This window comes from Candidatus Uabimicrobium amorphum (genome assembly GCF_009002475.1).
Classification (GTDB): domain Bacteria; phylum Planctomycetota; class Uabimicrobiia; order Uabimicrobiales; family Uabimicrobiaceae; genus Uabimicrobium; species Uabimicrobium amorphum.
This window is the reverse complement of the sequence record NZ_AP019860.1, coordinates 6,721,955-6,779,625: the sequence shown is the minus strand read 5'-3', so window position 1 is coordinate 6,779,625 and position 57,671 is coordinate 6,721,955. Positions and strand designations below refer to the sequence as shown.

The 57,671-nt window shown below is 39.1% G+C and carries 47 protein-coding genes (2 of these 47 running past the window's edge); 21 read left to right on the top strand and 26 right to left on the bottom strand.

Annotated features, from left to right (window positions below):
* Positions 1-401: the 3' portion of a GNAT family N-acetyltransferase gene (locus tag UABAM_RS23960; RefSeq protein WP_151970527.1), read on the top strand. The gene continues 160 nt to the left of window position 1, outside the view; only the last 401 of its 561 coding nucleotides appear in the window; its start codon lies off the left edge, out of view; its stop codon occupies positions 399-401.
* 9 nt (positions 402-410) lie between these two features.
* Entirely contained in the window at positions 411-1,154 is a 744-nt protein-coding gene (locus UABAM_RS23955; protein WP_151970526.1) for an SIR2 family NAD-dependent protein deacylase, read from the top strand.
* Here the strand turns inward: UABAM_RS23955 and UABAM_RS23950 are convergent.
* Entirely contained in the window at positions 1,151-1,477 is a 327-nt protein-coding gene (locus UABAM_RS23950) for a hypothetical protein (protein WP_151970525.1), read from the bottom strand. The genes UABAM_RS23955 and UABAM_RS23950 overlap by 4 nt on opposite strands.
* Before the next feature lie 179 nt (positions 1,478-1,656).
* On the opposite strand from UABAM_RS23950, the gene UABAM_RS23945 reads away from it, so the two are divergent.
* From UABAM_RS23945 to UABAM_RS23930, 4 genes are all read left to right on the top strand, one after another.
* Complete coding sequence (locus UABAM_RS23945; RefSeq protein WP_173013539.1) at positions 1,657-3,009, top strand: sigma-54-dependent transcriptional regulator; 1,353 nt, start codon at positions 1,657-1,659, stop codon at positions 3,007-3,009.
* 230 nt (positions 3,010-3,239) lie between these two features.
* Entirely contained in the window at positions 3,240-4,793 is a 1,554-nt protein-coding gene (locus tag UABAM_RS23940; protein WP_151970523.1) for a BCCT family transporter, read from the top strand.
* Complete coding sequence (locus UABAM_RS23935; RefSeq protein WP_151970522.1) at positions 4,793-5,716, top strand: ABC transporter substrate-binding protein; 924 nt, start codon at positions 4,793-4,795, stop codon at positions 5,714-5,716. Before UABAM_RS23940 ends, UABAM_RS23935 begins: the two co-directional genes overlap by 1 nt.
* Before the next feature lie 5 nt (positions 5,717-5,721).
* Positions 5,722-6,624, top strand: coding sequence for a TAXI family TRAP transporter solute-binding subunit (locus tag UABAM_RS23930; RefSeq protein ID WP_151970521.1), 903 nt, complete (start codon positions 5,722-5,724; stop codon positions 6,622-6,624).
* 59 nt (positions 6,625-6,683) lie between these two features.
* Here the strand turns inward: UABAM_RS23930 and UABAM_RS23925 are convergent, their stop codons facing one another.
* From UABAM_RS23925 to UABAM_RS23890, 8 genes are all read right to left on the bottom strand, one after another.
* On the bottom strand, positions 6,684-9,029 hold the full coding sequence (locus UABAM_RS23925) for a hypothetical protein (RefSeq protein ID WP_151970520.1): 2,346 nt from the start codon (positions 9,027-9,029) through the stop codon (positions 6,684-6,686).
* Between the two features lie 148 nt (positions 9,030-9,177).
* Positions 9,178-9,768 carry a hypothetical protein gene (locus UABAM_RS23920; protein ID WP_151970519.1) on the bottom strand — a complete coding sequence of 197 codons (591 nt, stop codon included), beginning with the start codon at positions 9,766-9,768 and terminating at the stop codon, positions 9,178-9,180.
* 91 nt (positions 9,769-9,859) lie between these two features.
* Positions 9,860-11,152, bottom strand: coding sequence for a hypothetical protein (locus UABAM_RS23915; RefSeq protein WP_151970518.1), 1,293 nt, complete (start codon positions 11,150-11,152; stop codon positions 9,860-9,862).
* A gap of 233 nt (positions 11,153-11,385) precedes the next feature.
* Positions 11,386-11,805, bottom strand: coding sequence for a VOC family protein (locus UABAM_RS23910; protein ID WP_151970517.1), 420 nt, complete (start codon positions 11,803-11,805; stop codon positions 11,386-11,388).
* Complete coding sequence (locus tag UABAM_RS23905; RefSeq protein WP_151970516.1) at positions 11,802-12,209, bottom strand: hypothetical protein; 408 nt, start codon at positions 12,207-12,209, stop codon at positions 11,802-11,804. Before UABAM_RS23905 ends, UABAM_RS23910 begins: the two co-directional genes overlap by 4 nt.
* Before the next feature lie 3 nt (positions 12,210-12,212).
* Positions 12,213-13,784 carry a hypothetical protein gene (locus UABAM_RS23900; RefSeq protein WP_151970515.1) on the bottom strand — a complete coding sequence of 524 codons (1,572 nt, stop codon included), beginning with the start codon at positions 13,782-13,784 and terminating at the stop codon, positions 12,213-12,215.
* 222 nt (positions 13,785-14,006) lie between these two features.
* Complete coding sequence (locus tag UABAM_RS23895; protein WP_151970514.1) at positions 14,007-15,041, bottom strand: sodium:calcium antiporter; 1,035 nt, start codon at positions 15,039-15,041, stop codon at positions 14,007-14,009.
* A gap of 20 nt (positions 15,042-15,061) precedes the next feature.
* Positions 15,062-15,790 (bottom strand): FHA domain-containing protein, encoded by a 729-nt coding sequence (locus tag UABAM_RS23890; RefSeq protein WP_151970513.1) that lies wholly within the window; start codon positions 15,788-15,790, stop codon positions 15,062-15,064.
* Between the two features lie 183 nt (positions 15,791-15,973).
* On the opposite strand from UABAM_RS23890, the gene UABAM_RS23885 reads away from it, so the two are divergent.
* Both UABAM_RS23885 and UABAM_RS23880 read left to right on the top strand, forming a co-directional pair.
* Positions 15,974-16,966, top strand: coding sequence for an AAA family ATPase (locus UABAM_RS23885; RefSeq protein WP_151970512.1), 993 nt, complete (start codon positions 15,974-15,976; stop codon positions 16,964-16,966).
* Entirely contained in the window at positions 16,944-17,930 is a 987-nt protein-coding gene (locus tag UABAM_RS23880) for a DnaA/Hda family protein (protein ID WP_173013538.1), read from the top strand. The genes UABAM_RS23885 and UABAM_RS23880 overlap by 23 nt, the downstream gene beginning before the upstream one ends.
* 90 nt (positions 17,931-18,020) lie before the next feature.
* Here the strand turns inward: UABAM_RS23880 and UABAM_RS23875 are convergent, their stop codons facing one another.
* The 8 genes from UABAM_RS23875 to UABAM_RS23840 all read right to left on the bottom strand — a co-directional run bounded on the left by UABAM_RS23875 (position 18,021) and on the right by UABAM_RS23840 (position 24,145).
* Complete coding sequence (locus tag UABAM_RS23875) at positions 18,021-18,578, bottom strand: hypothetical protein (protein WP_151970510.1); 558 nt, start codon at positions 18,576-18,578, stop codon at positions 18,021-18,023.
* An 11-nt stretch (positions 18,579-18,589) separates the two neighbouring features.
* Entirely contained in the window at positions 18,590-19,438 is an 849-nt protein-coding gene (locus UABAM_RS23870) for a polysaccharide biosynthesis/export family protein (protein WP_151970509.1), read from the bottom strand.
* Entirely contained in the window at positions 19,435-19,917 is a 483-nt protein-coding gene (gene ruvC, locus UABAM_RS23865; protein ID WP_151970508.1) for a crossover junction endodeoxyribonuclease RuvC, read from the bottom strand. The genes UABAM_RS23870 and ruvC overlap by 4 nt, the downstream gene beginning before the upstream one ends.
* Positions 19,914-21,611 carry a serine/threonine protein kinase gene (locus tag UABAM_RS23860; protein ID WP_151970507.1) on the bottom strand — a complete coding sequence of 566 codons (1,698 nt, stop codon included), beginning with the start codon at positions 21,609-21,611 and terminating at the stop codon, positions 19,914-19,916. The genes ruvC and UABAM_RS23860 overlap by 4 nt, the downstream gene beginning before the upstream one ends.
* 237 nt (positions 21,612-21,848) lie before the next feature.
* The gene (locus UABAM_RS23855) at positions 21,849-22,466 is read right to left on the bottom strand and encodes a hypothetical protein (RefSeq protein WP_151970506.1); all 618 of its coding nucleotides are present in this window, start codon (positions 22,464-22,466) and stop codon (positions 21,849-21,851) included.
* A 118-nt stretch (positions 22,467-22,584) separates the two neighbouring features.
* Positions 22,585-23,259, bottom strand: a complete 675-nt coding sequence (locus UABAM_RS23850; RefSeq protein WP_151970505.1) for an EF-hand domain-containing protein — start codon at positions 23,257-23,259, stop codon at positions 22,585-22,587.
* A 10-nt stretch (positions 23,260-23,269) separates the two neighbouring features.
* On the bottom strand, positions 23,270-23,500 hold the full coding sequence (locus UABAM_RS23845) for a hypothetical protein (RefSeq protein ID WP_151970504.1): 231 nt from the start codon (positions 23,498-23,500) through the stop codon (positions 23,270-23,272).
* A 414-nt stretch (positions 23,501-23,914) separates the two neighbouring features.
* Positions 23,915-24,145 carry a hypothetical protein gene (locus UABAM_RS23840; RefSeq protein WP_151970503.1) on the bottom strand — a complete coding sequence of 77 codons (231 nt, stop codon included), beginning with the start codon at positions 24,143-24,145 and terminating at the stop codon, positions 23,915-23,917.
* 224 nt (positions 24,146-24,369) lie between these two features.
* On the opposite strand from UABAM_RS23840, the gene UABAM_RS23835 reads away from it, so the two are divergent.
* From UABAM_RS23835 to UABAM_RS23825, 3 genes are all read left to right on the top strand, one after another.
* Entirely contained in the window at positions 24,370-26,703 is a 2,334-nt protein-coding gene (locus tag UABAM_RS23835; protein ID WP_151970502.1) for a serine/threonine protein kinase, read from the top strand.
* On the top strand, positions 26,693-28,255 hold the full coding sequence (locus UABAM_RS23830; protein ID WP_151970501.1) for a glycine--tRNA ligase: 1,563 nt from the start codon (positions 26,693-26,695) through the stop codon (positions 28,253-28,255). The genes UABAM_RS23835 and UABAM_RS23830 overlap by 11 nt, the downstream gene beginning before the upstream one ends.
* A gap of 288 nt (positions 28,256-28,543) precedes the next feature.
* Complete coding sequence (locus UABAM_RS23825; RefSeq protein WP_151970500.1) at positions 28,544-32,503, top strand: NAD(P)-dependent oxidoreductase; 3,960 nt, start codon at positions 28,544-28,546, stop codon at positions 32,501-32,503.
* 108 nt (positions 32,504-32,611) lie between these two features.
* Here the strand turns inward: UABAM_RS23825 and UABAM_RS23820 are convergent, their stop codons facing one another.
* The 4 genes from UABAM_RS23820 to UABAM_RS23805 all read right to left on the bottom strand — a co-directional run bounded on the left by UABAM_RS23820 (position 32,612) and on the right by UABAM_RS23805 (position 39,728).
* A complete protein-coding gene (locus tag UABAM_RS23820) occupies positions 32,612-34,924 on the bottom strand; it encodes a hypothetical protein (protein ID WP_151970499.1) in 2,313 nt (770 codons plus the stop codon).
* Between the two features lie 313 nt (positions 34,925-35,237).
* A complete protein-coding gene (locus UABAM_RS23815) occupies positions 35,238-36,065 on the bottom strand; it encodes a hypothetical protein (protein WP_151970498.1) in 828 nt (275 codons plus the stop codon).
* Entirely contained in the window at positions 36,062-38,077 is a 2,016-nt protein-coding gene (locus UABAM_RS23810; protein WP_151970497.1) for a cyclic nucleotide-binding domain-containing protein, read from the bottom strand. Before UABAM_RS23810 ends, UABAM_RS23815 begins: the two co-directional genes overlap by 4 nt.
* A gap of 34 nt (positions 38,078-38,111) precedes the next feature.
* On the bottom strand, positions 38,112-39,728 hold the full coding sequence (locus UABAM_RS23805) for an FHA domain-containing protein (protein ID WP_151970496.1): 1,617 nt from the start codon (positions 39,726-39,728) through the stop codon (positions 38,112-38,114).
* Between the two features lie 616 nt (positions 39,729-40,344).
* Between UABAM_RS23805 and UABAM_RS23800 the strand changes: the two genes are divergently transcribed.
* From UABAM_RS23800 to UABAM_RS23760, 9 genes are all read left to right on the top strand, one after another.
* Positions 40,345-42,108 carry a serine/threonine protein kinase gene (locus UABAM_RS23800; RefSeq protein ID WP_151970495.1) on the top strand — a complete coding sequence of 588 codons (1,764 nt, stop codon included), beginning with the start codon at positions 40,345-40,347 and terminating at the stop codon, positions 42,106-42,108.
* Between the two features lie 44 nt (positions 42,109-42,152).
* Entirely contained in the window at positions 42,153-42,950 is a 798-nt protein-coding gene (locus tag UABAM_RS23795) for a tetratricopeptide repeat protein (protein WP_173013536.1), read from the top strand.
* On the top strand, positions 42,947-43,651 hold the full coding sequence (locus tag UABAM_RS23790) for a HEAT repeat domain-containing protein (RefSeq protein ID WP_151970493.1): 705 nt from the start codon (positions 42,947-42,949) through the stop codon (positions 43,649-43,651). Before UABAM_RS23795 ends, UABAM_RS23790 begins: the two co-directional genes overlap by 4 nt.
* Positions 43,648-44,883, top strand: coding sequence for a serine hydroxymethyltransferase (locus tag UABAM_RS23785; RefSeq protein WP_151970492.1), 1,236 nt, complete (start codon positions 43,648-43,650; stop codon positions 44,881-44,883). Before UABAM_RS23790 ends, UABAM_RS23785 begins: the two co-directional genes overlap by 4 nt.
* Positions 44,884-44,895: 12 nt before the next feature.
* The gene (locus UABAM_RS23780; RefSeq protein WP_151970491.1) at positions 44,896-45,330 is read left to right on the top strand and encodes a hypothetical protein; all 435 of its coding nucleotides are present in this window, start codon (positions 44,896-44,898) and stop codon (positions 45,328-45,330) included.
* Positions 45,331-45,462: 132 nt separating this feature from the next.
* Positions 45,463-46,875, top strand: a complete 1,413-nt coding sequence (locus tag UABAM_RS23775; protein ID WP_151970490.1) for a hypothetical protein — start codon at positions 45,463-45,465, stop codon at positions 46,873-46,875.
* Positions 46,876-46,956: 81 nt separating this feature from the next.
* Complete coding sequence (gene lysA / locus UABAM_RS23770; protein WP_229759302.1) at positions 46,957-48,174, top strand: diaminopimelate decarboxylase; 1,218 nt, start codon at positions 46,957-46,959, stop codon at positions 48,172-48,174.
* A 7-nt stretch (positions 48,175-48,181) separates the two neighbouring features.
* A complete protein-coding gene (locus UABAM_RS23765) occupies positions 48,182-49,384 on the top strand; it encodes a leucine-rich repeat domain-containing protein (RefSeq protein ID WP_151970489.1) in 1,203 nt (400 codons plus the stop codon).
* A 66-nt stretch (positions 49,385-49,450) separates the two neighbouring features.
* Complete coding sequence (locus UABAM_RS23760; RefSeq protein ID WP_151970488.1) at positions 49,451-49,990, top strand: hypothetical protein; 540 nt, start codon at positions 49,451-49,453, stop codon at positions 49,988-49,990.
* Positions 49,991-50,058: 68 nt separating this feature from the next.
* Here UABAM_RS23760 and UABAM_RS23755 read toward each other — a convergent pair whose 3' ends face one another.
* Positions 50,059-50,298 carry a hypothetical protein gene (locus UABAM_RS23755; protein ID WP_151970487.1) on the bottom strand — a complete coding sequence of 80 codons (240 nt, stop codon included), beginning with the start codon at positions 50,296-50,298 and terminating at the stop codon, positions 50,059-50,061.
* Between the two features lie 481 nt (positions 50,299-50,779).
* Between UABAM_RS23755 and UABAM_RS23750 the strand changes: the two genes are divergently transcribed.
* Positions 50,780-51,739, top strand: a complete 960-nt coding sequence (locus tag UABAM_RS23750) for an endonuclease I family protein (protein ID WP_151970486.1) — start codon at positions 50,780-50,782, stop codon at positions 51,737-51,739.
* Between the two features lie 38 nt (positions 51,740-51,777).
* Here UABAM_RS23750 and UABAM_RS23745 read toward each other — a convergent pair whose 3' ends face one another.
* From UABAM_RS23745 to UABAM_RS23730, 4 genes are all read right to left on the bottom strand, one after another.
* Positions 51,778-52,494: a HEAT repeat domain-containing protein gene (locus UABAM_RS23745; RefSeq protein ID WP_151970485.1), complete on the bottom strand. Its 717-nt coding sequence runs from the start codon at positions 52,492-52,494 to the stop codon at positions 51,778-51,780.
* A 384-nt stretch (positions 52,495-52,878) separates the two neighbouring features.
* On the bottom strand, positions 52,879-53,277 hold the full coding sequence (gene nusB, locus UABAM_RS23740; RefSeq protein WP_151970484.1) for a transcription antitermination factor NusB: 399 nt from the start codon (positions 53,275-53,277) through the stop codon (positions 52,879-52,881).
* 150 nt (positions 53,278-53,427) lie between these two features.
* The gene (gene queF / locus UABAM_RS23735; protein ID WP_151970483.1) at positions 53,428-53,790 is read right to left on the bottom strand and encodes a preQ(1) synthase; all 363 of its coding nucleotides are present in this window, start codon (positions 53,788-53,790) and stop codon (positions 53,428-53,430) included.
* 34 nt (positions 53,791-53,824) lie between these two features.
* Positions 53,825-57,671 carry the 3' portion of a hypothetical protein gene (locus UABAM_RS23730; RefSeq protein WP_151970482.1) on the bottom strand. Its footprint extends 686 nt past the window's final position, so only the last 3,847 of its 4,533 coding nucleotides appear in the window; its start codon lies beyond the right edge, outside the window — the gene reads right to left on this strand; the stop codon is at positions 53,825-53,827.

Sequence of the window (57,671 nt, the reverse complement as noted above, 5' to 3'; positions counted from 1 at the left end):
ACACACTAGAACAACACCGCCGTGAATTTTTGAACGACCAAAGTGCCAAATTTTTTATTTTTACGCGTGAGGAAAAACAAATTGTAGGACACTGCAACTTCTCGTGTTTTGTACGCGGCTGTTCTCACTGTGCAAATTTAGGTTTCTCACTTGCCGAAAAGGCCCAAGGGAATGGTTTTATGTATGAGGCACTGCAAGCAGCAATTGAATATGTTTTTGAAGAACTGCGCCTACACCGTATACAGTCCAATCACCTACCACACAATTATCGTAGTCGTAACGTCTTGCGGCGTCTGGGTTTTGTGACAGAAGGATATGCTCGTGATTATTTATTTATACACAACGGTTGGCAAGACCATGTGCTCAACTCTTTAACAAACCACAACATAACATCCATTTAGGGCCATGTCATGCATGATACTCTTTTTGACTTGATAAAAAACGCGCACAATATATTGATATTTACCGGTGCAGGAGTTTCTACCCAAAGCGGAATACCAGATTTTAGAGGACCGCAAGGTATCTGGAAAAATAGAAATCCGATTTATTACCAAGAATTTATGAGTTTTGAGGAATCGCGCATCGACTACTGGCAATTCAAATTAGATGGATGGCAGGAATTCCAAAGTGCACGTCCTAATAGCATTCATCAAGCAATAGTAAAACTCGAAAAGATGGGAAAACTATGTTGTGTGGTTACACAAAATATCGATGGTTTACACCGTATGGCAGGAACCACAGAGGAAAAACTGATAGAACTACACGGGACAAATAGCTTTGTAGAATGTCAAACATGCCATGAAACAAGCGATCCACAACCACATTTTGACTACTTCACCCGTACCGGAAAACCACCTTGTTGTCCATGTGGTGGTTATCTAAAACACGCAACTATTAGTTTTGGACAAAATCTACGTGAAAAAGATTTAGACTCTGCTGTAGATAAAGCGCATAAAGCAGATATGGTGATTGCCCTCGGCTCGACTCTAAGCGTATATCCAGCTGCAGAAATTCCACGAATCACCGCACGTAATGGAAATCCTTATGTTATCATCAACCGCGGCGAAACAGACCATGATCTCTTTGAGTTTTTAACAAAAAAAATAGATGACGATATTGCCAGTGTTTTTGCCACCGTAATGGATAAGTTCTAGTTGCCAACAGATACAGCCCAACCACCATAGATAATTTTCGGTCCCTTTTTTGTTAAAATCCATTCGCATACAAATGGCTTCTTACTTGTTGTCTTTACCTGAAAAGCAAAAGATAAATAACTATATTCAAACCACACATCGCATCCGCCACCATATATCTTTGTAGAAAAAGCCGAGATACCGTGGTATTGAATTTCTTTTATATTCGGGATTTTCTTGTATATGTCCATCTTCGCTTTGTAGTAACCAAAAGAAAACATCGTAAACAACGTGATCAAAATTGCAGTCACAACAATAGTACAAGTTTTGACTTTTCCCGTCATATACTATCTCCCTGAGACAACGTCAAATATTAACAATAACAAAACACTCGTACCATAATTATCCTCGACAAGCTAGGTAGTTACAATAAAATTTATGAAGTATTTTATTGTATTGTTGGCCAAATAGCCATATTATAAAAACCTTCATGGACAACACTTTCTATCTTCGGAGAAATACGATGTTTTGTTTGTATATCATAGACGACGAAGTCGGTGTACGTAATTCTTTGCGCCAGGCTCTTAAGAAAATTTGTACGGTGAAAACTTTTTCCACTGTAGAAAAGGCGTTGAAAAGCATCGATGAAGAACCTGTGGATTTGGTACTACTCGATATCGAATTGCCGGGTATTGGAGGTGTCAATGCCTTAAAGCAATTAAAACAAAAGTCCCCGGGAACCGCGGTAATTATGGTGACGGCAAATGACGAAATCCCCATGGTGGTTTCTTGTATGAAACAAGGAGCGTATGATTACATCACCAAGCCATTTAACCTCAAAATGGTGGTACGTAAGGTCCACAATTGTTTTGAATCTTTGCATATGAAAAAAGAAGTGGAATTACTACAACAGAAGTATTTTGAAGAAAATCTACCTTGTTTCATCGGAGAAAGCGACAGTATTCAAGAAGTCATGACCATGGTGGACTCGGTGGCCAAAAGCCCTGCGCCTGTTCTTATTTTGGGAGAGTCAGGCACAGGAAAAGACCTTATTGCGCGGACCATCCACTATAAAAGCGAGAGCTTTCAAAAGTCGTTTGTCGCACTCAATTGTGCATCCATTCCCGAAAATTTAATTGAAAGTGAGCTTTTTGGTTATGAGAAAGGTGCGTTTAGTGGAGCGGGAACAAAAGGAAAAAAGGGACAATTAGAACTTGCGCAAAACGGTACGTTGTTTTTAGACGAGATTGGTGACCTGGGTCTCGACGCGCAGGCCAAAATTCTACGTTTCTTAGAGGATGGTGGATTCTACCGCCTCGGAGGAACAAAGAAACTGTTTGTCAAAACGCGTATTGTTTCCGCCACCAATAAAAATCTAGAAAAAATGATCGCGAAAAAATTATTTCGCGAAGATTTATATTACCGTTTAGCTTTAATAAAAATACGTGTGCCCTCTCTTAACAAGCGCCGCAAAGATATCATACCCATCGCCAAACATTTCTTAATCGAACTCTCGAAAAATTACAAAAAGAAATTTAATAAAATTTCTCCAGAGGTCGAGCAGTATATTTTAAAACATCGCTGGAAAGGGAACATTCGCGAGCTGAAAAATTTTATAGAACGGGGTGTTATTTTGGGAAAAGGACCTACCTTAAACGCAAAAGCAGTTGGTATTTACAAAACAAGTGTTCCTTCGAAAATGCATAATAATTTACTGCAACCATTACCCGAAGAAGGAATGGACTTGAACGCTCTAGAAGCGCATTATATGGAGGAAGCCATCAAGAAATCTCAAGGAAACGATGCGTTGGCGGCGCGTTTACTAGGACTTAGCTACTACGCCTTTCGTTATCGTAAAAAACAACTCAAAAAATAAAAACGCTCCTAAAATACAAATAGAGTTGGCGATATCACCAACTCATATGGCCATATCACCAACATTTATCTCCAAATCTCTCATGAGAAATAAAAAAATGTGTGTTTTACCCACTTATCAGACATCTCTTACTCTTTTGGCATGATTTATGCCATATACGACTTTCCTCACTTGCTCTTCTGGTTCTTCACCAGGAGTATTTTATAGAAATTAACAGAAAGTCGTTGTTTATGAAAAAGACAAATAACACACCTACCGAAAGTAATCCACAACATCCCGTTGAAGAACATGAGTACATAGGTGATTTCCCTATTGTTTTTTGGGCATCGTTAGTTTTTTGCGGTGCCATTGCTATTTGGGGGGCGGTTCGTCCAGAGCAAATGACAAGCGTTGCTCTATCGTCCACTAGTTTTATGTTAAAAAACTTGGACTGGTTTTTCCTACTGATGAGTACTTTCCTCGTTGCCTTGGCTTTGTATCTGGCGTTTGGAAAGTATGCACATATTAAGCTAGGTGGACCTGACGAAGAACCAGAATTTACCACTGTGTCATGGCTATCCATGCTATTCTCCGCGGGTATGGGATGCGGTCTTTTGTTCTGGGGGGTAGCGGAACCGGTTTTTCACTTTATGTCGCCACCAACAGCCCAGGCCAAAACAGCAGAGGCAGCGCGTGCGGCAATGGTGATCACCAACTTCCACTGGGGACTTCATGCATGGGGTATTTACGCCATGAGTGCACTAGTTCTCGCTTATTTTGGCTTCCGCAAAAAGAAACCCTACCTTTGTTCCACGCCCATCAAAGAAGCCTTCTCGGGGAAATATGTCAAGCAGACATGCCATATTACCGATGTGATTGCCGTGTTGTCTGTGGTATTTGGTGTGGCCGGTTCGCTGGCAATGGGAGTGTTGCAGCTAGCGTCTGGTTTGACAACATCCTTTCATATCAATGCCAATACCGACATGTACTACATCGGTATCTTAATTTTTATCACCATTTGCTTTATGATATCTGCCAGCACCAGCCTGGATAAGGGAATCAAAATACTGAGTAACCTCAACATGAGTGTTGCGGGATTTTTAATGCTATTTGTCATTTTTGCTGGGCCTGCGCGTTTTATCCTAGAGATTTTTGTAAATACCCTTGGTGACTACGCAACAAACATCGTGCGTATGTCTTTTCATCTTTATCCATATGAAGGTTTACAAAGTTGGAGCGCTTCGTGGACACTGACCTACTTAATCTGGTGGATTGCTTGGGGACCATTTGTTGGCATTTTTATCGCGCGAATAAGTAAAGGTAGGACGATACGCCAGTTTATCATCGGCGTTCTATTTCTTCCAACGCTATTCTCCATCTTGTGGTTTTCCGCATTTGGTGGTTCGGGCTTCTTCATTGAAATTTTTGGTTCGGGAGGACTGGGAGAATTGGTTCGCGAAGATGTGACCAAGGCGCTCTTTGCTCTTTTCGACTACTATCCGTTGACCTTGCTATTAAAAATATTGGCCCTATTTTCGATTTTTGTCTTTTTGGTAACAAGTGCTGACTCTGCGACATTTGTCATCGGAATGATGACCAGCCACGGAGATTTAGATCCGTCGACAAAACACAAATTAACATGGGGACTTGTCATTTCTCTACTCTCCGCTTCCAGTTTAGTGGTCGGTGGAATTGAAGTGCCCAAAGCAATTGCCATAAGTGGTGCCATTCCATTTAGCATTATTTTACTGCTACAGATTGTGGCATTTTTTCGGGTTTTGCGAACAGAAAAGGGAGATGCCTAATGCAAAAGTATTGGATATGTTTGTTAATTTTCGCGTTACTTTGCGGTTGTAAAGAACCGGTAAAGATCGGAGCAAAAACCTTCAGCGAGCAACTAGTACTCGCCGAGATTATGGCACAACTACTCGAAAACGAAAACATCGCTGTAAAACGAGTGATCCCATATGGCAACACGCGCGACTGTATTCAAGGATTGACATCAGGACAGTTAGATATCTATACAGAATATACTGGTACGGGGCTCATGATACTAGGGGAACCTTCTCTTAGTGATCGTGAAAAGGCTTTTTCCAGAGTAAAAGAACAATTTGCCAACCTCGGTGTCGCATGGCAAGCGCGACTTGGATTTGCGAATAATTATGTTCTTGTCATGAGACGCGACCAATCCATAGCACAAAAAATAGAGACAATGACAGATCTAACGAATGTACAAAGTTTGCGCATTGGCTGTGACGAAGATTTTACCAAACGCCCTTTGGATGGTTTGTCGGCAATGTTACGACGTTATGGACTTAAAACGGCGCAAACAATCGTCGAAGACGACAAATCGATATTATACCGCGCTTTACTTGATGGAGAAGTAGATATCGTTATAGGTTATTCCACCGACGGCCAAATTGAAGCCTTTAACTTAAAAACGCTTAGCGATAATCTACGTTTTTTTCCTGTATACGAAGCAGCACCTATCGTCCATAACAAAACTCTAAAACGTTATCCTGGGATCAACAACATATTAGGAAAACTCGCGGGACTCATTGATGAAAAGACAATGCGAGCGATGAACAAACAAGTAGAGCTCGAAGGGGTACATTACCGCGATGTGGCAAGTCAATTTTTACGCAAAAACAAGTTAATACCTGAAGAAGAAAACAAAAAGACAAGTATAAAAAACTTTCCTTTGCGGTTGAAAATCTTGACGAATTGAGTGGTATGGCGGGTAAAGCCCAACAAGCGATTCACAAAGTTTTTCGTGGAAGGCGCTTGAAACTTGAACGTTGTGCTTCCCCCAGTGAAATGGTCATCTCTGGAAAAGCGCGCATTGCTCTTGTAGGCGCAGAAAGTTTTTTTGACATAGATCGTGTTGTACAAAATCGTAAAACTCTTCTCGAAGCAGTAGCACCCGTAGGCTACAAGATGTGTCATATTCTTATGCGTAGCAATCACAAATATGAAAGCTTTACTGAAGTGCGTTCCATTGGTACTGTCCAAGAAAAAACCGGTTCGCATACTATGACGCGTATTCTAGTGAAGGCATTTCAGCTGGAAGAAAAAGCCACAATTACCAGTGGAAGCTTAGAAGAGCAAATGAAAAATTTGCAAGAGGAAAAAGTGGACTGCGTTGTTCTACTTATACCACAGAGACATGCTCAACTTACAAAACTTTTGGAGCAACATCCCTGTACGCTATTTGCTTTAGATGAATGGAAAAAGATGAATTTTCAATTTCGTTTTCCGTTTTTGCGCTTGTCGCGTATACCGGCAAATACCTATAAAAATCAGTCATTTCCTGTAGAAACTTTAAGTAGTCAAGTGGTGTTGGCAGGACCACATAACAACAAAGAGTTTTTGGGGAATGCCGGTCCGGTTACTGCGATGTATAGCAAAGCACAGCCGCTTTCTGACTTAAGCGTTATACAACTCAACGAACAATTGAGAAATAACGAAAACGTTGACCCTATTTTGCCGAAAGCAAAGGTTTTACAAACGCAGAATGACAAGAAAAAAACTTCGTTAACTTCTTATGAAAGCTCCTTGGCGAATCTTTTTGTTATTATCGCTATCATCTACCTCATTTACCTCTTTATCAAAGAAGAGACTGTCGCGGCAGAGTAACATTCCCAATAAAAAAAGCACCCAAACGGGTGCTTTTTTTATTTTACTGTAAATACATCTTAGAAATCGTCGTCGTCTTCATCTTCCGCAGGTTCAAAATAAATAACCCCTTTTGTTGATTTATTACTATCAACTTGAACTTCGTTATCCTCACAGTATCCGATAATAATATCGATAATATCTGCTTGGGTGTCACGTGTACGGCGCCATTTCAATGTGTATTCCATATAGCCACTTCCACCACCTGTGGAAGCTTCTATCTTACAATATGCTCTTTTGCCACTCTTTAAATCGAGAATAGCGTCTTTAATTCTGCGTTCTTGCCGCGAGGTGAAATTGGCAAATTTTACGGTGTATATATTTTCTTGTAAAACTGTCTTACGCGTACGAATTTGATTATACACTCTCTCGTAACATGCGCGTACCACGTTTTTAATCGCTTCGGCGCGTGCCATGCGTTCCGTTAAACCACCAAATACCCCCACTGGTTTGATGGAAGTTTTGTCACCTGACGTAATTTGAAACTTGACAAGTTCTTGTGCTGTTTGCAAATGTACTAAGCGACAACCAACCGTTGCATACCATACCGGAGTACCTGTTGCCGGATCTCTAGAAACGCGTCTTGTGGTGAGCCACAAATACACGACAATTTGTACTTGAGCAAATTTACGCGCGATAAAAGCTTGAGGATCAGCACCAGCTGATAAACCAAGCATTTGTGCTTCTTTTTTCATCAAACGATCAAGTGCACGTAAGTCGCGAATTTTCATATGTTTACCTAGTAAATTCTGTAGGTAATCAAACATAACATCGCGGTCGGTGTTTTCGTCTTTGGTGCTGGGCTTAGTGCCTTGGTAAGGATTGTTTTCACGATCGGAAACAATGGCTACCCACATACCAGAAAGCTTATCATCGGCTTTCTTGACCAAGTTATAGATGTCTTTCAAAAGATCGTCTTGTTCGATACAAACTTTGATGCGAATGCGGCGTCCATCAAAACGACGTAAAATAATCGCTTCTTCTGGTTCGGTAGAAGTATAATCTTCCCAATTCTCTACAAGAAAACGCTCTATTTTGTTTCGATTTCCTTCAAAATATTCGTATTCGACGTTATCTTCTAAAAACTTGAGCATCGCTTCGCGCCACGCGCGTGTAATTGCACTTTTCTTCGTTCTGGCTTTTCCTTCGGCAATAATATAGTCGCAATCATCTTCATATACTGGTTCTTCTACCGGCGGCTGATAATCGTTGTTGCCTCCACCAGTATTGCCACCACCGCTCCAATTACTGTTAGGTGGTTCGAAGATCATCACTTTTTGTGTAAATTTATCGCATTTAACAACAACTTGATTTGTTGCAAGATATTCAAGAACAATTTGAATCATTTCAAATTGAGAGTGGCTGCGTAACCACTTCACGCGATAGGTAAAATAGCTTTCGCCTCCACCAATACCTCCAGGAAGAATATCGAGATAGCGACGTTTTCCGTTTTTCAAGTCAAGCATGGTTTGGCGAATTTTATCGCGATCTTCTTTACGCTCGAAATTGACAAATTTATAGGTATATTCTCCCTCGGGAAGAATCGTGTTGTATTGAGATACCTGCGCAACTATTTTTTGGGCAACTTCAATAGAAGCTGTCATAATAGTTCCTTCGCGAGTGGAACCTATTTTGTCGTGTTGAAAATGAAATAGCTCTTGTGCTGTAACAACGTGTACGGCTCGTGCACCAATACGTGCGCGGTAGACCTTTCCGCCGGTACCTTCGTCGTATTTATAACCCATTTTTAGCCAAAAATACATTGCGATAGGAATAGAGCTAAACTTACGCCATGTATAATTTTGCGGATCAGAACTCGCCGACAAATCCAACATTTGTCCTTCTTTTTTCATCAAGTTTTTCATCGCAACGGTGTCGCGCACTGTAAAGTGTTTTCCCAATTCATCTTGTACAGTAGCTAAAACCATGTCTAAACTGCGATTGCTGTTCACTTTGCGGTCGGCATTCACAGATACCCATATCCCAGCGGCCTTACTACGCGCACGCAAAAACTTGTTCTTGATGTCTTGTAGAAGAACATCACCTTTTACCTCGACCATGATGCGAATTTGGCGATCACGGTATGGTTGCACGACATTGACGTTGTCATGTGTGTATTCGCGATAGTTTTCGACGAGGAAAGTTTCTATTTGTTGATTATGAGATTCATAGTCACCGCTATCCATATTCAATTTCAAAAACTTCAACATTGCTTCCACTCGAGCGCGAACAATCGCCCCTTTTTTGGTACTGCCTTTTCCTTCGGCAATAAACGTATTTTCAACGAAATTGTCGTCAAAATCCTGTGCTACCATCGCTGCACTTAGAACAACGCACAGCAGTAAAAATTGTATTTTTTTTAACATACCTCGACCTTTCTCGAAAATGAAAATGGAACTCTGAGGTGGGTGTCCAGATGAAAAGTTACCTACTAAACCAGTAGGTGTTACTTATGTGACAAGAGTGATAATTCTCTGTTGTGAAAGAGAATTATCACCATAAATTTCAATGAACTTAGAATGGAGGAACGATGACAAGTAGATGATCTGATTTTCTTCTAAACTCTACTTCATAGCCTTCATTCATGAATAAGTTGTTTAATGTTTCTTCGAGGTTAATAGGAGATAGATCTGACCATAGCTTTAAGTGTACGCTTTTGCGGTTAGGAGCTGTTTCTTGCTCAATCGTATAGTTACCATGGGCACCCTGTAAAATCGCCTGGCGAATTCCCATTAGTGTATCGCGATCATCAAAATTTTTGATGTGAATACTCAAATAGGTTTTCTCTCCGGGAGTATGATTTTCCTCTGGGGTATAGGATTGTCTAGCAGGTCTAGCTACTTCTTCTACCTCTTCATTATATTTCACTTGTTCGTATGAATCAGCATTGGGGTCGATATTCAATTCTTCGTCGGTTGGAACGTGAACGTCGTCGTGGACAGGATTTGTGTCTTGTTGCGGTGGATATGGATCAGGATCAGGTTGATAGGCCACATCATCTTCTGGAGGTAAAGGTCTCACATCCACATCTTCTTCACTAGTACTTGCACAACCAATCATAAATATCAAAGAGATTACCAAGCTGAGCTTTAATATTTTTTTCATATTAAGTTTCGAATAGAAAACTATTCGCTCCTTTCTGCAAACAATTGAACAGAACTTGAGTATTTTCAAGCTCTGCTCTCTATTTTTCATTTTAGAAGTCGTCGTAGTCTTCATCTTCTACGGGTTCAAAGTAAATAACACCTTTTGTCGATTTGTTACTGTCAACTTCAACTTCATTGTCTTCACAAAAACCGATAATAATGTCAATGATATCTGCTTGTGAATCGCGGGTACGACGCCACTTTAGGCTATATTCCATGTAACCACTACCACCACCAGTTGCCGCTTCGATCTTGCAATATGCTCTTTTGCCGTGTTTCATATCTAGCATAGCGTCTTTAATTTTGCGTTCTTGGCGCGATGTAAAATTCACAAATTTAACCGTGTAGACGTTTTCTTCTAAAACGGTTTTACGAGTGCGTATTTGCTTGTAAACACGTTGATAAACTGCTTTTGCTACATTCTTGATTGCGGCAGCGCGTGCCATTCTTTCTGTCAAACCACCAAAAACCCCTACCGGTTTGATGCTTGTCTTATCTCCGGAAGTAATTTGAAACTTCACAAGTTCTTGTGCGGTCTGCAAGTGAACAACACGACAACCAATGGTTGCATACCAAACAGGTACTCCCATCGCTGGATCTTTGGAAACGCGTCTTGTGGTAAGCCATAGGTAAACAGCGAGTTGTACTTGAGCGAATTTACGAGCAATGTATGCCTGAGGATCAGCACCTGCTGCTAAACCAAGCATTTGTGCTTCTTTTTTCATCAAACGATCAATTGCACGTAGATCGCGAATTTTCATATGTTTACCTAATAGGTTTTGAACATTGTCAAACATCACATCGCGATCGGTATTTTCATCTTTATCACTTGGTTTGGTACCTTGGTAAGGATTATTCTCGCGATCAGAAACAATCGCAACCCATAAACCATCCAGTTTATCATCGGCTTTTTTTACCAAATTGCGAATGTCACTAAGTAAAGAATCTTCATCAATGCGTACCCTCATACGTAGAGTACGACCATTATATCGTTTGGTGATGCGTGGTCTCTCAGGATCACCGACACAATAGTCTGACCAGTTTTCCGCAATATGTTTTCTAATTTCGTTATTGCGTCCTTCGTAGTATTCCATGTCGATGTTGTCTTTGAGAAACTTCATCATCGCAGTTTTCCAACCACGAGTAATCGCACCTTTTAGTGTAGAGCCTTTCCCTTTTACGCGTATCCAGGAACCACCGAACTCCTCTTCTTCACCAAATCGACCATCTTGACCATCTTCATCATAGAAATCGTCTTGCGCATACATAGTGGGGCTAACCACCATAAATGCCGCCAAAAGCAATATCAACCAATATTTGTTACTTGAAATTGCAAATCTCATTAAAAAACTCCTAATTTATCTGCATAATAAAAAAACGATAAAATTTTCATTGTAATTGTGCAAGCTTTAGCGGTGTAAACAAATTTTGCTATATTTTTTATAAAAAGTGTATAAAAAAAAATTTTTTTCTGTCAGGTTATTTGACCCACCACCGTAATCATCACAGTAGTCGTAATCGTTACCGTAGCCGTAATCGTCACCGTGACCGTGACCATCACCGAAAATTGTGCAACTTATTCGTGGTTAGTGTTTCCGTCGTATTCTTTGGTAAACACTTCATCAACCGGTTCCCATAATTCGATTTTATTTCCCTCGGGGTCCATGATGTGCGCAAATTTTCCATACTCGTATACTTGCATTTCGCCGACAATTTCCACTCCGCTACTCTTTAGTTCTTCGAGTAATTTTTCTAAATCGTGGACGCGATAATTTATCATGAAATTTTGTGCTGATGGAGCAAAATAATCGCTATCTTTAGCAAAAGTACTCCATTGCAAATAACCTTTTTTCTGTCCATCATCTCCGGTACGAAATTCAAACAGCGATCCATATTCATTCATTTTCATACCTAGGTGCTCTTGGTACCAATCTTTCATTTGTTTTGGATCTTGTGTTTTAAAAAAAATTCCACCAATACCTGTTACTTTTTTCATTCATTTTCCACCGTTCTAATTGTATCTCCACACCATTCGCAGAAATTTGCCAGCGCAAAATTAAATTTTGAGCAGCAACCGCATTTGACGAGAGTTGAGGTGAGCGTCATAAAAGGACGTATTTTTTGACAATGCATACAAAGGTAATCATTACACGGGAGAGGATTTAAGGCACCACAAAAAACGCAATGCCAAGGGTTGGCGCGTTCTATTTGCTCATGTCTTTTTGTGGGAAGATTTTCACGCAGAGAGTAAATTTCTTTTTTCAGCATGGAGATATCTTGTTCATACTCTCTAATGATAACCTTGTAACGCGCTATTTGTTCCAAATAGTGGTCTTCTAAATGATCTTGCATTTTGCGAATTTGTTCTTTTAACTTTTGAATTTCGTTTTCTTCATCCATTGTCTAGCGGCCAAAAAGAAAGAACAACAAGTGTTTTTGTGATAAATATGCGTATGTACCCTCATGGGAGATGTCGTGTTTTTCGATTATTTTGATAACTTCCGCAATCGAGAAATTCGTAATTTGCGCAATTTTTTCGATTGGCACGGGAGTTTCTTTTGATTCGACTTCAAAACCATGCGTGCTAAAATTTTGTAGTAGCTGGGTAAATGATGCGTAGCTGTCTTCATCTAAGCGAAAGAAATTCTGCTCCAACGCGCTTTGGAAAAAATATATCTTTAAAGAATTTTCTTCCAGTTTTTCCACAGCACATTTGATTTTTTTAATTACCTTGTATTCCAAATCATCATTGTGTTGTTGTGATATTTTTACAAATTCTGTTTCAAGGGCTGTTTTATTTTCTTGTAAAATACGCAATTGCTTTTCAATCCACTGTTTTTGCTCTTGTCGCGTTGTTTCCATTATCTTTTCCGCGAAAGGCATTTCTCCCAGACTTTCCAAAAGATAAGAGAGTTCTTGGTAAATATATATTCTTTTACTGTTATTTTTTATATCCTCTTTGATCTCTAGCTTGTGCAGATGATCGTACATCTTTTTCAAACTGTGGATAATATCCTCATCGAGAATGTCGTCTTCCTCGGGATTATTTTCGCGATGATAGTCTTCAAAAACCTCCACTAAATCAGCGACGTGTTTTTCCAACCCCGTTAAAATAGTATTTACATCTGTCTCTTGCATAATTCTGCGCGAGAATTTGAAGTCTTCGATATTTTCAAGCGTTGAACTCTCAAAAAAGCGCGAAAATACTTTCTTTTCGTAATTAAATTTTAAAACTAAAATATTGCGATGGAAAAGATTGCGTAAAATCTCTTTGAAAGCATCTTTTTGTGCAAATTTTGAAATGAGCAAACGAAAGGTCACGCTAATGAGTTTGCGAATGTCATCGTCGCGAGTGTACACACAAGTATTATGCCCATTTACTAACACTTCATAGAACACCCGAGCAACAATACGCTCATCGGTATCGTTTGTCACTCGTGAATCAGATTTTTTTAATTCTAAATGCGCATCTAAAAACTTCACCATATTTAAAATAGAATTGAAAATTGTGGGATGTGGTTTTTCCGAAGGGTGAATGGTTTGTAAAATTTTGCGTAACGTCTCTTCATTTTTGGCCAGCTGCTGGTAGACAACGCATAGCTCTTCTCTTTCCTGAGAAGAGAGTTCCTTATACTCTAATTTTTTCTTTTCGATGATCGAGATCGCCGCCTGAAGAATATTGGAAACTTCTCTTACCACTTCAGGTATGAGAATTAAGTTTTCAAAATTCGATAAATGGCGCGATACGCCGGTGAAAAACAAAAACCACTTGTATAAAAAATCTTTGCTAATGTCGACAAAGGCGTTTCTTTTTAAATATTTTTCTGGCGAAGATAAAATGCTTGTGTCATACAGGCAAACGTAGTTGCGCTCCCGTAAAAAAAAAGCTAGAGAACTCACCAACTGTACAGGATTTTGTACATTTAATACATAGCCCTCATCAATTACTTCTTCTACTCCATCTTCGCAATTCATATTTAGCCACCTTTAATATTTCGTTTCCAAGAACTTCGTCAAACTTTGTAGCCAAAAAACACTGCGATGGGAATTAAGTAGCTACAGCCAGCATGTGCAATGACTGTAGCTAATTAAGGCATTTAATATTTAAGGCAAAGCTACGTATGATAGTCCGTATATTGAGTGCCCATTTGACGATGTAAGCCGTTTTAGATATCTAAAACTTTCAGCTTCAACCAATTATGATCCAAAAATCATTTTAAGCCAAGAAGAATCATAAATAGTATACATTGCCAACACATACAAAACAGCGATTGCCATAGATTCGACACCTATAAAATATGCCTTTTTACCTTGCTTGAATTTGAGTGTACCCAACGTAACAAAAGTCAAAATCACAACAAAAACAATACCGATGTAGTGGCTGGAGTCAAACTGTTTAAATAGGTGTTCTCCATAGAATACGTCACAAACAGCAATAATTCCCATATTGAAAATATTACTTCCAAATAATGTTCCAATTGCCATATTATTAAATCCCATGCGCACAGCAATAAAACATGTCATAACTTCAGGAAGTGAACTTACAATGGCTAGGAAAAAACTTCCCACAAACCCTTCGTCGAGTTTGTAAACATGATTAATATTTTTGGCGATAACACTTAACCACAAACCAGTCGCCACAATAATACCAATAACAAATAGACATTTTAGGGCTAAAGTAGACAGAGAGACGTTGCTGTATTTCTTTTCTCCGGTATGTTGTTGTTCTTGGTCTGAACGAAATAGAGCGATCATACACACTACATACATGGCAAAAATCACAATGGAATCATACCCTAACTTTGAAAAACCAAGATCTACACTGGAAATGTTGATTTTTTGCGATAAGTTAAAATAAAGGCATGTTCCGACAATGCATACCATAATTAGAGACAGGATGGTCGAAAGGCGAACTCTGGAGTCAACACTGCGTAATACAGCTCCCTGGCGGTATATAACATCGAGAATCACAATGATGAAAATATTAAAAAGGTTACTCCCCACAACATTACCCATTGTTATGTTAGGAGCATTAGAATATACTGCTGTACCTATTGATAGTACTAATTCAGGAAGTGAAGTACTCCAACCGATCAGTACTGCGCCAATAAAAGCGTGTCCAAGGTTTAATCTTTCGGAAAGAATGTCGCCATATGTTGTTAATTTGACACCTGCAAATATAATTAGCGCTGCCGCAGTTAAAAATGATCCCCAAATTTGCACATGTTCCATGTGAACTCTCCTTTAAAACGTTACTTTTGTATACGAAATTGAAATTGTAAATCACCTATCTGTACCATGTCTCCGTGTTTTAAAGGAGAAAAGTCAACAAGCTTTTTATTGATTTGCGGAGGCTTAAATGCCCCTAGATGATGAATAAAATAACCTTTTTCTTCGCGAATGACCACAATATGACGTTCACTGATTAACATACCACTAATAGACACATCACATTGATCTGATTTTCCAAAAAACGTGGCATTCTTGTGCAAAGGTATGGTCTTATTTTCATCCGCAATGTGGAGGTAGCCATGGGTTTCTAAGTTGTTTTTTGAAGCCATATCTTCGTAATTAATGGCCAGGGTTTGTTTCATGAGGTCTTTGTCTGCATTGACCTTAGGTTTGGATTCTTTGTCAAAATACTCATCTAGTTTGAATAACAAAGTGTGTTTTGCTAAAAAGATTTTATCTTCGTTGTTTAGATTGTAACCTCCTGTTATTTTGTTCCCACCTATGAATGTACCGGTTTTACTTTGTAGGTCCCTGAGTACATAAAAACTAGCATATCGCTCTATCTGTGCATGGGATCTTGACGCTCCTAAGTTATTGATAACTATATCACAACTGTTTTCGCGTCCTATTGTTATCAAATCTTGATCAAATGTCAATCGCTCGATTTGATCGTTTCCTATCGAAATTTCAAGAGAGCATGGTATTTTAGTCGTAAGCCGCTCTTCTATTTTGTTTTCATCTATATCCATAGTGATTTACTCAATCAACAAAAACATGTAAATAATGATTTATTTGTGCATACCTAAAATAATTACTTGAAAAATTACTTTCTCGATGTATAAGTAATACAACAACTTCACATTTTATCGCATAAAGATATCAATGTCAAAGAAAACAGTCGGAATTCCCTTGGCTATGATTGGACTTGTATAATGCAAACTGAATTCACCACTATTGAAGATGTAGAGCAATTTATTGGCAACTTCCACAAGAACTTTAATGCAATTTCACAGCAAATATCACAGCATATTGTGGGTAACAAAGATATTATTAGTAATTTACTCATTGCTTTCTTTTCAGGAGGTCACGTACTTCTAGAAGGGGTTCCGGGAGTTGGAAAAACTTCTCTAGTGCGGTCATTGTCCAATACTCTGTCACTACAATACAAACGCGTTCAGTTTACGCCAGATATCATGCCTGCTGATATTATTGGTACAAAAGTTTTTCAACAGGCAACTCAGAATATTGAGTTTGAAAAAGGTCCCATATTCACAAACATTATGCTTGCCGATGAGATCAACAGAACTTCACCAAAAGTCCAGTCTGCTCTGCTCCAAGCGATGCAAGAAAAACAGGTAACCGTTGGGGGAATTGACTACAACCTTCCACTACCTTTTCATGTCATCGCCACGCAAAATCCCATAGAAATGGAAGGGACATACCCTCTACCAGAAGCGCAGCTTGACCGATTTTTCTTCAAGTTGCACATGGAGTATCCATCACTACCAGAATTAATTGCCATTGTTCAGCCTTCGCTACGAAAAACTCAAAATTTTAATATAACAAATGACACGCTTCGCAGCATGGCACAGTCCATTTCACATGTGAAAATTGCAAAAGAACTTTATGAATACGCCGCTAAAATTGTCATAAACTCCAATCCGCAAAACAGCGAACTCAATTATGTCAAACAATACGTTGACCATGGGACAAGTCCAAGAGGAATGCAAGCGCTCATTTCCGGTTCACAAGTTCGCGCTCTTTCTCAAGGTAGAATTCATGTCAGTAGGGAAGATATCGAACACATAGCTCTCCCCGCACTCAATCATCGTATTATGGTTAACTTTCATGCGCAAGCAGAGGGTATATCTTCTTTTGACATACTACAGAAGTTATTGGAAAATGCAAAAAAAACATACAAATGATTTACGTCGATTCCTAGTAGATAGCAACAATAATTTGGCATTCGAAATCGCAAAAAAGCTCATCAAGACCTCCAAGCTAGACTATGCCCCTCTACACATTTTCGGACCGGAAAATTCAGGGAAAAGTCATCTACTAAATGCCATTTCGAAGGAGATAGATAGCGAAGAAAAGAATATTATTCACTGTTTTGCCCGCTCATTCTATTTAGACTATATTTTTGCTTTAAAAAACAAAACCTACCAAAAATTTCGCCAAACATACCGTGAAACAGATATTTTGGTATTGGAAGACATTGACTTTCTACAGAAAAAAAATCATACACAGCGCGAGCTTCTCTTTGTCATCGACGAACTGGTAAATAAAAAAAAGGTTGTCATCACTAGTTCACAAATGCATCCGAAACAACTAAAGCAATTTCAATCTGCCCTAGTAAATCGGCTATCAAGCGGCTTATCCATTCCCATACACCCCATCTCTAATTCCACAGCGCAAAACTACTTTGGACGTATGGCAAACAATCTACAGGTCTCTTTTGAAGATGGTGCTTTACAAATAATCACTAGCGAATGTATTCACACGGAACTACGCGAAAAAATTGAAAAATTGATTGTTTTTTGTAGTGAGACGAAAAAGGGTGTCAATGAAGATTTGATCAAGAAATGTATCGCACACAATGCCAACAAAAAACTCACTTTTGAAATAATACTCGAAGTGGTGGCACAGCACTACAAAATGGAAGACGGAGAAGTTTTGCGACAAAAGCAATCGTCACATACGGCGAAGGAGCCCAGATATCTAGCGATTAAAATGTCCAAAGAGGCTCTCAAACTAAACAATGAAAGCATCGCGTCCTACTTTAACTGTAGCGAAAGTTCAGTGCGTAATGCTTGCAAGAGGGTGGACAAAGAGTTTTCAGAGGTATGCGTTTCTTTGAAGAAAAATTTATTGAACTACATGAAGTAGAATCGCAATCATCGTCACCGTAGTCGTCACCGTAGTCGTCACCGTAGTCGTACGGTCACGGTCACGGTGACGGTCAGGGGGACACTTCAATTACTTCCCAAAGCGAAAAGTTTGCATGAAGATGGCATACGCTCTACGTACCACCTTTAAACGCATCTTCTTTTGGTCATAAATCATAATAATACGCCAGCGTTTATCCCCATATGTCGCTGTGATCAACTCCGCAGTTTTTCCGTCAGTTGTATCACCTATACCTGTGTAGCATTTTTTTCCTCCAAAGGATCTCTTTTTGCGCTTTAGATCACTCTTGAGTTTCAAAGGCTCTTTGTAACTATTCGCCGCTGCATCAAAAAAAGGACTTCCGCTGATCATCCTCGTTGTTGTATCAACAAACATGATGATGGTGATTTCATTGGAAAGCATATCGATTCTTGTCTGTTGCGGCTGTTGTGGATCTTTAGAGGTTTGAACTTTCCATATAGTACGGAAAGAACACTTAAAATTTTTACGGTCTTTTCTGCTTAATTTATTGTATTCCTCTTGTTTGAGTGCTTTGTCACCCACAACGTAATATTGCGTACCATTTTTATTCGCAAATGCACATAATGGGAGAAAAAATACAATCAAATACAGTACGTGTTTCATCATTCGCTCCTTTCTCATTCGTCTTCGCTCAAGACTTCTTTTGGTATTTCAGGTTGTACATACACAACATCCCAAGGTTGTAGTTCGAAATCTTTACTTACCTCGTAGTCAAGGCTAATAATACTGCGGCGTTCGTTATGTAATAATCGATATATTTGAATATTTTTGGTATTGGACACTTTCGAAAATCCAGCGGCCTGGGTAACGGCATCTTTTAATGTAGGAGGTTTTGTTTGACCATCAAAACTAAAACAAACGCCCCCCGCTTCGGCTTTTACAGCGCCAAATACGTAAACAGGTTGCGACACCCCAGGGAAAATGACGCGATCATCTGCATAAAGAAGTAAGTTGTCACCACCAATACCCTCTTCCACAGGTAATGACATTCCACGAATGAATAAAAATTTCCCAGGATATCCCCATGCTTTGCGAATTAGGAGATATTCCCTTTGTCCTAAACTAGCGAACCCATCCACTTTCATGATAAGGTTCATTATATTCCAGTCTTCCCCTGGAGGATAATTATATACACCCGGAGACTGTATAGAGCCGCGTACATCGATAGATCTACGTCCAAAATTAACGACTTTGTACTGGTTAAAATCTACTCCGTGATTGTAGTACAGTAACTTGACTACTTCGCGAATTCTTTTACCTACGGCAAAAAAGCGTAAATCGCGGATACCGACAAAATAACCGTCGCCATTTACATACCCTACTTCTCCTGTATTTAGGGCAATACGATCTCCTGGAACCAAATAAATTAATTCTGTACCTGCTTCACCCGCAGAACGAACATTGAGGTCTGTCATGTTGCATGCACACAACAACAAACATACAATAAAAATACCACTCTTCATCATTGTAGAATTCCCGCTATATAGTTTTGGCAATGACAAACAGCTATAGCTAAAGCGTCTGCTTCATCATCGCTCATTTCTTTATCTATGTTTAATATTTTTTTCACCATAAATTGAATTTGTGACTTATGTGCTCTTCCACCACCAACGATAGATTTTTTTACTTTTGTAGCATCATACTCAAAAATATCTAAATCCTTTTGTGCCGCAGCAAGAAGAACAACACCTCGCCCTTCGCCTAACTTAATAGCACTTTGTATGTTTTTCCCAAAAAATACTTTCTCCACAGCAACGTGTTGCGGTTCGTGTTCATTTATCACCGCGGCAATTTCGCGATAGATTACTCGTAGGCGTTGTGGAATGGGTTCTTTTGTATTGGTGCGGACAACACCTGATGTAATACACGATAAACGGTTACCTTGTTTTTCCACCACACTAAAACCCACAAATCGTGTGCCTGGATCAATTCCCATTACTTTCATTTTTTACCTTTGCTTTTTGCCACCTGTAAACGTTGGCGAAATGTATCGAGATTTTCTATCTTGGTGTGAGAATTCTGTTCCTCTAACAAATAGAATACGTAATCGGCTAAGTAAATATCTGTACGAAGTGCCACATCAAAGAACAATTTTAAAGCTTTTGTGTAATCACGATGAATTTCCGGGCTATTGTTACCTAAGCTCAATAACACTTTGTATTCATTGATTATTTGATGAAGCTTTTTGATCATACGATGATTTGTTTTTATTCGCGATGCTGTTTGTATTGATTTTGCAAGTTTTTTTTGTATTTGCAAAGTTTTATTTATATAAATGCTTTTCGTATAGCTTTTGTAAGACAAAAACGAAAATCCAATAAGTAAAAAAGCACAAAAGTATAACGCGTAATGACGTAAGAAAGAAGTCAAGGAATAGTGCCAAGGTAGTAATCCACTAGCAAGTGGCTGTCCATTTAAGTAACAACGTACATCCACCGCCATTTTAAAACCATCAGCGTAACGATATTTGACATTTTTGGCTGTCGCACGCTGGCAGATCACTTTTACAGGTGGTGGAATTTCCTTGCCATGCCATGGTAAGTCAAAAAGTACGATTTGCAATTTATTCCATAATTTATTTGGCGATACAAATGGATGTCTATTGGTGAGCATTTCGTACAAAACAACCCCCAACGAATATACATCGCTTTGTGCACTAATTTTATTACTAATGATTTGCTCAGGCGCCTTATAAGACATATAGTTGTCTTTGCCAAAAACTTTTTCGAGTAGTGTTGCTTGGCCAAAGCCTTTTATATATGGATTTCCAGATTCATCGATAATAATATTTTCTGGTGTTAGTTGCCTGTGCACCAGATAGTGACGATGTGTAATACCAATTGTTTCTGCCAATCGCAAAACAATCGCCAAAGCTTGGTGAGTGGTAAACTGTTTTCCAGCATCTAACTCATGGGATAAAGAATTTCCCTTTATGTAAGGCATGGCGATATAGTGTTGTTGGTCAACAACTCCTATGTCGTGAACAGGAATAATATTTTTATGACGTAATTTTTTGATTACTTTCATTTCTTTGGAAAAGGAGCGTATGGCAATCATCGATTCGCTCGACATGGAGAAATTAAATAGTTTAATGGTAAAATTCTTTCCCAATTTTTCATGCCATGCTTTGTAAACCTTGTATTTCTTACCCTCATACAACGTTGTTTCTATAGTATAATCGCCTATGCGCAGCAAAGAGGAATCATAGTCCTCGGCGGCAACAAAACCATTTTTTACGGCCAGTAAATTCTCATCCACTAGTCCGGGAACATCTCCACCTTTTTTGCTAAAACCCTTAAAAAAGCAATGTTCCATATCAGCAGTGATAATTCCTTGCGAAAGAATAATTGGCTCCCAAATCTTTTTATTTTTTTGCGCGTTTTGTATTTCCATCGCCATAATTTTCTCGTATTCATCTTCCGACAAATAATCATAGCGCACCAACATCTGGGCGATGATCTTCTCTAAATAAATAAGACGAATTTTATTCCAAGACTCTGCATCTATCATGTCTTGTAAATATTGGGAACATGGTATTTTCTTACACGCGGAAATAGTTTCGTGCAATTGTATCTCGGATATCATTCCGAGCTTGTGGGCAATTTTGGCAAATAAACGATGGCTTTTGTGGAGTTTCATCAATCTATGACGAGATTTCTCGCACTTCCTTTCTAAAATTATCTTTGTCGCAAATTTTTATACAATGATATGGTAATTACCCATAATAGTCAAAGATAATTATCGTCAAACGATTGTCGTGATAAAAGGGAGATGGACCGTGCTAGGTAAGAGGAGTGACTAAATTACAGTATGCCACAGGAATGAAAGAAGATAATATGAAAATGATATATAGAACTAGCAAAAGCTAGTTCTATTTTAGAAAGAGGCTTTGGAAAGAGTAAATTCTTTAAAGTGACGAATAACATTGCTAACTTCAGGAGATTTTTGATTTGAAATCACTTTACCTTCCATAAACATAAAAGTGAAAATATTGTTACGCAGATCTTGGTTATAAAATTCCAAAAAGATATTTTTTCCGCGTTTAAAAACCAATAACATTTCCTTTAACTTTGAGCTAGCATTCAATTTTTTAATCTTCAGCGTCGAATCAAAATCACCATCAATTTTTTCAAAATGGATTTTTTGCAATACACGACTTTTGAAATGAAGTTCTAGAATCCCATCAGGTATTTCGTCTGTTTGGTCTTTATACCAAGCAATAAGAGCTTTGTATAGACGTCTTTCCAGCAAATTTAGATGGTTGTATGCTTTTTCCTCTTCCCGCTTCGCCTTTAGTAGTTTCAAATATTCTTGTAAACGTTCTCTCTTACGCTGACTTTCTTCTAGAACTTTTTGCTCCGCGGCTTCTATTTTTTGCAAGTGTTCCATTAAAGGATCTTGAGCGTTTTGCTTTCCTTGAACATCCACTTGCTTTAATAAATCCGCCCAGTTTTTTACTTTGCGTTTCGTTGTTTCACCATTGGAATCAGACATAAGCTATAAACCGTATAAAAAGTGTAAACTATTTATTATTTTATATTTTTTACATTAATTTCTATTATAATCATTTCCCCAAAAGTTGCAATGCTATAATTTGGGTTTATTTTTTGTTTTAGCGGTTGCGACCACGTCTACCACGTTGATTTCCTAATGTTTCGCGCATTTTTTGCTTTTCTTCTTCAGACAAAACACCGTCTTTGTTAGTATCAAAACGCTCTAACATTTTTTGACGAAATCCCTGAAATCGGCCACGATTTCGATTCCCACGAGGTATTTTTTTCTTTTCTTCTTCAGACAAAATACCATCTTTGTTGGTATCAAAGCGCTCTAGCATTTTTTGACGAAAACGTTGTTGATTTTCACCACCTTGTTGGAAACGACCATTCCCATTGCGATTCTCTCCGTCGCGCTTTCTGTTTCTACGCTGCAAAAAATTCTCTTTGTGCTTTTCGAGAGCTTCTGTAAGTTGCTGTTGTTGCTCCGCAGTTAATTTACCATCGCCGTCGGTATCCATCTCTTTCATTAATCGCTTACGTTTGCGTTTCATCTCAAAGCGCAGTAACGCTTTTTTAAAACGTTTTCTTTCCTCTTTTGAGAGTTCACCATTGCCATCCGCGTCAAATTTTTCACGCATCTTTTTTATGTGTGCTCGTCTTTTGTTCTTTTTGCCACCGTCTTTTTGGATTTTGTCCAAATCGCCAGCCTGTGTATCACTTGTAGTTTCATCATCGCCAAACACTGGAAACGATAGGCAAAACAACAACATTGCGAATAATAGTTTTTGCATTTCCTACTCCTTACTTTTGTTTATCACAATAAAGACAAGAGTAACGTGCTATTGTTTTTGCATGTTGCGGAAGACTTTCCATTGACTCATTCCATTGTTCTTTAACTGCACGACCGACAACTTGCATACTGGCCAAATCACCCTTACTTACTTCCCAAAAAAGCTTACCACTTCTAATGAAAGAAGTACTGTCACCACGCAAAACATCTGCGACAAAACGCGCTGTCTTAGGAGTATTCACTAAACTTTCCTTGAATTGTGTTGCAAATAAAATTTCTGAGGTTTTTGCAAACTCTTTCATGGAACAGTATGGTGAACAACATGATGAGATAACAAATGATAAAATGAGAAGACACATGACTCGTAACATAATCTAAACCTAACCGAAAAAACCAAAGAAATTACATATGCTAAGTTTATTAATCTTACCATAATTATCGCTAGTGTGAAAGAGTAATTTGACAGGATTGTAGGATTTAAACCCAAGCTCGAAACCGAACCCGAGCCGTTTCCGAAAATAATAGTAAAGCACGGTTTTATAAAGTCGTTCATAAATCTACTGCGAAATACTTCCGTTGCAGTTGTGTGTTGGTCTTTAAATTAAGGGCTCGGGCTCGGATTCGGGAGCGGGCTCGGGTTCGAAAATTAATAGTTATTAGTGCAACAACGCAACAGATTGTTGCCAAATATAAATGCGCAATAGCAGTATCAACCACAGTAAACTCAAAGCGACCCCAAATAATACCCCATAAATTTTTTGTTGGTAACGATGTTGTTTTTGTACAATGCGTTTTTGTTCTCTCTCTATGTATTTCACTTGCATTTGGTCGTATAAATTTTGTAGCTGCTGCAAAAATAAATCTTTTTCTTGTGTTAACTTGTCCATAAAATTGCTATCCTTTGCTAAAATATTCTGTGTAGCTTTTTACAACGTTCTATCGACTTATTCCCTTATTGTAACGCAAACATAGACAACATATTTTTTTACGCTGATAAGTTGATAGACCTTGACAAACACGCGAATAAAAAGCAAACTCTACACAGTAAAGTCCCATTTTGTAAACTAGAACAATGATGTGAAAATAATATTCTTGAGAGAAAAGGTTGCATATGGATGCCAAAGATGCTTTATTCGCTCATGCTGCAGTTTCTTTTGGATACATCAGCGAAGAACAACTAGGTCGGTACGCTCAAGAATTAGCTGTGAGACGCAAAAAAAACAAAGCAATTTCTTTAGAAAATCTACTTGTCGAACAAAAAATATTCACTTCACAAAAAGTGGCCGAAATTTATGCAAAAGTTAGCCAAAACTTACAAGTAGATGGTGGAGAACGGCACAGCAAAACTCTTACGATGTGTGATGACCAACCACAAGTATCATTTACAATCGCTCCTGGTTCTATGTCTAAAAGTAAAGAATCAGGTCAAGGATTGGCGATACAAAGTCAAGAACAAGAAAGCATTTTTTTGGGAAATGCGATAGGACAAAAACTTGGACGCTACGTGATTACGGGAAGACTCGGTCGTGGTGGAATGGGCATTGTCTACAAAGCAAAAGATGAAACCTTAAAACGTGCCGTGGCCATAAAAGTTCTTATCAATAGCCAGATAGACTCGGTTCACTCGGAAAGATTTGTGCGCGAAGCACAAACTGTTGCAAGTCTTAATCATCCCAATATCATGCAAATACACGATATATCTAAACTGGGCAACAACTACTATTTGGTCGTAGAGTTTATTGATGGAGAACCTTTATCAGCGATTATAAAAAGACAAGCGCCTCTTGATATTGTTCGAACATTGACTTTAATAAAAAAGGTAGCAGAAGGCCTTGATGCCGCGCATAAGTTAAAAATCATACATCGCGATATTAAACCTGCCAACATAATGATTTCAAGTAACGACGAACCCAAAGTGACTGATTTTGGACTAGCCAAAATGCCTTCCGCTGCTTCTTTGTCTCACACCGGTCAGGTCGTGGGAACCCCATCATATATGGCGCCTGAACAAGTAGAAGGTAAACCGGTTGACAATCGTAGTGATCTATACTCATTGGGCATTACTTTTTATGAAATGTTGTGTGGTAACCTACCTTTAAAAGGTGACAATTTATACAATATTATGATGTCTCATGTGCACAAAGAACCGACACCGATACAAAAGTATAATCAAAAAATTGACGATGCGCTCGCGAGTATTGTCGCAAAAATGATGGCCAAAAAACCCGAGGACCGTTTTCAAAACGGTAAACAGATCGTCGAAGCCATCAATGAATACATGCAACATGGCAAAAAAAGAGTACATAAAGTCGCGGCACCTCCCAAGAAAAAAAGGTCATGGTTCTCCGTATTGGTTATGCTTATCTTACTTGCGGGTGCTGGATTATTCGCCATGGAAAGGTTCTATCCACAACATAAATTTTCACAAAAAATCCGCAGCGGGGTTGTCATTGCCAAGAAAAAAATTATGGATACGCTACAGTCGTTTAAGGATAAAAAACCCCGCGAAAAATACCCGGTGAAATTTACGGTAGAAGATCCTTTTTACGCTTCTCATGAATTTCTCATCTCGATCATGCGTGAAACAAAAGATGATTTTGTACGCATCAAACGCCATACTCCTAAACTTCCTGCAGGAAAATATGTATATAAAATTGAAAAACAGGGTTACAAACCTCTGAGTAAGTCTTTTGAAGTACGTGCGGGAAAAGAACTGCATATTCACGAAAAAATGGAAGTTTTACCGCGAAAAATCGATTTCTCTATTATTGATATCAAAACAGAAAAAGAAATTTCACCAGAGAAAATTGTTGTCAATGGACAGATACTTGAGGGTAACGTTATCTTACCTGGAAAAGTTGTTATACATGTAGAATTTGAACACTATGAAAGCATCGCCCTTGAGAAAATGATTTTGCCATCAGACAAGACATACACCGTAAAGGTAAAACTAGCACTTGTGGTTAAAAAGCCCATTATCGAAGATATTACCTACGAGCTGACCTGTATAAAACGCGAAGAGGATCGTTTTAAATTTTTTGTAGACGAAAAACCACTGCAACTAGATCATATTAGTGAAACACAACAACTAACCGTTTTTTCGGCAAAGCTTCCCAGAAGTGCCCGTAAGCTACGTGTAGAGCATGCATATTACTTTACAGAGATAACCTTAGAGCCAAACAAAAAACAGATAAATGTTGTATTTCAAAATACGACTGACGATAGAATTCTCAACTATCTAAAGCAATTAGATAGTGGTAAAACTTTAGAAACAATATCTCATCTCATCTACCGCGAAGATTTTCAATTTTCGCGACAACTCGTCAAGAATCTTATGGACTTGATGAAAAATTTAAGATTTAAAGAACAATATCAGTACAGATATCGCAGTTCCCTAATAAATGAACTGCGGTTAAAAAAAATAGAGGATAATAATGGAAAATAACGAAAAGAAATTGCAAGATTTGACAGCTCTTTGTAAAAATCGTGGATTTATCTTTCCTTCGAGCGAAATCTACGGGGGGCTGCGCAGTGCCTATGACTATGGACCTCTCGGTGTGGAACTAAAGCGTAATATTATGAACGAGTGGTGGAATGAAATGGTGTACATGAGAGAAGATGTTGTCGGACTAGACGCTTCTATTATCATGCATCCTCAAGTATGGAAGTCATCAGGACATCTCGCAGGCTTTTCCGATCCCCTCGTTGACTGCAAAATTTGTAAGGAACGCTTCCGTGCAGACAAAGCTCCCACGGCAGAAGAAGGCGAAGATATCGTGATCAGTTTTCCAGACAAAGGAAAAGCGAAGGCTGCGCTGGAATACATCAAAAACACTTTTGACATTGAGTTAGAAAGAAAAGGTAAATCCCTACACGGTGCCAAGGCAGATCATCGTGGTTATAAATGTCCATGTTGTGGTGCAAGCGGACAGTTCTTATCCGAGGAACGCCAATTCAACTTAATGTTCCGTTCTTTTTTAGGTCCCGTAGATCCAATGGAAGAGATCGCACAAAAGATAGAACAAGGAAAACTTCAAGATTTATCTGGACGCGAATTACGTGAAGAGATTCAAAAATCCGTAGATCCTTCCACGGTATATCTTCGTCCAGAGACCGCACAAGCAATGTTCGTACAATTTCAAAATATTCAAAGAACAATGAGCATGAAAGTCCCTTTTGGGATAGCTCAAATCGGAAAATCTTTCCGCAATGAAATCACAACCCGTTATTTTATATTTCGCTCGTGTGAATTTGAACAGATGGAAATGGAATTCTTCTGTAAGCCTGACACTGCGAAAGAGTGGTTAGATTATTGGAAAGACAAACGACTTGGATGGTGGCAAAAATATGCCAATACTCCTGAAAATTTCAAACTTCGTCAACATGAAGAGAGCGAATTGGCGCACTATGCCGACAACTGTTATGACATAGAGTACAATTTTCCATGGGGATGGGATGAACTAGAAGGAGTTGCAAGCCGTACAGATTACGATTTAAAGAAACACGAATCGGGATCGGGCAAGAAGTTACAGTACCGTGATCCTGAAACAAATGAAGCGTATCATCCATACGTTATTGAACCTGCGGCCGGAGCAACAAGAGGTGTGCTCGCATTTTTAAACGATGCTTTATGCGTAGATGAAATACCCGACTCAAAAGGAGTACCACAAAAGCGTACAGTATTGCGTTTGCATCCAAGACTTGCCCCTTACAAAGTCGCCATCTTACCTTTGTTGCGCAAAGAAGGAATGCCTGAAAAAGCGCGCGAAGTGGCAAAGATGTTTTTCGAATCTGGGATCAACGCACGCTATGATGAAGTAAATGCCATCGGCAAACGTTACCGACGTCACGACGAAATCGGAACTCCATATTGCTTGACCATAGACGGAGAAACTCTGGAGAACAATACCGTAACTATTCGTGATCGCGATACAACAAAACAAGAGCGCATATCAATAGAAGAAGCAGTACAAATCGTACGCGACAAACTAAAATGACAGCCAATTTTGGCATCAAAATTAAAAGCAAAAAGCCGCGAAATCCGCGGCTTTATAAATAGCCTAAACTACTGAAAAGTAGCCAGCTATTTGTTCTGGATGCAGCAAAAAAGGTTGTTTTTTTTTGCTCGATATAATCACACGGAAATTTTCCCACCAGTGAATGGTACTCTATATTATTCCAACCTAAAATGCTATATATGTAAGATATATACATTTTCACTTTTTTGCAATACATTTTTCTCGGGAAGTTTTTATTAAAACCATACATCATAATAGGAAAGTAAAATGAGTAACTCCTTTTTAATGGGAATCGACATTGGCGGTGGTGGAGGACGCTGCTTGCTACTAAACGTCGAAAGCGGAGAAACCCTATGCGAAAGCATTTCTTGGACACACCGTACGATCCCTAACTCCATTGGATTTTATGACTTAGATACCACAACCATATGGAATTCAATTGTTCGAGTAGTGCGTAAAGTGACAGAAAAAAACGCCATTGATACCAAAAATATCAAAGCGCTAGCTGTTAGCAGTGTTCGCTATGGAATGGTTATCGTCGACAAACAACAAAAAGTCATTTTTGCAGTACCCAATATTGATGGACGTGCTGCCATGCATGCTGCGCAACTGGGTAGCGAACATGGTGATAAATTTGCCTCTACTAGTGGACATTGGCCAGGTGCTGTCCTCATGGGATCGCGTTTGTATCATCTCGTCCAAGAGCATCCTGAGGTTATGCAGCAAGCACATGCGGTCATGAGTATAGGTGATTGGATCGCCATGCGTCTAACCGGCGTTATCTCTACAGAATTGTCCCATGCCAGCGGATCGATGCTTTTTGATATAAAAAACAATGAATGGTCGCAATCTCTTATCAAATCTCTAGACATTCCCAAACATATCTTTCCTAAAGTAAATCATGCAGGTACGAAACTGGGGGAACTACAAAAAAATGTTGCCAACGAAATAGGGCTAACAAACGGTACACCTGTCATTGTCGGCGGAGCAGATACGCAAAGCGCTCTTCTAGGTAGTGGTGCTACGCAGGCCGGGGATATTTGCATTGTGAGTGGAACAACCGCTCCTGTTCAACATGTACAAAGTGAAGTAAAAATACAAAATCATTTGTGGACAGAAAGTCACATTATTCCTGGATTATGGGTACAGGAAAGCAATGCTGGTCCTGTCGGAGCTACTTTGGAGTTTATCAGTAAAGTAATCTACAACCACCCGCAAGCCGTTGCTATGCTATGTGCGCAGGCAAAAACATCGAGTTGCGGTGCACGGGGAATTTTATCGACGATGGGAATAGGGGTTTTCGATGCGCGCGAAATGAATATTCCCTTGGGACATTTAACCGTCGCGCCGATGATTTATCCACAAAATACTGCTGAACGCCAGCATATCGCGCGAGCAATTGTCGAAGGTATTTGCTATGGCATTAGTACAAACCTAAGGCAATTGACAGACAAAGTACAAAAAGTTATTTTCACTGGTGGTATGTCGCAAAGTTCATTGTGTGCTCAAATACTGAGTAGTTTACACGAAACAGACATCCATATTCCACAGGTAAAAGAGTCCACAGCCTTGGGGGCCGCAATATGTGCTGGTGTGGGCGTTGGAGTATTTAGCGATTTCATTAGTGCCGCCCAGAAAATCAACTCGTATACCACTTGCAAAACAGATGAAGACCACAGTTCTACGTATCAAAATCTCTACGAACGTTGGCATGATATGGCGAAAAGCGCCACATCATACAATAAACTGGCGGGTGACGCTGCGCTACAAGGAGTTAGTGAAGTAAACGAGCTGCGCATTACCGATGTTACGACACAGTTTCGTCCGCGCATATTCATTTCCGCGGACTTCGATGAGAAATCTTTGGCTCAACTACGAGAGTTTGCCGATGTGCACTATGGAAGTTATCGCAATGAAATGCAGCTACTGACCGGAGATGCACTCGTTGAAGCTTTGCATAACTACCATGTATTTATTACCGAAGTAGATGTTCTCGATGCCGAATCTTTGCAAAAAATTCCCAGTTTGAAAACAGTTGTTTCCTGCCGCGGCAATGCCGTTAATATCGACATAAATGCATGTACAATGCTCGGTATACCAGTACTGAATACACCCGGACGCAATGCTGTTGCCGTTGCCGACTTAACCGTAGCTTTCATTTTGATGCTAGCACGTAAACTAAAGAGCGCCATTTCCTTTTTACATGACCCTGAAGTGGAGGCCGGAGATATTGCAAGAATGGGCATGGCTCATAAACAATTACAAGGATATGAACTATGGCAAAAGAATATTGGTCTTATCGGCATGGGAGCTGTCGGACGCAAGGTTGTCGAAAGACTCTTGCCTTTTGATGTCAACATATTGGTTTATGACCCGTATTTAAGCGCGGAAGACATCGCTGCCACAGGAGCACGTTCTGTCTCACTACCATTTTTACTTGAAAATAGCGATTTTATTAGTTTGCACGCTGCCGTAACAAAAGAAACACGTAATCTAATTTCACATCATGAATTTCAAAAAATGAAAAAAACGTGTGGCTTGGTAAATACCGCTCGTGCTCATCTTATCGACGAGCAAGCGCTCATCACCGCTTTACAAAATGAACAAATTGGTGGTATTGCACTGGACGTTTTCTCTGTAGAACCTCCCGGAGCAGATCATCCGCTACTCGCATTTCCCAATGTGATTGCAACCCCTCATGTTGCCGGTAACACTTATGAGGTTTCTGCTCACCAGGGACAAATAGTGGTCAGTGAGCTTAAAAAATTGTTACGTGGTGAACGACCCGATCATGCACGTAACCCCGAAGTTTTAGCAAATTTTAGCTGGACACAAGCGGCGAAAAAATTATCAACCAAACAATTGCAGCAGTTAAATGCGACGAGCGGTCCTGCGGTCACAGATCTTGACCAAGAGCAAGAACAAGAACAACAATCAACAACCAACAAAAAGGGAATGTTTTCCAAATTGCGCAACATTGTTACCACAAAAAAAGTAGCAAAACCGGCAACGGAAAACGTGGCAAAACCCGCAACGCAAGACACGGCATCTGTCACACAAGAAGTATCAAAAACTCCATCACAGACACCACAGACCAACGAACAGCAACCACAAGGTGACGGAAAATTTAAAGAGATTTGCCAAATGTTTCTCAAACTAGTGGAAAAAGACGATGCCATCATAAAATTTTCAAATAAACTCAATATCTGTGTGCAATACGTTATTCCCGATACCCAGTACAAATTTGTTGTGCATTATAACAAAGGAGTTGTCACAACTTACTGGGGAGAGGCAAAACAACGTCCAAATGTGACTCTTAAGATGAAGGCCGCAACATTTGATGGTGTACTTTTTGGTAAGATAAATGGTGTACGTGCCGCAATGACCGGCAAACTATCATTTAGTGGAGACACTCTAAAAGCAATGCGTATGCAAAAAATTGAAAAGGACACCATTCGCTTGTATACGATTGCCCGCGACAAAATAGGTGATCCAGGTAACTTGGAAAATTTAGCCGGAACTGCTCCACAAAAAACCACTGCACAACCTGTCGTACAAAAAACAGCAGAAACAGCGACGGCCGTACAAAAATGTAATGACGAACGCGACGAAGTTGTCGAAATTTTCAATGAACTGTATCAGGCAGGATTTATCACTTCCACTGGTGGTAATGTGAGCGTACGCAATGCCAAAAATACACAAAATGCATGGATTACCCCAAGTCAAGTATACAAAGGTGGTCTGAGTGGTGAGATGATTGTCAATGTCGATTTAGAAGGAAATCCGCTACAAGAAAGCATGTACAACCCTTCGAGTGAAAGACATCTACATACATTGATTATGAAAAATCGTCCAGAAATAAATGCCGTGGTGCATACTCATGCTCCTCAAGCGACAGCTCTGGCACTTAGTGAACTACCATTTCTTCCTATTTCAACAGAAGCGGTTTTTGTGGGAGAGATTCCACGCGTACCATTCATTATGCCAGGAAGTAGAGAACTCGCAGAGGAGGTTGCCAAAGCAATTGGAAAAGGAACAGCGGTTTTGATGCAAAATCATGGTCTAGTCGTTGCCGCAGGAACGCTGAGACAAGCAGCAGATCTAACACACATCATCGAACAAACAGCCGAAAAAATCCTTGCTTGTTATGCAGCGGGTAAGGAACCAAAGACTTTACCACAAGATGCTATTGAGATGTTACGTGGGTTAGGGGAAATGATAGTATAGTTTCATCGGGAAAGCCGTGTTTGTTATTCCGTGAATTAAGGGTAAGAACTATTTAACTTCCGGAAAGATTATAAAAAAAGGCGAGGATTCAACCCTCGCCTTTTTTATTTACTTTTTCACAACTTCTTTTTGAATGGGGAGTAGTTCCGCATTCTTTTTAAAGTGATCTAGCGATACTTTGGAAACTTTCTTCCCTTGTATCTCGTTAATCGTTGTGTTGAGAGCTGGCTCAAAAGGATTTACGTGATAGTTGTGACAGCGTGTACAATTGTCACCTGCGCGACTTTTTACGTGACACTTGGCACAAAGATCTTTTTTCATAAATTCAAAGTTACTCATGAATGCATGTGGATCTCGGCCTTCGTAAATTTCATTGTATTTTGCCTTCACAAATATATCGTAAGTTTTGCCTGGCTCTGGATTCTCCGGCTCCTTCATTTTTTTCAATGTATGACATTTGACACATCCTACATCGTCAAGTAACGCCAAGTGCGGCGCATGAGAAAAGCGGTTGAATCGTCCTTGGTTAGATGGTTTATTTGGCTTCCAATTGATTTTCCAAACAGTATCTTTCTCTTCGGACTTGTCAACACTATGACATTTCAAACACCGATTCATTGTGTTAAATACATAGTGGGTATTCCCTTCGGTATTCCCTTCAGGATCTACTTTATCCGTGTTGTAAGTTTTCGCCATCAAATCCAACCATGTTTTCATCACTGGATCAGAGTGCTTCGCAGGGCGATATTTCAGAGTGTAACCACTAAAATACCAACCGGTGGGCAACTCTTTTTCTTCAAACTCAAAAGCACTAAATCGTTCTTTGCGTTTTGCATTGATTGGCGGCAGAACACGAGCTTGAACCACTTGCAACATATCGGAAACATTTGGGAATAAGTTCTTCAACTTTTCATTGCCAATGGATATTTTCAAAACTTTTTCTAAGCGTTCTTTTAAAGCAGAGTTATCCTCTTTTGCTATTTCATCGCAAAGACGCTGAATCATGAGAACATATGCGTTGATGGCCTTTATCTCGTTTTCGTCTTCGTCTGCAGGAGATTCTGCAATCAGATCAAACAAGAATGTTTCCATATATTCCGAAATGTCTTCGTCTTCCATTTCTTCGTCTTTTGACAACAACAAACGCATGAAATCAGTAGCTTCTCCAGAGTCTTCTTCATCCACCGATGGCCATTTTTTAAATTTAGGACGCATTTTAAATTGCTTAGACTGTGCGTAAAAATCTTCCATTAAAAAACCAGGGAAACGTATAACATTGATGTCCTCATCTGGCTTTAAGATAGCTTTTTCGTGGCACTGAATACATGTTTCTTCAAATGTTTTCACGACCATTAACTGATCACCTTCATCGAGTTTATGACACGCATTACATTTGTTGGGTATGTTTTTCATACCTTCTTGCTTTTTCTGTTCAAAATATTCACCAAAGTGTGTGGTGTGATCGAACATGATACGCGTACGACGATCATATGGAAATTTTTCGAATACCGGGTGCCCGTGAGCAAAACTCGAAAATTTAACCGTATGGCATGTTTGACATTGTTGATTGGTAAGTTTTGTCAAATCATAATTTCGTCCATGGTGTTCGCGGTGACATGTAGAACAAGCCACTTTATGGTATTCAATTTTGCCATCTTTTTCACTTTTAATAATCTCGCGATTTGCCAAACTCGTAACGAAAGAGTTTTTCACATTGGCAATATCTGCGATGGGAAACAGTTGCACTTCGTCTTTTTTCGCGCTTACTTTTTCCGTTGATTTTTGGAGTCGCTCCGCACGAATACCGTGGATATTAAGAGCCAATGATTCTGATTCTTTGCCTTTGATATCTCCGGCTTGACGGTGACAGTCCAAACATTTTTCACTTTCTTTTATGCCGACATCATGTTGTTTGAAAGCGCGATTGACCCATGCTAGAGCATCACCTTCACCTGCGGTGTGGCAAATAGAGCAATCATCTTGCCCTTCTAACTTAGCCGTGATCGCACTGTGCGGCGTCGTTAAAGATCCTGGAGAGGTAAAATCTTTGGTAAAAATACCAAATAAGAAAACTAACAGCACTCCAGCACCCAACATCGCACTGTAAACAACAATGCGTCCACGCCGTGCGCGATGGCTTAAACGCGGTTGACATGCAGGAATTTGCCGACAACAAACTCCTGTTGGAGAAGGACCATCTTCGCAAGCCCCGCCTAAACTCTTTGGGCGTGCACACTTCCAACGATCTTCATCCTTCCACGGTGTGCATTCAAATAATTTATCATTTACAGCACGACAGCGCCCTTTCTGGTCTGGTCCGACATGGCAAGGGCATCCATGTTCCAGGCGTCCGCAGACCCACTTTTGGTTAGGGCGTTCGTAATGACTTTTATCAAAGTCGTATATCTCTAGTTTTTTCATCAGTTTGTAACGAGGATACCCAAATTTGATTATTGGGAGAAGTTTGTACTTGTATCACCAAGTACATTTAAACTCCTTATTTAACTCGTATCTCCTCTCTGAAAATCAAAACAGTCCTGAATGATTTTAAATTTTGTAATATGTTTTGAGCTCGCAATTCAACTGTGTTTCATTAGTATGCACACAGTTTTTCTTGTGAGTTATGGAACAATTTTGGACATTAGTAGCACTGGTTTGATCCATTAAATATTTTTGTTCGCAACTTAAATCAAGACTTTAACTACAGAGTTACAGTTTACACGTAGTGTCAGGCCTACATTCCTCCTCCGTGAAAGGCGTATGCCAAAACACCGTGAACAAAAGAGAATATCAATAACGCGTATGTAACAGGAATATGGAAAAACAACCATCCTTTTAACATTAATTGGTGTGCATATTGATAGTCTAAATTGTCTTTTGTCTCAATGTAGGAAACAATATCTTGCAACACTTCTTTTTCATTACTATCGAGATATCTCTCGACAACATCTACTTCGTTTTTTAGTGTGCGAAGTGGCGTATGAGATTCAAAAAGGTGTCCAAGTATATTTTGCGGTCGGCTAAAGTATACATGAAGTTTTTTGAGATAAAAATCACTTAGTGTTGTTGAATTCGTTTCCTCTATACTATCAAATACGAGTTTTTCTACTTCGTCTTTCACTCTTTTGCGGAGTATGGGGATTCTCTCGTATAAAAAAGTTTCCCCTTTACGTGTCATGAGCCGCGGGCTACGGCGCGTAATAAAGATGCCGAGTACACCACTACCCACTACCGCAAAAAAAAGAATAAACAGTGCACTTTCAAATATACCGTTTGGTATATGAAAATTGACATGCAGTACAAAGGCAAATATGGTGAAAATTCCGATGTACAAATGAAATTGCAACCACATGGCCGAGGAACCCAACGCTGGCAAAAATGTCAATTTTTTACGCATGTTATACAGCGTCAAAAATATCATACATCCAGCAAGAATCCAGCCTGTGTAAAAATTTGTAGGTTTCAAAGAAGCTTGCCATACACTATATGCGAAATACAACACTACACACACAATGGTAAGTAGTGTTAGGTTTTGTGTTCTTCTTGCAGCAAATGTTTTCATCGGCTAATCCAGTTTGCTAGAGTTTCTAAATTAGTCATATCAATTCGTTTTAGTGCATCATGAGGGCACGCCCGTTGACAAGCAGGACCGCCTAGTTGGTCTACACAAAGATCGCACTTTGTCGCTTTAACAATAGGCTTATTCGTTTCATTTTCGAGAATAAAGTTTCCAGAAGAATCGCGAATCTCTACCATGCGAATATTGTTATATGGACAACTGTTCGCACATGTTGCACACCCAATACATGTAATATCGTTTACAATTACCTGTCCTTGAAGAGCATCGCGGTGAATAGCTCCTGTTGGACACCCCAGCATACATACAGGATCAGCACAGTGCATGCAGGCATTTGCAATCATTACCTGGTCCACCTGTGGTCCGTGGCGCAAAAATTTAGGGTTGTTGTCATGTGCAGCAGCACATGCACGAACACAATCGTCGCAACGCGTACAACGTTCAAGATTGATCATCATCGTTGCCGTTCCATTGATGAAACGATTTTCTACCAAAAATTCCATTAGGTGACTACCTATTTTCTCCAACTGTTCGGTGTTGTCTAAGGCTTCGTTTTTCTTCGAAGCTTTAGATGGATCAATAAGTTCAGGCAGATCTTTTGGTGGAAGAGAAGGTAGTACAATATCTTCCATAATTTTGGTAGGGATAATGAGCACATCGGTGTAACCTACGGCACGTAAACTTTTTTGAAAACATACTTGCTTTTTACTTCGCCAGTTATGCGCAATTTCTTCAAGACCATAAATATGTCCACCTCCCAAATAGGCAAGTGTTCTATGGCCATGACCATATTTTTGACTTAGGCGTGCAAAACCAGAACGAATCATGTATACCCCAGAAGGATAGTCATCTTCTTGAGCAATGATCGGCTCTTTTCCAATACCACGTTTGGCAGCTTTTTTGAAATCGCGGTTCCATTCAAAATCACCAAATGTTTCAAAAATGGTATTTTGCACGATAATATCTAATTGTTCCGAAGAAAGATTGCGGAACATAGGTGTTTCTTGAATCTGAAAACGTAAGTTGTTTTGACGATATATTTTATCAATATGCTCTTTGAGCTCTTTCGCTCTCTTACGTATATCACGCAAACCTTGCCAACGAATTTCAACAAGTTCGATATCTTCATTTGCCACAACTGTTGCGGTACGCGGTGTACGACTCATTGCCGCAATTTCACCAAAAATTTGTCCTTCAACAAGATGTGCAGTATTGTACTTATCGAATACAGAAGGTACTCCTTGAAGAGTGATGCGATTGTTGCGCTTCCCTTTTTTCTTGCTCGAAGTTTGGTTGTACGCTTTCGCATTGCGCACTTCAGGCATTTTGTTGTTTGTCCATAACTGTGCAAGGGCACTTAAAACCCCCTTACTCTTTTTCTTACTGCGACCTAAAAGTGACGGAGGAAGACCTTGTCTTCCCTTTCCTAAAACAACTTTTACAGATCCTTGAAGAATAAAGAAAGCGGAGTTTCCATAGTCACCTTCGCGAATAATAATGTTGCCGGAATTGTACTTTACGATCCGTGCATCGTTGCGTAAAATACCCTTTAATGGCGCCGCGGCGGTGAATGCACTTTCATCAATGTCTTTAAAAGGTGCATGAGTTAAAATATAGTCGACTTTTTCATCCGACATATCTTCGCCATACGGAACAGCCCAACGTTTAGGACGTTTAATTTTTTCTGCTGTTGCCTTTTCTTCTCCAGGCTCTTGTATGGACACTCGTATGGTAAATGGTTCTATCGTAATTACATCTCCGTCGCTGAGTACACATGACTCGATGCTTTCATCTCCCACAAGTACTTCGCTGTGCTCGGACATCTTGGTCAATACGTAGCCATCGCGCTGTAATTCGATATTTGCATGCTTACGCGAGATACCGCCCATACTAAGTACGATATCGTTTTGTGGTAAGCGTCCGATGTTGATTTTATCTTTTGTAAAGTCAAACTCGCCGAACGTTTCTCTTCCTTTTTTTACAACTAATTGGATCATAATATCTAAGCATCCTTGAAAGAAAAATTAAAGACTATGCATCTACAGCTATATCGCCTTTAGGTTCTGCGATACAAGCATAACAAGTTCCCGCTTCCGGAGGATCACTTGGTTCACTCACATAGTTTACTTCACCAGATTTTAGTGCAATAACACACGCACCACAGTTACCAGCACGACATCCAGATTCCATGCTAATGCCTGCGGCTTCACCTAGCTCAAGAATAGTTCCACCTGTCCAATCAACAGTTTGATCTGACTTAGCAAATGTAACTTTGGTTGCTGGAGCACCGGCTGCTGGAGCAGGAGCAGGTTTCGCTTTTTTAACTGATGCAGGTCCAAACGCTTCGTAGTGAACATTCTTCTCCGGTACACCCCAATCATCTAAACCTTCTACGACAGATTTCATCATTGGGCCAGGACCACACATGTAATAATCGTAGTTGTTAGATGGTAGTAAACGTTTGAAAAGATCCACACTAACGCGCTCTGCATGTTGATAGTCTTTACCTTTTACGTCTTCATCATTTGGTCTACTATAACAAACGTGTAAACGCACATGGTCGTTTTCGAGTGCTACAGATTCTAGGTATTCTTTGAAAACATGCTCTTTTCCATTGCGTAAGCCGTAAAAGAACCATGTTTCTCTTTTAGATTTTCGGTCAAGGATGGTGTTTAACATACTCAAACAAGGTGTGATTCCCACACCACCAGCGATAAGTACGATAGGTGTTTGCTTATCCATATCCAGATAAAACTTACCACCAGGAGCTTTTACATCGATGATGTCACCTTCCTGAACATGATCATGCCAGTAATGTGAAATAAGTCCCGGGCTCTTGTCCTTGCGGAAGTGACGTTTTATAGATACGCGATAGTAATCTAGTTTTGGACTATCAGATAGAGAATAGCAACGTACAGCAGGCTTTGTTTCGCCTGGTACTTTAAATTGAAAGGTTAAGTATTGTCCAGGTTCAAAGGATGGCAGCGGACGTCCATCGTGAGGACTGAGGTAGAAAGAACAAATACCACTTCCGGTTCCCTCTTTCGCCTCTCCCGCAGGAAGACTAACTTTAAAAGGTACATCTCCAAAAACTAAATCATCTCCGTGATTCAGTTTTACTTGAACTTCTGGTTTTAGCTTTTCACTATTCAAAGTGGTACCATTGGTACTAAAATCGTCGACAACAAATAGTTCGTTGCGGCGGCAAAGGATACGCGCGTGCTTACCACTAACGGTATTGTGCACTACCTGAATGTCGGTATCTTTTGTACGACCAACAACCATTTCATCTCTGTTCATATGAAATTCTTTGTTTTCGTCTGTACGTGTTAGATATGGGCCTTTTGGTTTTTGTTTCCCTTCGTGTTGTTTCTTTTTAACAACAAATTTTCGAAAACCATTCCATCCCAAAGTAGCCGTTTCTTGTTGGTACTGCTTGATTTTTGCTGTTTGTAGCTTTGTTTTTAAAACTTCCATTTCCAGGTTGTGCTGTTTAAGTTCGTTCGCACTTCTCTTCAATGAACCCAGAAAATAAACGGTAAGCTGAATCGTAACTAATGCGACAATTGCAAGGCCTATGATAGCACCTACAGCACCAGAGTGCTCAATAATCTGCTCTACGATACCTGTTTCTAAAATAAAACCCATAGTATTTTACCGTAGTTTAAGAGAGATCTCTAAACTACATACTCCTTTATGAAAAGCCTATATTTTTTACATGTACGCTATTTTAGAAATAAACATTTTTAATTTTGTAGTGAATTTGTAATATTTTATATTATTATCATATACGAAAACTTTGACTATTGCAAGGATTTATCTCATTGTAGATAGTCAGATGCTTTATGCTTTTACAAGATGTATGGTTCGAACATATCATAATTCGTAAAGATGATTGTGACCATAGTTGAAATCGTCATCGTAGCCTTAGTCGTAGCTAAAAAACAGTAGGGTGCTTTTACTGTGTAAAGCGGAATAATTTCATATTTTGCACACATATTTGCAAAAACACCTATATTTTCGGTAAGGGTCATGGTGACGATTACGGCTACGAGTCCTATAATAACTAAACTTTAGGTTTTTGACGTATTGATGATACGCGCTATACACAATGATTTTTTTTTGACACCCCTTCATTAGTCTGCTAAAATCAAAAAAAATACAAGTGCGTGGGCCAAAACATTTGATCTTTAAACTTCAAAATTTATTCCCATCACTTTACAAAATTAGGTTTCACTTTACAATTTGAGGATGGTATAAGCGCATGGCCAATAATCCCGAATTTTTTGGACAAATCGCTATTCGCAAAAATTTCGTTAGTCTTGAACAGTTAGATAAATGCCTTCGTCTTCAAAAAAGAATGCATCCCCCACTGCGAATTGGGGAAATTCTATTAGAGCAAAAATGTCTATCACAAGCACAGTTAGATGACATCTTAGCTGCTCAATTACGGCAGCCAGGAAAAGATGAGCTTATTCTGATTGATGATGAGACACTCGAAAAGACGGTTTTAGTAAAAGGTATTGCTTCAAAAAAACACCTAAAAGAAGCACGGCGTATCCAAGGAGTTTTAAAACAACAAGGACAGAAAAAAAATCTAGCAGAGATCATGCTAGAACGTAATTTCATCAGCATCACCCAACTTCGACGCATCAACAATGCTCCGAAGAAAAATGATGAAAATGAGGAATATCCTAAAATCGAAGGATACGACATAATCAAAAAGATTCGCAAAGGGGGAATGGGTACGGTTTATAAAGCTAGACAAATGAGTATGGATCGTATTATCGCCCTAAAAGTTTTAGCTCCAGAACTTGCGGATGACAAAACTTATGTAGAGCGTTTTTTCATCGAAGCAAAAGCGGTGGCAAAGCTTAATGACGAAAATATCGTCAAAGGTTATGATGTCGGACAATCAAACGGTTACTACTTTTTTGTGATGGAACTCATCAATGGTGAGACAATTCTCGAAATTATGAAACGCGAGAAAATTCTGTCCGTACCGTTTGCCTTACAAGTCACGTATCAAACAACCAAGGCACTTGCTCACGCTGCGAAACACAAAATAATTCACCGAGATATCAAGCCCGGTAACATTATGATTAATCTCAATAACGAGATTAAGCTTTGCGATTTGGGGTTCGCCAAGACGTCGAACATCGATCTGCTTACGAAAAAAGGAACTACACTAGGTACCCCTTACTACATGTCGCCAGAACAATGTAGAGGTTTACAAGATATCGATACACGAAGTGATATTTATTCACTAGGTGCCACTCTGTATCACATGCTTGTCGGAAAAGTTCCTTTTACAGGATCAACAGCTTCAGAAATATTGAAAAAACACTTAGTCCAAGATCTGGTAATACCGCAGCAACGACGCGCTTCGTTGGGGGAACACATTTGCCACCTTATCGAAAAAATGATGGCAAAAAAACGCGAAGATCGCTATGCAACTCCCCAAGCAGTTATTGATGAGTTGGAACCTTTAATGGCGCGCTTTGAAGCGAAAAAAATGATCGTACTGCACCCAAGCGGATGGCCTGGAGCTCACGATCTAGCATTATTCCTTGCAGAAGGTGCGTTTGTTGAAGGAAACAAAGTTGATTTAGTTAGTGCAGATGATGTTACCTCTGAACAACTAACAACAGCAGGTGCGATTGTCATTGGTTCTATCGCGACACCAAATGGAGAATTGCCTCCTGAAATTCGCGGTGTACTTGACATTATGAAACGCTTTCCCAATGATATGCGTGGAAAGATAGGTTCTGCTTTTCTTTCTCATGAAGGCGATGGAGATACGAATACACGCAAAATACAATTATACAAGATACTGCAAGCATTGTTAGAAATGGGTCTCATCGTAGAAGGTGGTTTTGACCAAATTTTCTGCGGAGAAACGATCATTGATGACTATGAACACGAAGGTGCAGAACAGTACCGTACCCTAGGACGTGGTTTAGCAATGACTTTGTTGAATATAACTGCGGGAAAGAAAACGATGCAGAAGTCTTGGGGCACCATATAGCCAACGTATTTTCAATTATTTATAATTTTTTAGAGGTAGCCTTTTTGCGCAAAACAATTTTTTTTCTTGCTGTTTTTGCGATTTCTATTGGGTGCTCCCAAAACACAGCCAATTTCCGAATCATTCAAGAACATTGGACAATCAACAACTCTTGGAAGAGTACCCAAAAAAAATGTTTGTTGCAAGATGTTGAATTTCGTGAAAAAGACTCCTACTGGCTAAAAAAAAAATATAAGAAAAATATATATCTACAACCGCGTAATGCGGAGAGTTACTTCCTTTATGGACGTTTACTTGGTTTATTGAAAAAACCTAATGCTGCAATAAATTATTTTCACCAAGCATTAAATTATGACTCAGAATATTTATGGGCTTTGTATTCTATAGGGATACTACATTTAAAAGAAGACGCGCGTCTCCAAGCTCAAATTTTTTTACAGAGATGCGTAGACCTTAATTTTCAATTTACACCTGGACTTGTCGCATTAGCAAAACTAAAAATAAACAACAACAAACAACAAGCTTTGTACTTACTATTTTGCGCAGAGACATTTTCCCCAAAAAACGCAGATATAAAACAGCACATAGCGAATGTTTTTGTTCTAACAGAGCAATACGATAAAGCATTGGCTAAATACAAAGAAATTGAGCGAATTTCACCTAACAACGCCGCTGTTTTGAATGAATGGGGTAAACTGCTCGTAAAATTGAAAAAGTACAAAGCCGCGCTACTAGTAATGAACAAGTTGAACGAATTATTGCCGGAAAACAAAAAATTTGCCATGGAAAAAACAATATCCTTAATTAAGCATTTGATGAAGAAAAATAGAGGTATAGAATGAGATTTTTAATGGGAATATGCATTCTGTTTTTCAGTGTTTGCTCTGCCCAAGAAGCAGAAGAAAGCCGTCTGGCACAACTGGAAAAAAAAGTAGCTGCGATACAAGATTTCTTAAGTTTAGAATTACAGAATTTAAAAAACGATTTAAAGCAACAAAACCAACGTTCTGAGATATTGCGTAAAAGAAATAATTTTTTACTGAAGAAAGTAAAATTTTTAGAGTCTAAAGTAAAAGATCTAGAAGCGCAAATTTTACACAACAAAGTCAAAAATATTTCACAGCCACAACAGAAAACAGTAACAGAAACGGAAGAACCGGTAGAACAACAGGTAAAATTCAAGGACAAAAAGTTACAGTTATTGTCTGAAGAGATAGTGTCGCCAAACCCAGACATACGAATGGGAGCGGTAATTCAATTGGGAAGCGTAAATACCAAAGAAGCACTACAGGTATTAAAAAAGGCATTACAAGACAAAAACCCATATGTAAAAGTTTTAGCGTGTAAGATTGCTCTACAAAAAAACGATAAAACGATTACCAACGATTTATTTGCTTTACTAAACGACGAAGATAAAGAAGTTCGCAAACACGCGAATCTTGCTCTTGAGACCATAACAAACACCCAGGTAGGATTTGAGCACAACAGTTCAAAAACAACAAGAGACGAAAAAATACTTGAATGGAAAAAGAAGATAAAATGAAAAAGCTAAATGACGTTGATCCTGAGATTGCAAAAGTAATCGCCGATGAATTTAATCGCGAAGAATCCACCATTGAGCTCATTGCCTCGGAAAATTTTACGAGTAAAGCGGTGCTCGAAGTTCAGGGTTCTATATTGACCAACAAGTACGCAGAAGGTTACCCTGGTAAACGTTACTATGGAGGCTGCGAACATGTCGATGTTGGTGAAAAGTTAGCCATGCAAAGAGCAAAAGAACTATTTGGCGCTGAACATGCCAATGTTCAGCCACACTCCGGCTCGCAAGCAAATATGGCCGTGTACCATGCCGTCCTAGAACCTGGAGATACTATTCTAGGTATGGACTTATCTCATGGAGGTCATCTTACTCACGGAGCATCGGTAAACTTTTCAGGCTACACTTACAATGCGGTACACTACGGTGTATCGGAAAAAGATGAACGTATTGATTATGACCAAGTACGTGACCTCGCACGTAAACACAAGCCAAAACTTATCATAGTAGGTGCTAGCGCCTATTCACGTTTTTTTCAATATGAAACTTTCCGTGAAATCGCCGACGAGATAGACGCCAAGATTTTAGCTGACGTAGCACACCCTGCGGGATTGATTGCCGCAGGAATTCATCCTTCACCTGTTCCACATGCTGAATTTGTGACAACAACGACTCACAAAACTCTTCGCGGACCGCGCGGAGGGATGATATTAACGCGTAAAAAATTCGCCCGAGCGGTCAAAAAACGCATCTTTCCAGGAATACAAGGTGGACCTTTGATGCATGTAATCGCGGCGAAGGCCGTTGCATTTCATGAGGCATTGCAACCTGAATTTAAAGAGTATCAAAAACAAGTAGTGGCGAACGCCAAAGCTCTTGCAACGCATTTACAAGAACACGGCTTCCGCATTGTTTCTGGTGGTACCGACAATCATTTAATGCTCATCGATTTGCAAAATAAAGATCTTACGGGAAAAGACGCGGAACGCGCATTGGAAAACTCTGGTATTACCGTAAATAAAAACACCATTCCATTTGAAAAGCTGTCACCAATGGTGACAAGTGGTATACGCATAGGAACACCCGCTGTTACAACTCGTGGCATGAAAGAAGAGCAAATGAAAATCATTGCAACAATGATGAACAATGTACTTTCTAGTATAACGAACGAAACCGTTCAACAGCGTACACGTAATGAAGTAACAGAACTTTGCCAACAATTTCCTATTTACAATTAGTATTGAGAAACAATGACAACGATTACACTAACTCTAGAACTACTAGAAAAATTAGACATACAAAGTTCGCGTCTCTTAGGTCTTACACAAGACCCTCGTTATAGCGATTTTGTAGAAGAGTTTGAAATAAACCATGTACAGTGCAGTTTGTGGTTAGATATTTCACGAATTTTAGCACACATCCTTGATCGCAATGAATATGAAGACGTTGTATGTGATTATGAAGAATTTGGTTTGATGGCAAAGAAAATAATGGCGTCTTTGGATACAAAATTCATGCATCTCAAACAACTTTTGGCACAGTGTAACGTCCTTCACGACAACTACGAAATCGGCAAAATTCTTCATGAGTCAATGGAAGATGTTCAAGATATCTACAAGAGCATTGAAGTAGCTTTATCCAAAATGTTGACGAACCCAGATGAAATAAAAAATATTTTTGGCTAAAATTTTTTTCCTTTTTCATTTTATATTTCATAATTTACAAAAAGCTACTTTTAGAGATGCTAAGATACAAAGGTATCTCTAATAACGAAACATAAACAGACCTCCACATTCAAAGCCAATAAGGATGGTATTATGATAAGATACATTTTATTCACTCTTTTGTTAACATCAATTGCGTTTGCTAATCTGACAATTTATCCACGTAATGTACAAATGAAGTCCGGATCAACATTGCAATTTACCGTAGTTAGTTCCGATCGCGACGGTAACGCGTTTACCCCACGTAATGTTAGTTGGTCGTCAAATTACGGTAGTGTTAGTAGCGGATGGTTTACCGCTCCTTCGCGACCAGCAACTTATACAGTTACCGCTCGTTGGAAACGCTACAGCGCTTCTGCAACGGTTACAGTAAAGCAACCATACAACCAAATATCTAAAATAGTGGTCACACCACAAAATCAGAGGGTAGAGGTAAATAAAGGTGTTTACTTTAAAGCCGTAGCTTATGATACTTACGGACGTGTTGTACAACTTAAATCTGCCAAATGGTGGGCAGACGGCGGAAATATAGATCAGAACGGCTATTATCGCGCTGGCTATCGCCCAGGTTACTATACTGTATGGGTTCAAGATACCTACAGCGGTCAAAGAGGTTCTGCAAAAGTGCAAGTGGTACGCCAAGTTATACAACCGCCTTTGCTATACCGCATCGTCGTCACTCCACGTAGCAAAAGAATCCAAGTAGGTGCCTCTTTACAACTGACAGCTGTTGGTTATGACAAATTCAATAGAGTGGTTCCCTTCAAACCTAAATGGTTTTGCGATCGAGGTAGCATTAGTAATAGTGGTTACTATCAAGCACCTCGCCGTCCAGGATACGTAAACATATGGGTACAAGATCGTCGCGGTACCGCAAAAGGTACTGCCAACATTGAAGTAGTTCGTAGTTCCATCCCCGGGCCAGGCCCAAATCCTACACCAGGCCGCGTCTACAAAATAGTTATTACACCTCGCAACCAAAGAGTTGCAGTAGGTAGAGCACTACAATTTACCGCGATTGGTTATGACAGATACAACCGCGTCATAAAATTTACCCCTAGATGGTGGTGCGATGGTGGTACAGTGCGCAATGGCTATTATCAAGCAGGAAACAGACCAGGAACCTACAACATAGGTTGTTCAGACAACTATGGTATAAAAGCTCAAACAACTGTAATTGTTGTGCGTAATACCATCCCAGGTCCAGGCCATGGTCACGGAAAAGCACGTATCGATGTAACACTATGGGACGTGAATAGAGGAAATCTCTTCAGCCGTTCACGCGTCAAAACAAATTTCGTAGTATATGGACGTAAAGCACACAAAGTATCGTTATTCGGAATCTATCCGACGGGCAAAGTTGTGGAATTAATCACCCAGTCATGCTCCAATGGTTCCAAACATTCTTTTAAGGAAAAATATTCCTACAACATCACACGTTTGGAATTACGCGTTTACAACTCATACGACGAAGTCATCGCCAAGTATAGTGCTAGCGGACGATAAAGACGCATTGCGATTTTCTTAATACATTAGACCACTTTATCTTTATAAGATAAGGTGGTCTTTTTTTTACGGAGATTATAAATGGTACACAAAGAAATACAGGGCATTTCCTTGTTAGAATTGGCAGACAAATACGATACACCGCTGTACATTTATGATACGCAAGTTATCAAACAACGCTATTTTGCTCTACATGAAGCTCTATCTCCCATTCCCCACAAAATAAAATATGCATGTAAAGCTCTGTCAAATATCCATATCTTACGCTTGCTAAGTGATTGGAAATGTGGACTTGACTGTGTGTCCCCTAATGAAATTAGCCTCGGTATCATGGCAAATTTTTCCCAAGAGGAAATCATTTTTACTCCCAACAGTGTTGCCTTTAACGAAATAGAAGAGGCTTACAAACAAAACGTTCTCATCAACATCGATAGTACCACCACACTCGAAAAATTCGGAAAAAATTACCCAAAAGGTAAATGTTCTTTGCGCTTTAATCCCGACATAACCGCAGGTGCAAATAGTTCCATCCAAACAGGACACCGTTTCTCCAAATTTGGAATTGCCAAAGATCAACTAGATGATGTTGTAAAAATTGTTCGCAAATATTCTCTCGAAATTACAGGTATTCACATTCACACAGGCTCTGGTATTTCACAACCACATATCTTCGTACAAATTTTAAACACTTTAAGTGCGTTGTCGACAAAATTTCCTCATTTACAATTTGTGGATATAGGCGGAGGATTCAAAGTCGCGTATCGCGAGGGAGACGCTTTTATTAGTATAGAAGCGTTAGCACAACAAATAGTTCCGGCGATGCAAAATCTGAATAGCAACTATGGAAAAACTTTAGAACTGTGGTGCGAACCAGGAAAGTATTTAGTCAGCGACTGTGGATATTTATTGGTTACCGTAAACCAAATCAAACAAAATGGCGAACGTATATTTGCCGGTGTAAACTCGGGGCAAAACCATTTGATTCGCCCAATGCTTTACGATGCCTATCATAAAATAACCAACCTCTCCAATCCCCATGGCGACAAACGCGTTTATGATATTGTAGGATATATTTGTGAGGAAGATACATTTGCTAGGCAGCGGCAGGTAGAAGAAATTCATGAGGGAGACGTTTTGTGTATACATAATGCCGGGGCATATGGTTATAGCATGAGCTCAAATTACAATTCGCGATGTCGCCCGGCAGAGGTAATGATACACGAAGGCAAAGACATTCTCATTCGCAAGCGCGAAACGCTACAAGATTTACTACGCGGTCAAAATTTCACTATCCAGTAGGTGTGTTATGAACTATCCCAAAAAAATCATGGAAAAAATATCGGGGTATCTTCGCCAGCCCGAGCATACAAAAGAAATGTTACTCGGAAATTGTCAACTCAACGAATTTCCTGAACATTTACTCAAATGCAAGAATATAGAAACGCTCATTCTCGACGAAAATTTTCTAGAAAGTTGTCCAACACAAATTAAAAATCTACACAATTTGCAAATATTCAGCTGCAACTTCAACCAACTAGAAGAAATTCCTAAAGAGATAGGAGAATTACCAAATTTAACTGTCTTGCATCTTGGTTGGAATCAAATAACCGACTTCCCATACGTGATTCCTTCCTTACAAAATCTGAATATGGCAAACAATCGACTCGATCGCCTTCCCTCAGCAATGACCGAATGCCATTCGCTACAATGTCTAAATTTGCGCAGTAATCGTCTAGAATACATACCACAGACAATACAGCAATTCACCAAAATGGAAACGCTCGACCTAGCAAATAACAAAATCCAGCATATAGAATCGACGTTAGAGCAACTTCACAAGTTACAAAATTTAAACCTGAGCAATAATTTATTAGAAACATTAGACATCGCAAGCTCTACAGTAAAGTCGCTGTTACTAAACCGTAACAATTTGCATTTGTGCTCCGTAAAAGGAGATAACCTAGAACACATTTACCTTGAGCACAACAAACTCACTGCACAAAATGTACACATAGACGCGCGCAACTTGCAAACGCTGCGTATTAGTCACAATCCTTTAGTACACTTTCCACAGATGAGTCCATGTACACGTCTTGAAGAACTATATTTAAACAATTGCTCTTTAGAAAGTATGTGCGCTGACTTTCCCCAGTTAAAAATGTTAAATCTCGAATACAACGAATTGCAAAAACTTCCCCTTCACTCTCCACATCTTAGATTTTTATTTGCCAACAACAATCAAATTACGCACATCGAAAATCTAGCTATTTGCAAAAACCTACAATACTGCTACCTACGTAATAATTCATTGGAAAAAATTTCCAATGAAATCGGAAATTGTGTACAATTAGAAGAACTAGACTTAAGTAACAATAAAATTTCGACCTTGCCCTCAACAATGGAAAACTTAAAAAACTTGCGGTATTTATACTTAGAAAACAATCCGATTGACAAACAACAACAACAAAAAATTCGTCAATCACTACCGCATACATATATTTCATTTTAGACTAGAGCCTAAGGATATTTTTAGAACACAGTTCAATTTCGCAACTTGTCAATTAAAGGAACAACAATGCTATTAAAACAATTATTCGACATTGGTGAAGAATTAGAACTACGCAACGCACGTATGTACGCTCACTTTTCGCTACTGCACAGCGACGATGAGAGAATTGCACAAACATGGGAGCAAATGAGTACGGATGAATGGCAACACTATATATTGTTGAACTATTGCAAAGGGCTATGTGAAAACTGCGGGCAATTAGAAAAGCCAGCCCCTGAAATTAGCGAGAAAGGCTTACAAGAAACACGTGATATACTCGATGCTGGAGAAAAAAAGCTTCACAGTGGAACGCTGACATTAAATGAGTGTTTTGAGGCCTCTATTGCACTAGAAAAAGGTGAAACAGACAACATTTTTCACAAACTAGTAGGGGTGTCAAAAGAAGTGGCACAACAATTCGACAATCAACAAGCGTATTTGAAGATAAAAAAGGCGGAAAAAAAAGCCGAAAACCACACGGATCGCCTACTACAAGCGGTAAAACGCTTTGCAAACTCCCCCGATCTAGTGCGACAAGCTCAGAAAAAACTCTCTGGCCATCATTAGGCGGGTGGTGCGTTAGGCTAAAGCAGCGAAAAACAAAGGAATCCATGGGAATGTGGATTCCTTTGTTTTTATCGTTCGTAAATCGCGTAGAGAAAAAATATCAGTGGGATGTAGACCAAACACGGTAGCAATAGGACGCGAATGTAGCCAAATTGCTGAACGAAAACCGCCATCGATGGGTTTATATCGACTAACTCTTGTATTTCTAAAACAACACCGAGCACCGATAGTAGGTAATATGCTGTGTAGAGACTAATACCGATCATAGCGTTGCGCGCTGCAAAGCGCAAGTTGACCTTTTTTTTCATGGGAACTCCTTCTTATTAGTTTGTTTGGCTTAGCCTATTCAATATAAATGTTTGGAGGGGGTTTTGCAATTGTTATTTGGGGTTGGTGATTGTGGTATGGGTTTAGCACTTCCATGTTGGTGCCAAACCTATACCTAAATCACAACCGACATCAACCCAATAGCATCAGACAAACACCCAAGAAAGACACAAAACGCCCTCAAATCGAGTTCTCCCAAGAATTTTTTCCAACCAGCATCTTGTTATCTAACAACTTTATCACTTTCCATTTACGAAGAAACGCATTGGGGATACCACCACTATTTTAAGACCATTCGCAATTCGTACAGTGAAAAACGTTGTAACAGAGCGTCATTTTTAGTAAACTAGAACTCAATGTAATAAGTAGATGATTGCAGATTTTAGATAAGGTTAAGGTCACGGTTATACAACCGCAATACTGTATAACACGAGTTTATTTTTTTAAATAAGGAACAACATCATGTTGACAAGATACATGTTCGTTTTACTACTGGTTTTCAGTTGTTTGAATGCCGAAGAGACGATTTCAAAACGGACGCTTACCATGCAGAGTGTTGAGGGAATCGAATTGCAATTTTCTGCAGATACATTCGTGGGAGACAACAGCTATATCGTTGTTAAAAACGAGAATGAAGAATTGGCGCGTTTTGCAGGAAAAACAGCGGCGAGTCAAAAACTTCTCGTACTGGGAAATTTTGTGGATGTTCACATCACTACCGATACGGAAGATAACTATCATATTGATTTTGTTTATACCCGCGCAGTGGATTATTTAGAAGTCACCCCGCGTATTCGTCTCGGTCAATTTGGCGAATTGCGCGACCGCGATTTAAAAGACGAGCTGTATAATCTTGTAAAAGGACACACCTCTTTGGGATATACCTCGGCGCGTACGCGTATGTTTTCAGAAATTGATAACCGCAGTGGTTATGTCGACTGCGTATACACAGATTTAGTCATGCAAACTAAGGGTATTCCAGATCATACAGTCATGAATACCGAACATACTTGGCCAAAGTCTCGTGGAGCAAAAAGTGAACCGGCAAAGAGTGATTTGCACCATTTATTCCCCACCGATTCGAAAGCCAACAGCCGTCGTAGTAGTTACTACTTTGGTAGCGTTGTAGACATAGTGTGGCAAGATGGTGAGAGTCTTCTTGGACGAGATTCAGGAGGATTTACAGTTTTTACACCGCCGCGTAGTCATCGTGGAGACGTAGCACGAGCGCTTTTTTACTTTTCGATTCGTTATCGCAAAGAAATTCCTTCTTTTGAGGAACGAATCTTAAAAGAGTGGCATCGCGACGATCCTGTGGATCAGAAAGAAGTGGCGCGTAACGATGGTATATCGCGTTATCAGAAAAATCGCAATCCGTTCATTGACGACTCTTCGTTGGTGGATCGTATTAGCGACTTCTAATATCATTTGTCTCTAGGAAGTTTTCCTAGAGACAACTATTACGAAGTGCGTTGTTTCCATTTCTCAATAAATTGTTGCTTCTTGTTTTCCAACCATTGCTGCTTTTCTTTGCGCATCTCTTCTTTTCTTTGTTCTTCTTCGAGGTGATCACACACCATTTCGATAAATTCCATATATTCGGGATTTTCTTCTTCACCTAGAGCGACAATTGCCATCATGCGAATTTCGGGATCTTGGCTTTTCTTTAAAATATGTTCGATAATTTGAGGATTGGTAATTTTATCGAAGGCAACACTGCGTTGATCGGTGTCCTCGCTATACAGTACCAAATTTTTTAAAATCTCTTCGTCACTTATATGTAACGTTGCTTCACGGCGTACATCCTCATCTTTGTCTTGGTGAGCGACAATCTCTAATGTGCTTTCATCCTTTATTTTTTGTACAGCAAGGTAGCGCACACCAACATTCTCATTATCAATAGCCTCTTTTTTGAGTATATCTATATCTGTTATTTGCTGAATTGCCGTTTCTTTGGCATTTTCGTCTTTATCCTCGTAGAGAATATCCACAAGAAGTTTTTGATCTTGTAATTTTTTAATCGCAGCACAACGCACATTTACATTTTTGTCGCGCAATGCAATTTTTTTCAATGTTTTTTGATTTTCTAACTCACTGACGGCTTTCACCCGTACTTCCCATTCGGAGTTCATCCACTTCGGTAAGACGCGATCCGCTACTTTATTCCATTTGCCCATGACCATCCCCATCAAGACCCGCAACTTTATTCCATAGTTAATTGATAGTTTCTATTGTTATAAAAAAGCAAAATACAGTCAAGAGTTATTACAATAAACTCATCAAAAATGATGCAATTTACACAGATGTACATTGCGATACTTATTTCACTGCGACAAAATGTTCGGTGCTGTGTAAGACAAATTTTATTTCTGTGTATCCTGAATTGAAAAATTTCCCCATTGCTTTCTCCGTTTTCAGCAATAATTTTTTGGGTTACGGATAAGAAAAGCTAGGCATGTCGTTTCGTCATATTTAGACGGTGGGTTACAACGAGTGTTTTGTGAAGTGCGCTTAGGCTAGCCCAAGCGACATCAAACGACGTGCTGAGCTTAGCCAAAAATTTAGTTCTTTTTTAAGTTATCCAATATTCCGTTAATAAAGGCACCGGAATGTTCTGTCGAAAATCTTTTTCCCAAATTTATCGCTTCGTTTATTACCACTTTTTGTGGAACATCTTTTCGATATAATAATTCGTATACTGCTATGCGCAGTATTGTGCGATCTACCACTGCCATACGGGATAGATCCCAATTTTTTGCAACTTTAGCAATCGCATCATTTATATTTTCCCAATAGATGCGGCAGCCATCTATCAACTCTAAAGCGTATTTTCTCACTTCAGCACAGCACTCGGTGCTTTCGATAAAGGTATCTTTTTGCTCTAAAATTTCATCGTTTCTCAAGTCCATTTGGTATAAGAATTGCAAAGCTACTTGTCTCGCCTTTGTACGTTTTCTCATATTATTTCTCTGAATTTTGTTTTCCGTGAGGCGTGTAATTCGCAAACTTTATTCGCATCTAGCCACTGAAAATCGCAATGTATTCTGCATGCTGTAGTGCAGTTGCCATTTTTCACAGCTAGATGCCGAACAAATTTAAAATAACACGTCTTATTTTTCGTTCTTATTCCACGTAACAACAACGGATGTCGTAATACCTCCGCGGGCTAAAAATGATCCAGTGACTTTTATTTCACGTGGTTGGGAAACGCGAACAATGTCATCTAAAATTTTGTTGGTTACGGCTTCGTGGAAAGCACCCTCTTCGCGGTAAGACCACAGATATAGTTTTAACGATTTTAATTCAATACATTTTTCATCGGGAATATAACTAATTTGGATAGTCGCAAAATCTGGTTGGCCGGTTTTAGGACATAGGCAAGTAAATTCGGGGCTATCAATATTAATCCAGTAATTTCTACTTGGGTACGGGTTGTCGAAAGTATCGATATCTTTTGAAGGTGTTGTAGACATTTGTGTTTCTTTCCTCATTATTTGTAGTTGGCTTCTATAATAGTTCTCTAAGATGAATACTACTCTCAGTATAGGCTTCACTGAGCTGTAATTTCATAGACCATTTTTGTTGTATGCGTAATATACGCCTTCTATAAGACGGTATTATGGCATTTTTTAGTAGTAAATTCAACTTTTCTTCTGCCAAGGTTTTTTCGCCTATGCGGTAATAAATGTCGATGATATTGCAATGCAGATACAGTTTTTCCAAATTTTCGACTTGTTCATAGTTCGTGCTAAGTTTAGGGATTTCCTGCAACTTATCGGGAACAATATCAAAAAATGCGAAAGAAATATGCCATGTATGAACATTGAGTTGATAAGTGTTTAGTAAATCGATCACCATATCATAATCGCGAAAATGTTTTAAATAGATAGGTATGGCGATATCGGCGTATTTGTAATCGTTCATTCCTTCATGCAATGCTTTTTGTATTTTTTCGACTAAACTATGGCGCATTCCAAATCCAAGTGCACAATCTAAAAACTCATAAAAATTGCGCATTGCTGTCGGGGAAAATGAGTTTTGCAAAACAAATACATTGCTAACAGCCTGCTGAATGTCCCCAAGAGAAATATCACTGGGGAAGCACTTCACCCCCTCAAGAATTACCGGAAACATGATGGATTGTTCCTTCTCAAGTAGATAAGAAAATGCTTGCTTTAACAAATCATCTGCTTGTCCTGGTATTTTAGCAACAATGTGTTTTGCACTGCGAATCATTTGCTGTGAGATATTGTTATGTACACCATGCTTTGCAATAAAATTGGCATATGTTTTTTGTATATCTATTAAATCACCTTCCGAGCAATAAGCGATTACTTGGCAAAAACTGTGTACTAAAAGATCACTGTCTGTCAAATGTGCTTTAGCTCTAGAAATAATCTGCTGTTGGTCTTCCGCAGAGTATTTTGCAAAAAAGTATAGTTGACAACACAAATACTCTACCTGATTTTCCAAATCGCGAAATAACAGTAAATGCTGTGGTGAAAAATTTCGGTTGCACATGTAGTGCAAAAAAGAACTTTGTTCTTCGTTAGGCAATTCATGCAACATTTCAATCATCAAGCGATGTATCATATTTTGCTGCGATTCTTCTAAATCTAGGTCGCAAAGAATACGGTTCAGGTGTGGTAATGCCGCAACGTTGCCTTGATGTAATTGTTGCACAACATAATCATATAAAATCGCTTTTCCAGAATCGATTAACGGCAAAAAAGGTATGCTCTTTGACGGCCTTGTCGCGAACTTATCGGTATTTTCGGCATAAAATTTTATACATATTCCTTGCAATTCTTGTTGTGCCGTTTTCGGTAAAATATTCCATAGTCTTACGATCGTTGACCAAGTGTCTAAGTCGCAGTTACCGTCGCCTATCATGTTTTGCAATAGAAAAAAAGTTTCTTCTTCTGGCATAAGTAGGATGTAACTATTGATTACTTCAATAACTTTCTTTTGCACATTATTTTGCTCTTGTTGTGAGGCCTCAAGAAGTAATATAAATACCTCCTTGCGCAATTCCAATTCAAGTAAAGGAATGACGTAAATTAAAAAATCATAAAACGAATAACGTACATTTTCATTGCTATGAGTAGACAAAACTGGCAATATTTTTTGCAATGCTAAGTTATCTTTTTTAATGCTTTGTGGAGCGGTAAGCATTAACTTCAAACATGCAATATTTGTATTTTCTCCAATATTCTTCTCTAGAGTGAAAACACAACAATTCACAAGAAAAGGCAAAAATGGCTTAGGAACTTGTCGTGTTAACAGCATTGGTATACAACTATCATCTTTGTAGTGGATGCTTTTGATGAACTTGTAGTAATAATCCGTAACCTCTTGTAAATTTTTACGCGTGTTTTTATCTTCGATTTTAGATACGAGAGATATCATATCAGAGATATACATTTGCGCTTTTTCTTCGTTGATAGATTTGTATAAGAATTGGAACGCAAACTCTATTGATTTTTGCAAATATTTCTGCGAGCCTTCTAAATTGTATTTTAGTTTGTACAGTAAGTACAACTGCTCGTATTTTTTCCCCATTAAACATGCGTTAATAGTGTTTTCACTGCAAAAAGTACTATTCACCGCGATATATAAATTTTGATGTTTGGTGAAGTGGCCCACAACGGCATTGAAATATTTAGAACTCGACACGTTTACCATTTCGCAGATTTTTCGGCATAAAATCTGAAGGTATTCGAGGCTATACGACTCTGCGACATCAATTTTTTCTGATATTTTTTCTAGTGTCGTGCGTGTTGGAATCGGTCCCTCATCTAAAGCAAGCGCCATGTACTTCATGAGTTCACTATTTTGCTGCTGTTCATTTTCCAAATGAAATATTTTTGTGTCATTACTTGAACCGGGCTTTATGTCCTGGCGTTCTTTTCTTTCTGTTGGGCGAATTCGATGTTGTTCTTTTAAACGAATGATCTGTTCACCAAAAGAAAAGTTTCTTCGGGTTTCATGTTTGATTTTTTTCAATCCAACATCGGAATTACGACGTGTCTGATTGACTTCACCGCCGCGTATACTGGGCGAAACTTTTTTATATACACTAAAACTTTGACGTAGTAGTTCATGAACATATAAGTGTTTGTTTTTCTCTTCAACAAACCCTTCTACCTTTAAAAACTTTATAATTTCGAGCATTGTTTCTTGGTGTGGATATTTTTTCTCCAGTGCGCTAATTGCAATGTCTTCTCTCATCACAAGCTTCAAAAACTTGGAATCTACTCGTTCCAAGACATCGCTCCACAACTCTTGGTACATTTTATCCAGTGATTTTTGTTCTAGTTGGTCACAAATACTTCGATTTATTTCAATACGTAAACGATCATCTTCGTATTTTTTCAGTTCCCCTACTGTTAGAGTAATGTCGTTCACTTCGTTCTTCGACATTAGATTTCCCTGTAGCATCACAACATCGCTCTCAATAAGATTTTTTTCAATGAACGATGTAATATAGTAACCTATTAAATGTAGTATGAGAGGTATCCCTGCGGTTTTATCATGAATATCTTCTAATGTTTTTCTTCGCAAAACAATTCCACAGCGATTGAACACTTCGTGGAGAAACGTACAAGTATTTTCTTTGGAAAAGTAGCGTAGATTCCAGATATAGCTGTTAAATAAAAGGTTATACGCAACAGATTTTTCGTAAAAAACCTGATCTGTCGGTGTTAGACGAAGAATGGGAATAATGTGTATATTCTTGCATTTTGCCGAAAAGCTCAATAGTGCGTTATAAAACTTGATAAATGTTGGTGAAGGAAGCGCCATGTGCTCTTTCATATTCGTCTTTTTTATCGATGAAAAAGTTCTCTCTTGCTGAATGAATTGTTCATAGTTTTCCATGACAATGGCCAATTTACTATCTTGTAAGACTCCGTCAAGACGTAACAGTAGTTGTCCAAAATAATCGAGAACATTATCGAGATCTCTTTGGCGATGGATTTCTCTTTTTAAAATTTTTGCGGTATGTGGCAAAGAACCAAGTAATTTTTTTTGCGTATTTTCACATTTTTCAGTGATGATATCGCAGGCAGTGCGCAGAAAAGTTTCAAAATTGTCCGTTTCGCACTGCAAAGTTACCATTTCAAACTCGGCAACTAACCTTGTCTTCAAAGAAGCAGTGACTTTCTCCAGATCACAGTTCGGCGCAAGGGCGAAAATAGAAAATTTTTCACCGCTTTTTGTTGAATCAATAATTTTCTCTATACCGCTTGTCAATTGAGCATCTTTTTGCAAAACAAATAGGTTGCTATGTTGTAGCAGCCTAGAAACACCACTGTGTTCACAAACACGGTCTTTTTTGACTTGGTAAAAGTAC

Excerpts from the sequence above, each read along its gene's own strand:
- UABAM_RS23835 (WP_151970502.1), top strand. The coding sequence starts at position 24,370 with ATGGATGCCAAAGATGCTTTATTCGCTCATGCTGCAGTTTCTTTTGGA.
- UABAM_RS23745 (WP_151970485.1), bottom strand. The coding sequence starts at position 52,494 with ATGGGCAAATGGAATAAAGTAGCGGATCGCGTCTTACCGAAGTGGATG.
- UABAM_RS23810 (WP_151970497.1), bottom strand. The coding sequence starts at position 38,077 with ATGATCCAATTAGTTGTAAAAAAAGGAAGAGAAACGTTCGGCGAGTTT.
- UABAM_RS23755 (WP_151970487.1), bottom strand. The coding sequence starts at position 50,298 with ATGAAAAAAAAGGTCAACTTGCGCTTTGCAGCGCGCAACGCTATGATC.
- UABAM_RS23910 (WP_151970517.1), bottom strand. The coding sequence starts at position 11,805 with ATGAAAAAAGTAACAGGTATTGGTGGAATTTTTTTTAAAACACAAGAT.
- UABAM_RS23925 (WP_151970520.1), bottom strand. The coding sequence starts at position 9,029 with ATGTTAAAAAAAATACAATTTTTACTGCTGTGCGTTGTTCTAAGTGCA.
- UABAM_RS23955 (WP_151970526.1), top strand. The coding sequence starts at position 411 with ATGCATGATACTCTTTTTGACTTGATAAAAAACGCGCACAATATATTG.
- UABAM_RS23825 (WP_151970500.1), top strand. The coding sequence starts at position 28,544 with ATGAGTAACTCCTTTTTAATGGGAATCGACATTGGCGGTGGTGGAGGA.
- UABAM_RS23895 (WP_151970514.1), bottom strand. The coding sequence starts at position 15,041 with ATGGAACATGTGCAAATTTGGGGATCATTTTTAACTGCGGCAGCGCTA.
- UABAM_RS23805 (WP_151970496.1), bottom strand. The coding sequence starts at position 39,728 with ATGGGTTTTATTTTAGAAACAGGTATCGTAGAGCAGATTATTGAGCAC.
- lysA (WP_229759302.1), top strand. The coding sequence starts at position 46,957 with ATGGTACACAAAGAAATACAGGGCATTTCCTTGTTAGAATTGGCAGAC.
- UABAM_RS23775 (WP_151970490.1), top strand. The coding sequence starts at position 45,463 with ATGATAAGATACATTTTATTCACTCTTTTGTTAACATCAATTGCGTTT.
- UABAM_RS23830 (WP_151970501.1), top strand. The coding sequence starts at position 26,693 with ATGGAAAATAACGAAAAGAAATTGCAAGATTTGACAGCTCTTTGTAAA.
- UABAM_RS23840 (WP_151970503.1), bottom strand. The coding sequence starts at position 24,145 with ATGGACAAGTTAACACAAGAAAAAGATTTATTTTTGCAGCAGCTACAA.
- UABAM_RS23855 (WP_151970506.1), bottom strand. The coding sequence starts at position 22,466 with ATGTCTGATTCCAATGGTGAAACAACGAAACGCAAAGTAAAAAACTGG.
- UABAM_RS23750 (WP_151970486.1), top strand. The coding sequence starts at position 50,780 with ATGTTGACAAGATACATGTTCGTTTTACTACTGGTTTTCAGTTGTTTG.
- UABAM_RS23945 (WP_173013539.1), top strand. The coding sequence starts at position 1,657 with ATGTTTTGTTTGTATATCATAGACGACGAAGTCGGTGTACGTAATTCT.
- UABAM_RS23915 (WP_151970518.1), bottom strand. The coding sequence starts at position 11,152 with ATGAGATTTGCAATTTCAAGTAACAAATATTGGTTGATATTGCTTTTG.
- UABAM_RS23785 (WP_151970492.1), top strand. The coding sequence starts at position 43,648 with ATGAAAAAGCTAAATGACGTTGATCCTGAGATTGCAAAAGTAATCGCC.
- UABAM_RS23880 (WP_173013538.1), top strand. The coding sequence starts at position 16,944 with ATGCAAAAAAAACATACAAATGATTTACGTCGATTCCTAGTAGATAGC.
- UABAM_RS23890 (WP_151970513.1), bottom strand. The coding sequence starts at position 15,790 with ATGGATATAGATGAAAACAAAATAGAAGAGCGGCTTACGACTAAAATA.
- UABAM_RS23950 (WP_151970525.1), bottom strand. The coding sequence starts at position 1,477 with ATGACGGGAAAAGTCAAAACTTGTACTATTGTTGTGACTGCAATTTTG.
- UABAM_RS23935 (WP_151970522.1), top strand. The coding sequence starts at position 4,793 with ATGCAAAAGTATTGGATATGTTTGTTAATTTTCGCGTTACTTTGCGGT.
- UABAM_RS23760 (WP_151970488.1), top strand. The coding sequence starts at position 49,451 with ATGCTATTAAAACAATTATTCGACATTGGTGAAGAATTAGAACTACGC.
- UABAM_RS23860 (WP_151970507.1), bottom strand. The coding sequence starts at position 21,611 with ATGAAACTCCACAAAAGCCATCGTTTATTTGCCAAAATTGCCCACAAG.
- UABAM_RS23815 (WP_151970498.1), bottom strand. The coding sequence starts at position 36,065 with ATGAAAACATTTGCTGCAAGAAGAACACAAAACCTAACACTACTTACC.
- UABAM_RS23790 (WP_151970493.1), top strand. The coding sequence starts at position 42,947 with ATGAGATTTTTAATGGGAATATGCATTCTGTTTTTCAGTGTTTGCTCT.
- ruvC (WP_151970508.1), bottom strand. The coding sequence starts at position 19,917 with ATGAAAGTAATGGGAATTGATCCAGGCACACGATTTGTGGGTTTTAGT.
- UABAM_RS23850 (WP_151970505.1), bottom strand. The coding sequence starts at position 23,259 with ATGCAAAAACTATTATTCGCAATGTTGTTGTTTTGCCTATCGTTTCCA.
- UABAM_RS23900 (WP_151970515.1), bottom strand. The coding sequence starts at position 13,784 with ATGAATTGCGAAGATGGAGTAGAAGAAGTAATTGATGAGGGCTATGTA.
- UABAM_RS23885 (WP_151970512.1), top strand. The coding sequence starts at position 15,974 with ATGCAAACTGAATTCACCACTATTGAAGATGTAGAGCAATTTATTGGC.
- UABAM_RS23920 (WP_151970519.1), bottom strand. The coding sequence starts at position 9,768 with ATGAAAAAAATATTAAAGCTCAGCTTGGTAATCTCTTTGATATTTATG.
- UABAM_RS23820 (WP_151970499.1), bottom strand. The coding sequence starts at position 34,924 with ATGAAAAAACTAGAGATATACGACTTTGATAAAAGTCATTACGAACGC.
- UABAM_RS23875 (WP_151970510.1), bottom strand. The coding sequence starts at position 18,578 with ATGATGAAACACGTACTGTATTTGATTGTATTTTTTCTCCCATTATGT.
- UABAM_RS23930 (WP_151970521.1), top strand. The coding sequence starts at position 5,722 with ATGGCGGGTAAAGCCCAACAAGCGATTCACAAAGTTTTTCGTGGAAGG.
- UABAM_RS23780 (WP_151970491.1), top strand. The coding sequence starts at position 44,896 with ATGACAACGATTACACTAACTCTAGAACTACTAGAAAAATTAGACATA.
- UABAM_RS23940 (WP_151970523.1), top strand. The coding sequence starts at position 3,240 with ATGAAAAAGACAAATAACACACCTACCGAAAGTAATCCACAACATCCC.
- UABAM_RS23870 (WP_151970509.1), bottom strand. The coding sequence starts at position 19,438 with ATGATGAAGAGTGGTATTTTTATTGTATGTTTGTTGTTGTGTGCATGC.
- UABAM_RS23765 (WP_151970489.1), top strand. The coding sequence starts at position 48,182 with ATGAACTATCCCAAAAAAATCATGGAAAAAATATCGGGGTATCTTCGC.
- nusB (WP_151970484.1), bottom strand. The coding sequence starts at position 53,277 with ATGAGAAAACGTACAAAGGCGAGACAAGTAGCTTTGCAATTCTTATAC.
- UABAM_RS23800 (WP_151970495.1), top strand. The coding sequence starts at position 40,345 with ATGGCCAATAATCCCGAATTTTTTGGACAAATCGCTATTCGCAAAAAT.
- UABAM_RS23905 (WP_151970516.1), bottom strand. The coding sequence starts at position 12,209 with ATGGATGAAGAAAACGAAATTCAAAAGTTAAAAGAACAAATTCGCAAA.
- queF (WP_151970483.1), bottom strand. The coding sequence starts at position 53,790 with ATGTCTACAACACCTTCAAAAGATATCGATACTTTCGACAACCCGTAC.